This window comes from Streptomyces sp. RPT161, assembly GCF_027533845.1.
Taxonomy (GTDB): Bacteria; Actinomycetota; Actinomycetes; order Streptomycetales; family Streptomycetaceae; genus Streptantibioticus_A; species Streptantibioticus_A silvisoli_A.
The window spans coordinates 796,151-851,704 of record NZ_JAPZVN010000001.1 but is presented as its reverse complement, the minus strand read 5'-3'; the positions used below and the strand labels follow the sequence as shown (position 1 = coordinate 851,704).

Below are 55,554 nucleotides of genomic sequence, written 5' to 3'. Positions count from 1 at the left end.
CAGTTCATGCAGGGCGTACAGGGCTACACGCCGGTCGAGGCCGGGGTGCGGATGCTGCCGTGGACCGGCATGCCGATGATCGTCGCTCCGCTCGCCGGGTTCGTCTCCGACCGGATCGGCGGCCGTCCCGTCGTCGCCGTCGGCCTGGCCCTACAGGCGGCCGGGTTGGCCCTCTTCGCACTCGTCGCCGCCACAAACGTGTCGTACGCCACGCTGATACCGGCGCTCGTGGTGAGCGGCACGGGGATGGCACTGTACTTCGCGCCCAGCTCCAACCTCGTCATGAGCAGCGTCCGACCCGACGAGCAGGGGATCGCCTCCGGCGCGAACAACGCGATGCGGGAGGTGGGCGGCTCGCTCGGGGTCGCCGTGCTGTCCTCCGTCTTCTCCTCCCAGGGCGGCTACACGTCCGCGCAGTCCTTTGTGGACGGCCTGACCCCCGCGCTGTGGGTGGGTGCGGCAGCGGTGGCGGTGGCCGCGGCGGTGGTGGCGCTTCCGGCGAGCCCGCGCCGGCGCGCGGTTGATCTGCCCAGCCACCCGCCGGTAGCCGTCTCCTGACCGCCCGGGTGCCTTTCCCGCCCGCCCTTACGCCGGGCACCCCGACCCACCACCAGCCGCGCGCAGGGCAGGCGAGGGCCGAGGGCAAGCGGGTGGGCGGGTGGGAGAGAACCCCGCCCCCCTTAATGTGGTGGGGTGCAGGAAACCCACGACACCCCCCTGGCCCCCCTCACCACCTTCCGGCTGGGCGGCCCCGCCGCCCGCCTGGTGACGGCAACCACCGACGAAGAGGTGATCGAGACCGTCCGCGCCGCGGACGAGTCCCGTACGCCCCTGCTGGTCATCGCGGGCGGCAGCAACCTCGTCATCGGCGACGACGGCTTCGACGGTGTCGTCCTGCGCATCGCCACCAAGGGCCTGGTCCTCAACGGCGCGGATCTGGAGCTGGCCGCCGGTGAGAACTGGTCGGAGGCCGTCGCCCGCACCGTGGAGGCGGGCCTCGCCGGTGTGGAGTGCCTGGCCGGAATCCCCGGCTCCGCGGGCGCCACGCCCATCCAGAACGTCGGAGCGTACGGGCAGGAGGTCGCCTCGACGATCACTGAGGTGATCGCCTACGACCGGGCCTCGCGCGAGACGGTGACGCTGGCCAACGAGGAGTGCGGCTTCGGCTACCGGCACAGCCGTTTCAAGGCCGACCCGCAGCGCTACGTGGTGCTGCGGGTGCGCTACCGGCTGGAGGACGCGGGCGGGCTGTCCGCGCCGATCCGGTACGCCGAGGTGGCCAGCGCCCTGGGCGTCGCCCAGGGCGAGCGGGCCCCTGCGGCGCAGGCCCGCGACACGGTGCTGAAGCTGCGCGCGGGCAAGGGCATGGTGCTGGACCCCGAGGACCACGACACCTGGTCGGCCGGGTCGTTCTTCACCAATCCCGTCCTCGACCAGCGCACGTACGAGGAGTTCCTGGACCGGGTGCGGGCCCGGCTCGGCGACGACGTACGCCCGCCCGCCTATCCGGCGGGCGACGGCCACACCAAGACCTCGGCCGCCTGGCTCATCGACAAGGCCGGGTTCACCAAGGGCTACGGCACCGGCCCGGCCCGCATCTCCAGCAAGCACACGCTGGCGCTCACCAACCGCGGCGCCGCCACCACCGAGGACCTGCTCGCGCTGGCCCGTGAGGTCAGGGACGGGGTGCGGGACACCTTCGGGGTGACGCTCGTGAATGAACCGGTTATGGTCGGCGTCCGTCTGTGAAACGGGGCGGACCATGGTGAGCCCGCCGGTCTCGCCCCGGTAACCGTCGACGAGGCACTCATGAGATTCTCATCCCAACGCCGACAGGCGGGCAGATGGGGAGGACGAGACACGTGCGGAACGCGGGTACGGCCGCTGACGCGGCCCAGGACGCGGCACATATCGGACGTATCGGTCTCGGGCCGGTGCGGTGGCACCACGCGGTACTGACGCTGTGGACCGCGTGCTGGTTCTTCGTGGCCACCCGGCACGGCGGAGTTTCCTGGCACTACCTCAAGCAGGGCGAGCAACTGCTGTTCGGCCAGGTGGGCGGCGGCGGCCTGGCGCTGTACGCCAACCACCCCGAGTTGCAGATCGGCCCGGTCAGCTTCCTGGCCGCCGGGCTGTTCGCACCCTTCCCCGCCGGCGTGGGCGAGAAGCTCGCCGAGGCCGCCATGTCGGGCCTCGGCCTGTGGATGGTGGTGCTGATCGGACGCGCCGCCGCCGATCACTACCTGGGCACCGGGACCAACCACAAGCGGCTGCAGCAGCGGGTGCTGATCGCCGGGGCCGCGTTCATCCCGATGTGGGTCGAGGTCTCGGTGCGCTTCGCCCACCTCGACGACGTGCTGGCGCTGTTCTTCACCACCCTCGCGGTACGGTCCCTGGTCCGCGGCCAGGCCACCGCGACCGGTGTCTTCCTCGCCCTCGCCTGCGACTCCAAGCCGTGGGCGGTGGCGTTCCTGCCGCTGCTGCTGGCGCTGCCGAAGCAGACCTGGCTGCGGTCGGCCGCCTGGACGGTCGGACTGGTGGCGATCGCCTGGCTGCCGTTCTACCTCGGCAACATGCACACCATGGCGGCCGCCCACTTCACCATCCCCAACCAGGCCGCCTCCTCGCTGCGCTGGCTCGGCGGCAACGATCCCGTCACCCCGTGGTGGGACCGGCCCGCGCAGATGGCGCTGGGCCTCGGGCTGGGCGCGCTGGCGGTGCGCAGGGGGCGCTGGCCCGCGGTGGTGCTGCTGGCGGCCGACGCGCGGATCGTGCTCGACCCCAGCGTGTACACGTACTACAACGCCTCGGTGCTGCTGGGCACCCTGATCTGGGACGCCATCGGGCAGCGCCGCCTGGTGCCGTGGGTGAGCTGGATCGCGCTGATCTCGCTGTACGGCAGCGTGCTGATCGTGCCGTCGGACTCCGCCCGGGGCCTGATCAGGCTCGCCTTCGCGGTCGGCTCGGCGGCTTACGTGCTGCTGTGGCCGATGCGGGAGCCGCGCAATCGGCGCGGCGGCAATCGGCGTACCGCGGGCACCGTGCCCCAGCAGCGCAGCCCGGTCGACGAGCACCTCCACCCGCTGTACGCCAACCCGGCGGGCTGACCCGCCCGTTGGGGAAGGGCGCCTATGAGGCCAGCCACTCCTTGACGCCGGACAGCAGGCGCTCCTGGACCTCCCGCGGCGCCCTTGAGCCGCGTACCGACTGGCTCGCCAGGTCGGCCAGCTGCTCGTCGGTGAAACCGTGCGCGGAGCGGGCGAGTTCGTACTGGGCGGCCAGCCGGGAGCCGAACAGCAGCGGGTCGTCCGCGCCCAGCGCTACCGGGACGCCCGCCTCGTAGAGCGTCCGCAGCGGTACGTCCCGCTGGTTCGCGTAGACGCCCAGGGCCACGTTGGACGACGGGCACACCTCACAGGTGATCTGCCGTTCCGCGAGCCTGGCCAGCAGCCGTGGGTCCTCGGCGGCCCGTACGCCGTGGCCGATGCGCTCGGCGCGCAGGTCGTCCAGGCAGTCCCGCACGCTGTACGGCCCGGCCAGCTCGCCGCCGTGCGGCGCCGCCAGCAGCCCGCCGTCCCGCGCGATGGCGAAGGCGCGGTCGAAGTCCCTTGCCAGGCCGCGCCGTTCGTCGTTGCTCAGCCCGAAGCCGACCACCCCGCGGTCCGCGTACCGTACCGCGAGGCGGGCCAGGGTACGGGCGTCCAGCGGGTGCTTCGTACGGTTGGCGGCGACCAGCACCGCCATGCCGAGGCCGGTCTCCCGCGAGGCCGTCTCCACCGCGTCCAGGATGATCTCCAGGGCCGGGATCAGGCCGCCCAGCCGGGGGGCGTACGAGGTGGGGTCGACCTGGATCTCCAGCCAGCCGGAACCGTCCCGTACGTCCTCCTCGGCGGCCTCGCGGACCAGCCGCTGGATGTCCTCGGGACTGCGCAGCACGGAGCGCGCGATGTCGTACAGCCGCTGGAAGCGGAACCAGCCGCGCTCATCGGTGGCGCGCAGCTTGGGCGGCTCCGCCGCGGTGAGGGCGTCAGGCAGATGGACGCCGTACTTGTCGGCGAGCTCCAGCAGGGTGCCGGGTCGCATGGAGCCGGTGAAGTGGAGGTGCAGGTGTGCCTTCGGCAGTTGGGATACGTCGCGCGCCATCCCAGGATCTTGCCGCAGCGGCCACCGCCGGGGGAACCGTTTTGCCGATTTCGGGGGCTTCGCCCGCTCCGACCCCCCGGGCGGATGCGACCCGGGGGCCGGTGGTGCCCACCCTCCCCCCAGCTACCGCTGGGAGTGCCCCGACCCCGCGGAACGGCTGCCCACAAGCGGGGCGGGCGGGACGGGTGGGCGTAACCGTGTCAGTCGCGGGCCTCGCCCAGGAGCTTCTGCACGCGGGAGATGCCCTCCACCAGGTCCTCGTCGCCCAGGGCGTAGGACAGGCGCAGGTAGCCGGGGGTGCCGAAGGCCTCACCGGGGACCACCGCGACCTCGACCTCTTCCAGGATCAGGGCCGCCAGGTCGACCGAGGTCTGCGGGCGCTTGCCGCGGATCTCCTTGCCGAGCAGGCCCTTGACCGACGGGTACGCGTAGAACGCGCCCTCCGGCTCCGGGCAGACGACGCCGTTGATCTCGTTGAGCATCCGCACGATCGTCCGGCGCCGCCGGTCGAAGGCCTCGCGCATCGTCGCGACCGCGTCCAGGTCACCGGAGACCGCCGCCAGCGCGGCGACCTGTGCGACGTTGGACACGTTCGAGGTGGCGTGCGACTGCAGGTTGGTGGCCGCCTTGACGACGTCCTTCGGGCCGATCAGCCAGCCGACCCGCCAACCGGTCATCGCGTAGGTCTTGGCGACGCCGTTGACCACGATGCACTTGTCCCGCAGCTCGGGGACGACCACCGGCAGCGACGAGAACCGCGCCTCGCCGTACACCAGGTGCTCGTAGATCTCGTCGGTGAGGACCCACAGGCCCTTCTCGGCCGCCCAGCGGCCGATCTCCTCGACCTGCTCGCGCGAGTAGACCGCGCCGGTCGGGTTCGACGGCGAGACGAACAGCAGCACCTTGGTGTTCGGGGTGCGGGCCGCCTCCAGTTGCTCGACGCTGACCCGGTAGCCGGTGGTCTCGTCGGCCACCACCTCCACCGGAACGCCGCCGGACAGCCGGATCGACTCCGGGTAGGTGGTCCAGTACGGCGTCGGGACGATCACCTCGTCGCCCGGGTCCAGGATCGCGGCGAAGGCCTCGTAGATCGCCTGCTTGCCGCCGTTGGTGACCAGCACCTGGGAGGCGTCGACCTCGTAACCGGAGTCGCGCAGGGTCTTGGCGGCGATGGCCTGCCTGAGCTCGGGCAGGCCGCCCGCGGGGCTGTAGCGGTGGTACTTGGGGTCGTGGCAGGCCTTGGCCGCCGCGTCGACGATGTAGTCGGGCGTCGGGAAGTCCGGCTCGCCCGCGCCGAATCCGATGACCGGGCGTCCGGCGGCCTTGAGCGCCTTCGCCTTGGCGTCCACGGCGAGGGTCGCGGACTCGGAGATCGCGCCGATGCGGGCCGAGACCCGTCGGTCGGTGGGAGACGTTTCGGGGGAAGTAGCGGTCATGGCTGCCATCGTCGCAGACCGGTACCGGGGGTGGCACGGTGGTTTCGGATGGGCCCGTCAACTCGTGCGGCGGCGGTGCCGACGGTGGCCGGAACGACCCGCTCGGCCTTGCTCGTTCGACGGCCGGGCCCTGAACACGTACACTCATCCCTCGTGACCTCCGAGGGCAGACCCGGGCCGCGCACTCTGTGCGGTGGTTCGGGTGCGGTACGTTGGGGGAACCAAAGGGTCGTAGCTCAATTGGTAGAGCACTGGTCTCCAAAACCAGCGGTTGGGGGTTCAAGTCCCTCCGGCCCTGCTACACGCATTCATCACCAGGGTGCGTGCACGTACGTACGTAAGAACGCACCTGGCCGGGCCGGACGCGGCGCGGCCATGACCCGGATTCAGGTGAGGACCGAGTGACGGAAGCCATTGGCTCCACTGGCTCCACCGCGACGCCTGAAAGTGGTCGGCCCACGGACGCCACCGAAGGCGCTCTGGACTCGCAGGCGAAGAAGAAGCGCGGCGGCAAGCGCGGCAAGAAGGGCCCCTTCGCGCGTATGGGCCTGTTCTACCGGCAGGTCATCGCCGAACTGCGCAAGGTCGTCTGGCCCAGCCGCAGCGACCTCATGTCGTACACCACCGTGGTGATCGCCTTCGTTGCTGTGATGATCGGCATCGTGACTGTGATTGACTGGGGATTTACCGAACTCATTAAGTACGTCTTCGGTTAACAACCCCGCGGAGGGCGCCCGAGCGGGGCGCCTGTTCGCATGTTCAACCCTTTGAAGTCAGGAAGAAGCAGCCATCGTGTCTGACCCGAACCTGTACGACGCCGATGAGACCGCAGCGGCGGCGAAGGCCGACGTTGACGCTGCCGTTTCGGCCGAGGTCGAGGGCGACGACACCGAACGCGAGATCGTCGAGGCGGTCGACGAGACCGACGAGCTCGACGCCGAGGACGCGGAAGCCGGTGTGCCCGCCGAAGAGGCCGCGCTGCACGAGGTAGCTGACGAGGAGATCGCCGAGGAGCCGGTCGACCCGGTCGCCGCGTTCCGCGAGGAGCTCCGCAGCCAGCCCGGCGAGTGGTACGTCATCCACACCTACGCCGGCTACGAGAACCGCGTGAAGTCCAACCTGGAGCAGCGTGCCGTCTCGCTGAACGTCGAGGACTACATCTACCAGGCCGAGGTGCCGCAGGAAGAAGTCGTCCAGATCAAGAACGGCGACCGCCGTACCGTGAAGCAGAACAAGCTCCCCGGTTACGTGCTGGTCCGCATGGACCTGACCAACGAGTCCTGGGGCGTCGTCCGCAACACCCCCGGTGTCACCGGCTTCGTGGGCAACGCCTACGACCCGTACCCGCTGACCCTGGACGAGGTCGTCAAGATGCTCGCGCCGGAGGTCGAGGAGCAGGCCGCCGCGACCGCCGAGGGCGGCGAGGCCGCGCCGAAGAAGAAGGTCGAGGTCCAGGTGCTGGATTTCGAGGTCGGCGACTCCGTGACGGTGACCGACGGCCCGTTCGCGACCCTCCAGGCGACGATCAACGAGATCAACGCCGACTCCAAGAAGGTCAAGGGCCTGGTGGAGATCTTCGGCCGGGAGACCCCGGTCGAGCTGTCCTTCGACCAGATCCAGAAGAACTGAGGTAGGGCGCGGGGGGATCGTCCCCCATGCCCTGTGGGGCCCGAGGCATCGCCTCGGGCCCCAATTTCCTGTTTCGCCGGGCTACCCGTTATCGTGGCTCGGTATGCCTGTCAGCAGGCATAAACACTCTCGACTAGGACCCGGAGAGAGCAATGCCTCCCAAGAAGAAGAAGGTCACGGGGCTGATCAAGCTCCAGATCCAGGCTGGTGCGGCCAACCCGGCTCCGCCGGTCGGCCCCGCGCTGGGTCAGCACGGCGTCAACATCATGGAGTTCTGCAAGGCCTACAACGCCGCGACCGAGTCGCAGCGTGGCATGGTCGTGCCGGTGGAGATCACGGTCTACGAAGACCGCTCCTTCACCTTCATCACCAAGACTCCGCCGGCCGCCAAGCTGATCCTCAAGGCCGCGGGTGTGGACAAGGGCTCCGGCGAGCCGCACAAGACCAAGGTCGCGAAGATCACCCGCGCCCAGGTCCGCGACATCGCCACCACCAAGATGCCCGACCTGAACGCCAACGACCTGGACGCCGCCGAGAAGATCATCCTCGGCACCGCCCGTTCCATGGGCGTCACGGTCGAGGGCTGATCGACCACTCGTAGGTCTTCCGTGGCAGGGCCAGCGCTGGCCCGTACCACGACTCCCATTAACTCGTAGGAGCAGCAGTGAAGCGCAGCAAGAACCTCAAGGCTGCGGACGCCAAGATCGACCGGGAGCGGCTGTACGCCCCGCTTGAGGCCGTCCGTCTCGCCAAGGAGACCTCCACCACCAAGTTCGACTCGACCGTCGAGGTCGCCATGCGTCTGGGCGTTGACCCGCGCAAGGCCGACCAGATGGTCCGCGGCACCGTGAACCTTCCGCACGGCACCGGTAAGACCGCCCGGGTCCTGGTCTTCGCGACCGGTGACCGTGCTGCGGCCGCGGAAGCCGCGGGCGCCGACATCGTCGGCTCCGACGAACTGATCGACGAGGTCGCCAAGGGCCGCCTGGACTTCGACGCCGTCGTCGCCACCCCGGACCTGATGGGCAAGGTCGGCCGCCTGGGCCGGGTGCTCGGTCCGCGTGGTCTGATGCCGAACCCGAAGACCGGCACCGTGACGCCGGACGTGGCCAAGGCCGTGACCGACATCAAGGGCGGCAAGATCGAGTTCCGTGTCGACAAGCACTCGAACCTGCACTTCATCATCGGCAAGGCGTCGTTCGGTGAGCAGCAGCTGGTCGAGAACTACGCCGCGGCGCTGGACGAGATCCTCCGTCTGAAGCCGTCCGCCGCCAAGGGCCGCTACATCAAGAAGGCCGCCATCAGCACCACGATGGGCCCCGGCGTCCCGGTCGACCCGAACCGCACCCGCAACCTCCTCGCCGAGGAGGACGCCGCCGCCGTCTGATCCGCGGCGCACCGCTTCCGGACCCCCGGTCACCCGTGTCACCACGGGCGACCGGGGGTCCGGTCGTGTTGTCAGTGGCATGCGCTAGCGTTCTAGCCGCACATCGATCATGGGGGAGAAGCAGCATGCGCAGCACCCAACTACGCAACGTCGCCACGGCAGTTGCCGTCGTCGCCGCACTGGGCACCGTCTCGGCCTGCGGCGGCGGCAAGTCCAACACCGGCGCCCAGCAGGCCGGTGCGCCGTCCGGCGGCCAGCAGCAGCCGGTGATCGCCTCGGCCATCAGCGACCTGCTGAAGGTCAAGAGCAGCACGGACAAGGCCCATTCGGCCAAGGTGGACGCCGAGATCGACCAGGGGCAGTTGGGTAAGACGCACCAGTCGGGTGCGGTGGACTGGTCGGACGGCTACCAAGGCGACGTGACGATCACCCCGGAGGGGGGCTCGGTTGCGGGCGCCATGGGCATGAACGAGGCTCGATACACCAAGGACGCCCTGTACATGCGGATGGGCGGCAAGTCGGGCGGCGACCACTGGCTGCAGTACCCCTACGCCGAGTTGGACAAGCAGGGCGCCAACGGCAAGGCCATACGCCAGCAGATGCAGAGCGGCAGCCCCAACCAGACGGTGCTGATGCTGATCGCCAGCGGCGACGTCAAGGTGGTCGGCAAGGAGACCGTCCGCGGAGTCGAGACGACGCACTACTCGGGCCTGGTGGACGCCGGGAAGCTCGCCGCGGACACCACTCCCGGCCTGAGCCCGACCGAGCAGGACCAGTTGAAGCAGCAGCTGCACGACGACGGGGTGACCTCCGACCAGATCGACATATGGGTCAACGGGGACAACCTGCTGGTGAAGAAGCTTGAGCAGGTGCACACCCCGACGTCCAACATCCGGCAGGAGATCTACTACTCCGACTACGGGGTGAAGGTGAACGTCACCCCGCCCCCGGCATCGCAGACCACCGACGTCGCCGACATCACCAAGCAGGCGCAGAACCTCGGGAACTGACCGGGAGCCCCCCGCCGGGAGGCGATTTGCCTCCCGGAGCGGCACTCGCGTACTCTCATCCAGAAGCCAGAGACCGCTGGTCGTCGTCGTGCCCATATCCGGGCATGGTGACCGAAGGATCCGCTAGATGCGGACGGCCCGCGCAGGTGTGTTTGAGGACCAGCTCCCGGACCATGTCCGGTCGAGCCACGCCCCGTGCGCCCCTGCGCCGGGGCGTTTGTACGTTCGAAGCCCCTTCCGTGCGGTCCGCAATCACCCGGAAGGAGGCCGAGGCTCATGGCGAGGCCCGACAAGGCTGCCGCGGTTGCCGAGCTGACGGACAAGTTCCGCAACTCCAACGCCGCTGTGCTCACCGAGTACACCGGTCTCACCGTGGCGCAGCTCAGGCAGCTGCGTCGTTCGCTCGGTGAGGACGCCCAGTACAGCGTGGCCAAGAACACGCTGACCAAGATCGCGGCCAACGAGGCCGGGATCACCACGCTCGACGACCTGTTCATGGGTTCGACGGCGATCACCTTCGTCACCGGTGACCCGGTGACGTCGGCGAAGACGCTTCGTGACTTCGCCAAGGACAACCCCGCGCTCGTGATCAAGGGCGGTGTCCTTGAGGGCAAGGCGCTGTCCGCCGACGAGATCAAGAAGCTCGCGGACCTCGAGTCCCGCGAGGTGCTGCTCAGCAAGCTGGCCGGTGCCATGAAGGGCAAGCAGTCCCAGGCTGCCTCCCTCTTCCAGGCGCTGCCGTCGAAGCTCGTCCGCACCGTGGACGCGCTGCGCGCCAAGCAGGCCGAGCAGGGCGGTGCCGAGTAATTCGGCTCGCGCATTGACCAGCGCCGCCCGAGCGCGCTGGTCGTAGCGGGCCGCACGCCCGCCGACATGTACATCCGGCACCTGCCGACTTAGTGGAAGGACCCGCCATCATGGCGAAGCTGACCAAGGACGAGCTGCTGTCGCAGTTCGAGGAGATGACCCTCATCGAGCTGGCCGAGTTCGTCTCCGCCTTCGAGGAGAAGTTCGACGTCACCGCCGCCGCTGCCGCGCCCGTCGTCATGGCTGGCGGTGCCGCCGGTGGCGCCGAGGCCGCGCAGGAGGAGGAGAAGGACGAGTTCGACGTCATCCTCACCGGCGCCGGCGACAAGAAGATCCAGGTCATCAAGGTCGTGCGTGAGCTGACCTCGCTCGGCCTGAAGGAGGCCAAGGACCTGGTCGACGGCACCCCGAAGCCGGTCCTGGAGAAGGCCACCAAGGAGGCCGCGGACAAGGCTGCCGAGGCCCTCAAGGCCGCTGGCGCCTCCGTCGAGGTCAAGTAAGGCCCAACACGGCGCAGGCCGTGTGTGCCCCTTTCGAGGGGCTGATCAGCCGCAGGGCGGCCACCCTTTCGGGTGGCCGCCCTGCGGTCTTCCGCTCGACGGGCACCTGGTTCCGCGCCGTTGTCGGCGGACCCGGGTATGGTGATCTTCGCTGGTTCGCCGAGTCCCGCCGCGAGGGTCCGTCGTGGGATCCGATGTGAGGATCTCCGAGGGGCGGGGGCCTTGACGAACCGGACGCAGCGCGCAATTCTCAGGACGCGTCGTGATGTCGGTCCGGGTGTCGAGGCATGGATCGCGGACGATGCGGGAATGACTGAGGTCGAGCGCAGCACCCAGCAGGACCCAGACAGGATCCAAGTAGGCGGGATCCAAGGAGTAGTGCCCGGCCACGGCCGGGCCTATGGATGACGAGGGGGAGAAGATTCGGTCTCCGAATCTCTGCTCTGGACATCAGTGTGCCGAGTGGCTACACTGACCCTTTGCGCTGCCTGTTAGCTGCCGTCTGGCCCGTCACCAGCGGCGAGCCCGAGTCTGAGCACGAAAAAGCGGAGATGTCCACGACCAGGATGTCACCGGTGTGCCCAGGGGTGGACCGGTACGCGCGTAGTGAGTCCGAGCCCTCGGAAGGACCCCCTCTTGGCCGCCTCGCGCAACGCCTCGACTGCCAATACGAACAACGGCGCAAGCACCGCCCCGCTGCGCATCTCCTTCGCGAAGATCAAGGAGCCGCTTGAGGTTCCGAACCTTCTAGCGTTGCAAACCGAGAGCTTCGATTGGCTGCTCGGCAATGCCGCATGGAAGGCTCGTGTCGAGGCGGCTCTCGACAACGGGCAGGATGTGCCGACCAAGTCCGGTCTGGAGGAGATCTTCGAGGAGATCTCCCCGATCGAGGACTTCTCCGGGTCGATGTCGCTGACCTTCCGCGACCACCGCTTCGAGCCTCCGAAGAACTCGATCGACGAGTGCAAGGAGCGCGACTTCACGTACGCGGCTCCGCTGTTCGTCACCGCCGAGTTCACCAACAACGAGACCGGTGAGATCAAGTCCCAGACGGTCTTCATGGGCGACTTCCCGCTCATGACCAACAAGGGCACCTTCTGCATCAACGGCACCGAGCGTGTCGTGGTCTCCCAGCTCGTCCGCTCGCCCGGTGTGTACTTCGACAGCACCATCGACAAGACCTCCGACAAGGACATCTTCACCGCCAAGATCATCCCGTCCCGGGGTGCCTGGCTTGAGATGGAGATCGACAAGCGCGACATGGTCGGTGTACGCATCGACCGCAAGCGCAAGCAGTCCGTGACCGTACTCCTGAAGGCGCTCGGTTGGACCACCGAGCAGATCCTGGAGGAGTTCGGCGAGTACGAGTCGATGCGCGCCACCCTGGAGAAGGACCACACCCAGGGCCAGGACGACGCGCTGCTCGACATCTACCGCAAGCTGCGTCCGGGCGAGCCGCCGACGCGCGAGGCCGCCCAGACCCTGCTGGAGAACCTCTACTTCAACCCGAAGCGCTACGACCTGGCGAAGGTCGGCCGCTACAAGGTCAACAAGAAGCTCGGCGCCGAGCAGCCGCTGGACGCCGGTGTGCTGACCACCGACGACGTCATCGCCACCATCAAGTACCTGGTCAAGCTGCACGCCGGTGAGACCGAGACGGTGTCCACGGACGGCGAGACCATCCCGGTCGAGGTGGACGACATCGACCACTTCGGCAACCGCCGTCTGCGCAACGTCGGCGAGCTGATCCAGAACCAGGTCCGTACCGGTCTGGCTCGTATGGAGCGTGTCGTCCGCGAGCGGATGACCACCCAGGACGTCGAGGCGATCACGCCGCAGACCCTGATCAACATCCGGCCGGTCGTCGCCTCCATCAAGGAGTTCTTCGGCACCAGCCAGCTGTCCCAGTTCATGGACCAGACCAACCCGCTGTCGGGTCTGACCCACAAGCGCCGTCTGTCGGCGCTGGGTCCGGGCGGTCTGTCCCGTGAGCGGGCCGGTCTTGACGTCCGTGACGTGCACCCGTCGCACTACGGCCGTATGTGCCCGATCGAGACGCCGGAAGGCCCGAACATCGGTCTGATCGGTTCGCTGGCCTCGTACGGCCGGGTCAACGCGTTCGGCTTCATCGAGACCCCGTACCGCAAGGTGGAGGACGGCCGGGTCACCGAAGAGGTGCACTACCTGACCGCCGACGAGGAGGACCGCTACCTCATCGCGCAGGCGAACGCCGCGCTGACCGAGGAGGGCACCTTCGCCGAGGGCCGTGTGCTGGTCCGCCGCCGTGGCGGTGAGGTCGACCTGGTGCCGTCGCAGGACGTGGACTACATGGACGTCTCGCCGCGCCAGATGGTGTCGGTCGCGACCGCCATGATCCCGTTCCTGGAGCACGACGACGCCAACCGCGCGCTCATGGGTTCGAACATGATGCGCCAGGCGGTGCCGCTGCTGAAGGCGGAGTCGCCGCTGGTGGGTACCGGCATCGAGTACCGCGCCGCGGTCGACGCCGGTGACGTGATCACCGCCGAGAAGGACGGTGTGGTCCAGGAGGTCTCCGCGGACTACGTCACCGTCGCCAACGACGACGGCACGTACACCACGTACCGGGTCGCCAAGTTCAACCGCTCCAACCAGGGCACCTCCTTCAACCAGAAGGTCGTCGTGGACGACGGCGCCCGCGTGGTCGCCGGCCAGGTGCTCGCCGACGGCCCGTCCACCGACCAGGGTGAGATGGCGCTCGGCAAGAACCTGCTCGTGGCGTTCATGCCGTGGGAGGGCCACAACTACGAGGACGCGATCATCCTGTCGCAGCGCCTCGTGCAGGACGACGTCCTCTCCTCGATCCACATCGAGGAGCACGAGGTCGACGCCCGTGACACCAAGCTCGGCCCCGAGGAGATCACCCGGGACATCCCGAACGTCTCCGAGGAGGTCCTGGCCGACCTCGACGAGCGCGGCATCATCCGCATCGGTGCCGAGGTCGTCGCCGGCGACATCCTGGTCGGCAAGGTCACCCCGAAGGGCGAGACCGAGCTGACCCCGGAGGAGCGCCTGCTGCGCGCGATCTTCGGTGAGAAGGCCCGTGAGGTCCGTGACACCTCGCTGAAGGTGCCGCACGGTGAGACCGGCAAGGTCATCGGCGTGCGCGTCTTCGACCGCGAGGAGGGCGACGAGCTGCCGCCGGGCGTGAACCAGCTGGTCCGCGTCTACGTGGCGCAGAAGCGCAAGATCACCGACGGCGACAAGCTCGCCGGCCGGCACGGCAACAAGGGTGTCATCTCCAAGATCCTCCCGGTCGAGGACATGCCGTTCCTGGAGGACGGCACGCCCGTCGACATCATCCTCAACCCGCTGGGTGTGCCGTCCCGAATGAACCCGGGACAGGTCCTGGAGATCCACCTGGGCTGGCTGGCCAAGCAGGGCTGGGACGTCTCCGGCATCGCCGAGGAGTGGGCGCGCCGGCTGCAGGTCATCGAGGCCGACCGGGTCGAGCCCGGCACCAACGTGGCCACCCCGGTCTTCGACGGTGCCCGTGAGGACGAGATCGCCGGTCTGTTCGAGTCGACGATCCCGAACCGCGACGGCGACCGGATGGTGCTGCCCTCGGGTAAGGCCCGGCTGTTCGACGGCCGCTCCGGTGAGCCGTTCCCGGCGCCGATCTCCGTCGGCTACATGTACATCCTGAAGCTGCACCACCTGGTGGACGACAAGCTGCACGCCCGGTCCACCGGTCCGTACTCGATGATCACCCAGCAGCCGCTGGGTGGTAAGGCCCAGTTCGGTGGCCAGCGCTTCGGTGAGATGGAGGTGTGGGCGCTGGAGGCTTACGGCGCCGCTTACGCCCTCCAGGAGCTGCTGACCATCAAGTCCGACGACGTTCTCGGTCGTGTGAAGGTCTACGAGGCCATCGTCAAGGGCGAGAACATCCCCGAGCCCGGCATTCCCGAGTCCTTCAAGGTGCTCATCAAGGAAATGCAGTCGCTCTGCCTGAACGTGGAGGTGCTGTCCAGCGACGGTATGTCCATCGAAATGCGTGACACCGACGAGGATGTCTTCCGCGCTGCGGAGGAACTCGGTATCGACCTGTCCCGGCGCGAGCCGAGCAGCGTCGAAGAGGTCTGACGGGTTGGCCGGGGGCCTCACCACAGGGCCCCCGGCTCTCCCCGGACCCGTTCAGACCATGTTTGACACTCGACCCCGAAAGAGGGATTGACGACCAGTGCTCGACGTCAACTTCTTCGACGAGCTGCGGATCGGCCTGGCCACCGCGGACGACATCCGTCAGTGGTCGCACGGCGAGGTAAAGAAGCCGGAGACCATTAACTACCGCACCCTCAAGCCCGAAAAGGACGGACTCTTCTGCGAGAAGATCTTCGGTCCGACCCGGGACTGGGAGTGCTACTGCGGCAAGTACAAGCGTGTCCGCTTCAAGGGCATCATCTGTGAGCGCTGCGGTGTCGAGGTGACTCGCGCCAAGGTGCGTCGTGAGCGGATGGGCCACATCGAGCTGGCCGCGCCCGTCACGCACATCTGGTACTTCAAGGGCGTCCCGTCGCGCCTGGGCTACCTGCTGGACCTGGCGCCGAAGGACCTGGAGAAGGTCATCTACTTCGCCGCCTACATGATCACGTGGGTGGACGAGGAGCGCCGCACCCGCGACCTGCCGTCACTGGAGGCCCAGGTCTCCGTCGAGCGCCAGCAGGTCGAGCAGCGCCGTGACGCCGACGTCGAGGCCCGCCAGAAGAAGCTTGAGGCCGACCTGGCGGAGCTGGAGGCCGAGGGCGCCAAGGCCGACGTGCGCCGCAAGGTGCGCGAGGGCGCCGAGCGCGAGATGAAGCAGCTGCGGGACCGTGCGCAGCGCGAGATCGACCGCCTCGACGAGGTGTGGAGCCGCTTCAAGTCCCTCAAGGTCCAGGACCTGGAGGGCGACGAGCTGCTCTACCGCGAGCTGCGCGACCGCTTCGGTACCTACTTCATGGGCGGCATGGGCGCCGCGGCGCTGCAGAAGCGCCTGGAGTCCTTCGACCTGGAGGAGGAGGCCGAGAAGCTCCGCGAGATCATCCGGACCGGCAAGGGCCAGAAGAAGACCCGTGCGCTCAAGCGCCTCAAGGTCGTCTCCGCGTTCCTGCAGACCCGCAACAGCCCCAACGGCATGGTGCTGGACTGCGTCCCGGTGATCCCGCCGGACCTGCGCCCGATGGTGCAGCTGGACGGTGGCCGCTTCGCGACCTCCGACCTGAACGACCTGTACCGCCGTGTGATCAACCGGAACAACCGCCTCAAGCGTCTCCTTGACCTCGGTGCCCCCGAGATCATCGTGAACAACGAGAAGCGGATGCTCCAGGAGGCCGTCGACGCGCTGTTCGACAACGGCCGCCGCGGCCGTCCGGTCACCGGCCCGGGCAACCGTCCGCTGAAGTCCCTCAGCGACATGCTGAAGGGCAAGCAGGGCCGCTTCCGGCAGAACCTGCTCGGTAAGCGTGTCGACTACTCGGCCCGTTCCGTCATCGTCGTCGGCCCGCAGCTCAAGCTGCACCAGTGCGGTCTGCCCAAGGCCATGGCGCTGGAGCTGTTCAAGCCGTTCGTGATGAAGCGGCTGGTCGACCTCAACCACGCGCAGAACATCAAGTCGGCCAAGCGCATGGTCGAGCGTGGCCGCACCGTCGTGTACGACGTGCTGGAAGAGGTCATCGCCGAGCACCCGGTGCTGCTGAACCGTGCGCCGACCCTGCACCGTCTGGGTATCCAGGCGTTCGAGCCGCAGCTGGTCGAGGGCAAGGCCATCCAGATCCACCCGCTCGTGTGCACCGCGTTCAACGCGGACTTCGACGGTGACCAGATGGCCGTGCACCTGCCGCTGTCCGCGGAGGCGCAGGCCGAGGCCCGCATCCTGATGCTGTCCTCGAACAACATCCTCAAGCCCGCCGACGGCCGTCCGGTGACGATGCCGACGCAGGACATGGTCCTGGGTCTGTTCTTCCTCACCACGGACTCCGAGGAGCGCGAGGTCAAGGGCGAGGGCCGGGCGTTCGGCTCGGTCGCCGAGGCCATCATGGCGCTCGACGCCCGCGAGCTGTCGCTCCAGGCCAAGGTGGACATCCGCTTCCCGGTCGGCACCGTCCCGCCGCGTGGCTGGACCCCGCCGCCCGCCGAGGAGGGTGAGCCGGAGTGGCAGCAGGGTGACCCGTTCCGTCTGACCACCACGCTGGGCCGGGCGCTGTTCAACGAGCTGCTGCCCGAGGACTACCCGTTCGTGGACTACTCGGTGGGCAAGAAGCAGCTCTCCGAGATCGTCAACGACCTCGCCGAGCGCTACCCGAAGGTCGTCGTCGCGGCGACGCTGGACAACCTGAAGTCGGCCGGTTTCCACTGGGCGACCCGGTCCGGTGTCACCGTCGCGATCTCCGACGTGGTCGTCCCGGAGGCCAAGAAGACCATCCTCGCGGGCTACGAGGCGCAGGACGAGAAGGTCCAGAAGCAGTACGAGCGCGGCCTGATCACCAAGGAAGAGCGGTCCCAGGAGCTCATCGCGATCTGGACCAAGGCGACCAACGAGGTCGCCGAGGCCATGAACGAGAACTTCCCGAGGACCAACCCGATCTTCATGATGGTCGACTCGGGTGCTCGTGGAAACATGATGCAGATGCGCCAGATCGCGGGTATGCGTGGTCTGGTGTCCAACGCGAAGAACGAGACCATCCCGCGGCCCATCAAGGCGTCGTTCCGTGAGGGTCTCACCGTGCTGGAGTACTTCATCTCCACCCACGGTGCCCGTAAGGGTCTCGCGGACACCGCGCTGCGTACCGCCGACTCGGGTTACCTGACCCGTCGTCTGGTGGACGTCTCGCAGGACGTGATCATCCGTGAGGAGGACTGCGGCACCGAGCGCGGCCTGAAGCTGGCCATCGCCGAGCGCGGCGAGGACGGCGTGCTGCGCAAGGCGGCCGGCGTCGAGACCAGCGTGTACGCGCGCAGCCTGGCCGAGGACATCGTGGTCGACGGAAAGGTGCTGGCCCCGGCCGGTACCGACCTCGGCGACGTGCTCATCGACCAGCTGATCCTGCACGGTGTCGAGACGGTCAAGACCCGCTCGATCCTCACCTGCGAGTCCGCCGTCGGCACCTGCGCGATGTGCTACGGCCGTTCGCTGGCCACCGGCAAGCTGGTGGACATCGGCGAGGCGGTCGGCATCATCGCCGCCCAGTCGATCGGTGAGCCCGGTACCCAGCTGACGATGCGTACCTTCCACACCGGTGGTGTGGCCGGTGACGACATCACCAAGGGTCTGCCGCGTGTGGTCGAGCTCTTCGAGGCCCGTACCCCGAAGGGTCTGGCCCCGATCAGCGAGGCCGAGGGCCGGGTCCGGATCGAGGAGACCGAGAAGACCCGCAAGATCGTCATCACCCCGGACGACGGCAGCGACGAGATCGCCTACGCGGTCTCGAAGCGTGGCCGCCTGCTGGTGGACGAGGGCGACCACGTCACGGTCGGCCAGAAGCTGATGGCCGGTACCGAGAACCCGCACGACGTGCTGCGGATCCTCGGCCAGCGCGCCGTCCAGATCCACCTGCTGGGCGAGGTCCAGAAGGTCTTCACCTCGCAGGGTGTGTCGATCCACGACAAGCACATCGAGATCATCATCCGGCAGATGCTGCGCCGGGTGACGATCATCGAGTCGGGCGACGCGGAGCTGCTGCCCGGCGAGCTGGTCGAGCGCGGTCGCTTCGAGCAGGAGAACCGCCGTGTGGTCGCCGAGGGTGGTCACCCCGCGTCCGGCCGCCCGCAGCTGATGGGTATCACCAAGGCCTCGCTGGCCACGGAGTCCTGGCTGTCGGCCGCCTCCTTCCAGGAGACGACCCGGGTGCTCACCGACGCGGCGATCCACGCCAAGTCGGACTCCCTGCTGGGCCTCAAGGAGAACGTCATCCTCGGTAAGCTCATCCCGGCCGGTACGGGTCTGTCCCGCTACCGCAACATCCGGGTGGAGCCGACCGAGGAGGCCAAGGCCGCGATGTACTCGGCCGTCGGCTACGACGACATCGACTACTCGCCGTTCGGCACCGGCTCCGGCCAGGCCGTTCCGCTGGAGGACTACGACTACGGGCCGTACAACGCGTAGTCGCCTCCTGGCGAGGGACCGTCAAAGGGCGGCTCGCCCCCTCTTCGGAGGGGGCGAGCCGCCCTTTTGCCGTGGGGGCTTGGCCCCGGAGATCCACCCTCCGCCGCGGGCAGGTACGGCTCCAGCCGGTGAAGCCGGGTGTAGTGGTCCGGGTGCGAGGAGAGCAGCCGGGCAGCCGTGCCCGGGGCCGCTCTGGGCCTTCCGGCCCATGGCGACAGCCTGTTCGATGGCGGTCTGCTCCTGCGCGTACAGCTCGTTGAGGACGTCGGCCAGGGCGGGCGCGAAGCCCAGTTCGGCCGCGTGGCGGTCGGCGCGCGGTTCCGCGCGGCGGCTGACAGCGGCCAGCAGGTAGGGCGCGGCCAGTATGGGCAGCACGATCCACCAGGCGGTGAGCACCGCGGCGGCAGCGCCGTGCCCAGGACGCGGATCACCAGCACCGCGCCGAGGCAGGAGAAGCGCGCGACCGCCTTCACCGCCACGGCGGCGATCTTTCGGAAGACCATCCAGGCCAACGGGGACCGGTGGTCCAGGGGCCCGGGGATTCCCTAGGGCTCCCGTGGGACGGACGGTACCTGGGGACGATCCATCAGGCGACTTCCGGGGTGGAGGCTGATCAACGAAGGTTCTGGTGAGGTACGGGGGGGACATGATGGGGCATCAGCTCGAACTCGTGGAGTCGTCGGGCACGGCCAGGGCGTACGGCGGACTCGCCCTCCGTCCGGCACTGGGCACCCGGGGGCGGGCCGCGGTCGAACTTCTCGACGGGGAAGGGGTGTTGGGCGTCTACGTGGACACCGCGTTCAGCGGGCTGCTGCTCGGCGCGCTGCGCGGGCGGCGGCGGGGGGCGGCCTGGGCGCTGGCCTGGGGGAGGACGGGGGCGGATGGGAGAGCGCCCGCGGTGGCGTTCGAGGGCGGCGGGCCGTTGCGGCGGCGCAGCCTGCCGGTCGCGGTGACCGGGGTGGGGGAGCGGTTCTGGATGGCCACTGCCCAGGGGGAGTTCAAAACCGTGACGGCGGCGGCACCGGGCCGGGTGGAGAGCTGGCGGCTCGGAGCTCTGGGGGCGTAGCTCCAGGTGGCGGGGCGCGCGGCACAGGGAGGACCGAACCTCGACGGAGGCCATTCGCGCCGAAATCCCCTGCGGATGCCGGGACTTGGGGGGCGTAGCCCCGGAGAGATCCACAAACCCCGCGGGAGGCGATTCACGCGGAACTCCACGCGCCGTCGCCGCGTCAAGCACTATGGGGGCACGATCCCCAGCCGGGGAGCATGGTCCCTATCAGTGGGGGAGGTACGCGGGCGGATGGCGCACTACGGAGGGCTGCAGCCCTGGGACAACGGCCCGGCCTCGGGCATGCGCGCCTCGCACGCCGACCGGGAGCGCACGGTGGACGTGCTCAAGGCCGCGTTCGCCGAAGGGCGCCTGGGCCAGCAGGAGTACGAGCAGCGGGTGGCGGCGGCCTACCGCGCGCTGACCTACGGCGAGTTGGGCGGCCTGGTCGCCGACCTGCCGCAGGGGCCGGTGCCGATGCCGATGCCCACGGCCGTGCCGCAGCGGGCGCCATCGCTGCCCCCGACCTTCCTGCCGGCGCCGCCACGGCCGACGAACGGGCTGGCGGCGGCCTCGCTGATCTGCGGCCTCGCCGGGGTCGTCCTGGCGGTGCCCGCGGTCCCGGCGATCGTGCTGGGGCACCGGGCACGGGCACAGCTCCGCGCCACCGGTGAGGGCGGCGAAGCCATGGCGACGACCGGGCTGGTGCTGGGCTGGCTGGTGGCCTCGTTCTGGACGCTGATCATCCTGCTGGGCATCGCCGCGGGCTGAGCCGGCAGCGCGCGCTGTGCCGCCCGGCCGGATCCGCTCCCTTCCCTGACCGCGACGGGGCCACTACCGTGGCGTCAGCGTCCGCGCGGCCCGGCCTGTCCTACGCGTGTGCATTTGTTTTGACCGGAGCCGATGCGCTAGGTACGCTCTGACCTTGTGCCTGGGGTGTCCCCGGGTTCTTGTGCGTGCTCTCAGTCCGCACGGAATTCCGAGACTGCGACATCCAAGAGATGTGAAGCCTGTGCCCGCCCAGCGGGTATGCGCGGAGCCTCCGACACACCCGACCGCGTGGGTCGGGAAAAGTGCCGGTGATCAGCGCTTGTGGCCCAGCAGAACGCCTCGGGTTAGCTTTAACGAGACTGGCACACAGAAACCGGAGAAACGGTGCCTACGATCCAGCAGCTGGTCCGCAAGGGCCGGCAGGACAAGGTCGAGAAGAACAAGACGCCCGCACTGCAGGGTTCCCCGCAGCGCCGTGGCGTCTGCACGCGTGTCTACACGACCACCCCGAAGAAGCCGAACTCGGCCCTGCGTAAGGTCGCGCGTGTGCGTCTGACCAGCGGGATCGAGGTCACCGCTTACATTCCGGGTGAGGGCCACAACCTGCAGGAGCACTCCATCGTGCTCGTGCGTGGCGGTCGTGTGAAGGACCTGCCGGGTGTTCGCTACAAGATCATCCGCGGCTCCCTCGACACTCAGGGCGTCAAGAACCGCAAGCAGGCTCGCAGCCGCTACGGCGCCAAGAAGGAGAAGTAAGAATGCCTCGTAAGGGCCCCGCCCCGAAGCGCCCGGTCATCATCGACCCGGTCTACAACTCTCCTCTGGTGACCTCCCTCATCAACAAGGTGCTGCTGAACGGCAAGCGCTCCACCGCCGAGCGCATCGTCTACGGCGCCATGGAGGGCCTGCGCGAGAAGACCGGCAACGACCCGGTCATCACCCTCAAGCGCGCGCTTGAGAACGTCAAGCCCACCCTTGAGGTCCGCAGCCGCCGCGTCGGTGGCGCCACCTACCAGGTGCCGGTCGAGGTCCGCCCCGCGCGTTCCTCCACGCTGGCCCTGCGTTGGCTGGTCGGTTACTCCCGCGCCCGTCGCGAGAAGACCATGACCGAGCGCCTCATGAACGAGCTGCTCGACGCCTCGAACGGTCTTGGCGCCTCCGTCAAGCGCCGTGAGGACACCCACAAGATGGCCGAGTCCAACAAGGCCTTCGCGCACTACCGCTGGTAGTCGCAACCCCATCGAGAACCGAGAGAAGACTGAGCCATATGGCCACCACTTCACTTGACCTGGCCAAGGTCCGCAACATCGGGATCATGGCCCACATCGACGCGGGCAAGACGACGACCACCGAGCGGATCCTGTTCTACACCGGTGTCTCGTACAAGATCGGTGAAGTCCACGACGGCGCTGCCACCATGGACTGGATGGAGCAGGAGCAGGAGCGCGGCATCACCATCACGTCGGCCGCGACGACCTGTCACTGGAAGGTCGACGAGGTCGACCACACCATCAACATCATCGACACCCCGGGCCACGTCGACTTCACCGTCGAGGTGGAGCGTTCGCTGCGCGTCCTCGACGGTGCCGTCACGGTGTTCGACGGTGTCGCCGGTGTCGAGCCGCAGTCCGAGACCGTTTGGCGTCAGGCGGACCGCTACGGCGTGCCGCGTATCTGCTTCGTCAACAAGCTGGACCGCGTCGGTGCCGAGTTCCACCGCTGCGTCGACATGATCGTCGACCGGCTGGGCGCGGTGCCGCTGGTCATGCAGCTGCCGATCGGCGCCGAGGCCGACTTCAAGGGCGTCATCGACCTGGTCCGCATGAAGGCCCTGGTCTGGTCCGCCGAGGCCGCCAAGGGCGAGATGTACGACACCGTCGACATCCCGGACACGCACGTCGATGCCGCCAACGAGTGGCGCGGCAAGCTGCTGGAGGCCGTGGCCGAGAACGACGAGGAGATGATGGAGCTGTACCTGGAGGGTCAGGAGCCCTCCGAGGAGCAGCTGATCGCGGCGATCCGCCGCATCACCATCAACTCCGGCAAGAGCGACGGCGTCACCGTCACTCCGGTGTTCTGCGGAACCGCTTTCAAGAACAAGGGTGTTCAGCCGCTGCTCGACGCGGTGGTGCGTTACCTCCCCGCGCCGCTGGACGTCGAGGCGATCGAGGGCCACTCGGTGAAGGACGCCGACGAGGTCATCGCCCGCAAGCCGTCCGTGGACGAGCCGCTGTCCGCCCTGGCGTTCAAGATCATGAGCGACCCGCACCTCGGCAAGCTCACCTTCGTCCGGGTGTACTCGGGCCGCCTGGAGACTGGTACTCAGGTCCAGAACTCCGTCAAGGGCAAGAAGGAGCGCATCGGCAAGATCTACCGCATGCACGCCAACAAGCGTGAGGAGATCGCGTCGGTGGGCGCCGGTGACATCGTCGCCGTCATGGGCCTGAAGGACACCACCACGGGCGAGACGCTCTGCGACCCGGCCAACCCGGTGATCCTGGAATCGATGGAGTTCCCCGCTCCGGTCATCCAGGTCGCCATCGAGCCGAAGTCGAAGGGCGACCAGGAGAAGCTGGGTATCGCCATCCAGCGCCTCGCCGAGGAGGACCCGTCCTTCCAGGTCCACACCGACGAGGAGACCGGCCAGACCATCATCGCGGGCATGGGCGAGCTGCACCTGGACGTGCTGGTCGACCGCATGAAGCGCGAGTTCAAGGTCGAGGCCAACGTCGGTAAGCCGCAGGTGGCGTACCGCGAGACCATCCGCAAGATGGTCGAGAAGGTCGACTACACCCACAAGAAGCAGACGGGTGGTTCTGGCCAGTTCGGTAAGGTCCAGATCACCATCGAGCCGCTTGAGGGTGAGGGCTACGAGTTCGTCAACGCCGTCACCGGTGGCCGCATCCCGCGGGAGTACATCCCGTCCGTGGACGCTGGTTGCCAGGAGGCAATGGAGTTCGGTGTGCTGGCGGGCTACCCGCTGACCGGTGTCAAGGTGACGCTGCTCGACGGCGCCTACCACGACGTCGACTCCTCCGAGCTCGCGTTCAAGATCGCCGGTTCGATGGCCTTCAAGGAGGCCGCCCGCAAGGCCAGCCCGGCCCTGCTCGAGCCGATGATGAAGGTCGAGGTGACCACGCCCGAGGACTACATGGGCGATGTCGTCGGTGACCTCAACTCGCGGCGTGGCCAGATCCAGGCCATGGAGGAGCGTTCGGGCGCCAAGCTCGTGACGGGTCTCGTCCCGCTCTCGGAGATGTTCGGTTACGTCGGCGACCTGCGCAGCAAGACCTCCGGCCGGGCCAGCTACTCCATGCAGTTCGACTCCTACGCCGAGGTTCCGCGGAACGTCGCCGAGGAGATCATCGCGAAGGCCAAGGGCGAGTAGCCGACGTTCTCGCAACGTCCTACAAGCCTTAGGCTTGACGGCAGGCAGTACGGGGCATTCCGCCGCGAACCGTGAGGAACGCGGCGGGTGCCCCGGCGGCCAGCACTTAATCCGCGGGTTGGCACACGTAAGCAGGCCCTTCGGGGTCCTCACCAACCCGGCAAAGATCACCTGGCGCCGATGAAGTAAGGCGTACAGAACCACTCCACAGGAGGACCCCAGTGGCGAAGGCGAAGTTCGAGCGGACTAAGCCGCACGTCAACATCGGCACCATCGGTCACATCGACCACGGTAAGACGACCCTTACCGCGGCGATCACCAAGGTGCTGCACGACAAGTACCCGGACCTGAACGAGGCCTCGGCGTTCGATCAGATCGACAAGGCTCCTGAGGAGCGTCAGCGCGGTATCACCATCTCCATCGCGCACGTCGAGTACCAGACCGAGTCGCGTCACTACGCGCACGTCGACTGCCCGGGTCACGCGGACTACATCAAGAACATGATCACCGGTGCGGCGCAGATGGACGGCGCCATCCTGGTGGTCGCCGCCACCGACGGCCCGATGCCGCAGACCAAGGAGCACGTGCTCCTGGCCCGCCAGGTCGGCGTTCCGTACATCGTCGTTGCCCTGAACAAGGCCGACATGGTGGACGACGAGGAGATCCTGGAGCTCGTCGAGCTCGAGGTCCGTGAGCTCCTCTCCGAGTACGAGTTCCCGGGCGACGACGTCCCGGTCGTCAAGGTCTCGGCGCTCAAGGCGCTCGAGGGCGACGCCGAGTGGGGCGAGTCGGTCCTCAACCTCATGAACGCCGTCGACGAGGCGATCCCGCAGCCGGAGCGCGACGTCGACAAGCCGTTCCTGATGCCGATCGAGGACGTCTTCACCATCACCGGTCGCGGTACGGTCGTCACCGGCCGTATCGAGCGTGGTGTCCTCAAGGTCAACGAGACCGTCGACATCATCGGCATCAAGCCGGAGAAGACCACCACCACGGTCACCGGCATCGAGATGTTCCGCAAGCTGCTCGACGAGGGCCAGGCCGGTGAGAACGTCGGTCTGCTGCTCCGCGGCATCAAGCGCGAGGACGTCGAGCGCGGCCAGGTCATCATCAAGCCGGGCTCGGTCACCCCGCACACCGAGTTCGAGGCCCAGGCCTACATCCTGTCGAAGGACGAGGGTGGTCGTCACACCCCGTTCTTCAACAACTACCGCCCGCAGTTCTACTTCCGTACCACGGACGTGACCGGCGTTGTGACCCTCCCCGAGGGCACCGAGATGGTCATGCCGGGCGACAACACCACCATGTCGGTCCAGCTGATCCAGCCGGTCGCCATGGAGGAGGGCCTGAAGTTCGCCATCCGTGAGGGTGGTCGGACCGTCGGCGCCGGCCAGGTCACCAAGATCAACAAGTGACCCAGCGCTAACGCGAGCCCCGCACATCCTTCGGGTGTGCGGGGTTTTGCGTTTTCCCGCGGGGGCGTCGCCGTCAATTGCCCTGGGGATCCGGGCGCTTGACGGCGGAAACGGCTTCTGGGGTCCGCCACGGAAAGGCGCTTCCCACATCCCCGACGCGGACCGTCAAGGCGCACCCCCGCCCGATTGGCCAGAGTGGCCAGCGATATGGCACACTTGCCAGGTTGCTCGGTTGAGTGCCGATGCTGCGCGCCTCCCGTCGGGAGGACTGGAAGCGAGTCCCGCAGTACTCGTCGCCCCTTGTCAGGGGCGGAAGTACGGGAATCTTCCGGGAAGCGTCAGCGCGGAACTCGCCAGGCACCCGGTGGATGTCTTTCCCCCAAACCCCCCGAACGGGGATCCCGCATGTGGATTTCTGTGAGAGGGCTCGCGACACGCCCGACCGCGTGGGTCGGGGAAGTCGCAGGGAAAGCGCCAGCCGCCGGGTCCCAGAGCGTTACGAGAGACAGGACTACGGAGTAGCCATGGCGGGACAGAAGATCCGCATCCGGCTCAAGGCCTACGACCACGAGGTCATCGACTCCTCGGCGAAGAAGATCGTCGAGACGGTGACCCGTACTGGTGCGCAGGTCGCGGGCCCGGTGCCGCTGCCCACTGAGAAGAACGTGTACTGCGTCATCAAGTCGCCGCACAAGTACAAGGACTCGCGCGAGCACTTCGAGATGCGTACGCACAAGCGCCTCATCGACATCCTCGACCCCACGCCGAAGACGGTTGACTCGCTGATGCGTCTCGACCTGCCGGCGGGCGTCGACATCGAGATCAAGCTCTGAGGTGACGCGCGAGATGGCTAAGCAGATTAAGGGCGTCCTGGGCGAGAAGCTCGGCATGACCCAGGTCTGGGACGAGAACAACCGTGTCGTCCCGGTGACCGTGGTCAAGGCCGGGCCCTGCGTCGTTACCCAGGTCCGCACCGCCGACACCGACGGCTACGAGGCCGTGCAGATCGCCTTCGGCGAGATCGACCCGCGCAAGGTCAACAAGCCCCTCAAGGGCCACTTCGCCAAGGCTGAGGTGACGCCGCGCCGCCACCTGGTGGAGCTGCGCACCGCCGACGCCAGCGAGTACACCCTCGGCCAGGAGATCACCGCCGACGTGTTCGAGGCCGGCGTCAAGGTCGACGTCACCGGCAAGAGCAAGGGCAAGGGCTTCGCCGGTGTCATGAAGCGCCACAACTTCCGTGGCCTCGGCGCCGGGCACGGCACCCAGCGCAAGCACCGCTCGCCCGGTTCCATCGGTGGCTGCGCCACCCCGGGCCGTGTGTTCAAGGGTCTGCGCATGGCAGGCCGTATGGGCAACGAGCGGGTCACCACCCAGAACCTGACCGTCCACGCCGTTGACGCGGAGAAGGGCCTGCTGCTCATCAAGGGCGCGGTTCCTGGTCCGAACGGCGGCCTCGTCCTGGTCCGTACCGCGGCCAAGGGGGCCTGAGGTAACCGATGAGCACCATTGACATCCTTTCGCCGGCAGGCGACAAGGCCGGGACCGTCGAGCTCCCCGAGGAGATCTTCGACGCCAAGGTCAGCGTTCCGCTGATCCACCAGGTCGTTGTCGCGCAGCTGGCCGCTGCCCGTCAGGGCACGCACAAGACCAAGACCCGCGGCGAGGTCCGCGGCGGTGGCAAGAAGCCGTACCGCCAGAAGGGCACCGGCCGCGCCCGTCAGGGTTCGACCCGCGCTCCGCAGTTCGCCGGCGGTGGCGTCGTGCACGGCCCGGTGCCGCGCGACTACTCGCAGCGGACGCCGAAGAAGATGATCAAGGCCGCCCTGCGTGGCGCCCTGACCGACCGCGCGCGTCACAACCGCATCCACGTCGTGTCCGGCGTGGTCGAGGGCTCCGCCCCGTCGACCAAGGCCGCCAAGGCGCTGCTGGGCAAGATCAGCGACCGCAAGAACGTGCTGCTGGTCGTCGAGCGGGCCGACGAGGCCTCCTGGCTGTCGGCGCGCAACCTGCCCCAGGTCCACATCCTGGAGGCCGGTCAGCTCAACGCGTACGACGTGCTCGTCTCCGACGACGTGGTCTTCACCAAGGACGCCTTCGACCGCTTCACCGGTAACGGCGCCGCTGAGACCGAAGGGAGCGCCGCCTGATGAGCGAGGCGACTGTCGCCACCAGCAAGACGTTCACCGATCTGCGTGACGTGCTGCTCAAGCCGGTGGTTTCGGAGAAGAGCTACGCGCTGCTGGACGAGAACAAGTACACGTTCATCGTCGACCCGCGCGCCAACAAGACCCAGATCAAGCAGGCCGTTGAGTCGGTCTTCTCGGTCAAGGTCACCGGGGTCAACACGATCAACCGGCAGGGCAAGCGCAAGCGCACCCGCACCGGTTTCGGCAAGCGCAAGGACACCAAGCGCGCCATCGTGACCCTCGCCGAGGGCGACCGTATCGACATCTTCGGCGGCCCGGTCTCCTGAATCAGGAGTCCGAGTCGTCCGGAATCGGACGAGGACTGAGAAATGGGTATCCGCAAGTACAAGCCGACGACCCCGGGCCGTCGTGGCTCCAGCGTCGCCGACTTCGTCGAGATCACGCGGTCCACGCCGGAGAAGTCGCTGGTCCGCCCGCTGCACAGCAAGGGCGGCCGTAACAACGCCGGTCGTGTGACCGTCCGTCACCAGGGCGGCGGCCACAAGCGCGCCTACCGCGTGATCGACTTCCGTCGGCACGACAAGGACGGCGTGCCGGCCAAGGTCGCGCACATCGAGTACGACCCCAACCGCACCGCGCGCATCGCGCTGCTGCACTACGCGGACGGCGAGAAGCGCTACATCATCGCCCCGCGTGGCCTGAAGCAGGGCGACCGGGTCGAGAACGGCCCCGCGGCCGACATCAAGCCGGGCAACAACCTGTCGCTGCGCAACATCCCGGTCGGTACGACCATCCACGCCATCGAGCTGCGGCCCGGCGGCGGCGCGAAGTTCGCCCGTTCCGCGGGTGCCTCCGTGCAGCTGCTGGCGAAGGAGGGCTCCATGGCCCACCTGCGCATGCCGTCCGGTGAGATCCGCCTGGTCGACGTCCGCTGCCGCGCCACCGTCGGTGAGGTCGGCAACGCCGAGCAGTCGAACATCAACTGGGGCAAGGCCGGCCGCATGCGCTGGAAGGGCGTCCGCCCGACCGTTCGTGGTGTCGCGATGAACCCGGTTGACCACCCGCACGGTGGTGGTGAGGGCAAGACCTCCGGTGGTCGCCACCCGGTCAGCCCCTGGGGCCAGAAGGAAGGACGTACTCGTCGGCCGAAGAAGGCCAGCGACAAGTACATCGTCCGCCGCCGCAAGACGAACAAGAAGCGCTAGGAGCGGGTTTAGATGCCGCGCAGTCTGAAGAAGGGGCCCTTCGTCGACGACCACCTGATCAAGAAGGTGGACGTACAGAACGAGGCAGGCACCAAGAACGTCATCAAGACCTGGTCCCGCCGCTCGATGATCGTCCCGGCCATGCTCGGCCACACGATCGCGGTGCACGACGGCCGCAAGCACGTCCCGGTGTTCGTCACCGAGTCGATGGTTGGCCACAAGCTCGGCGAGTTCGCGCCGACCCGCACCTTCCGCGGCCACGAGAAGGACGACCGCAAGTCGCGGCGTCGCTGATCAGCGGAGTACGCGAAGACTCATGACTGACACCGAAGGGACAACCATGGAAGCCAGGGCCCAGGCGCGGTACATCCGCGTCACGCCCATGAAGGCCCGCCGCGTGGTGGACCTCATCCGTGGCATGGATGCCACGGAGGCTCAGGCGGTCCTGCGATTCGCTCCGCAGGCCGCGAGCGTGCCGGTGGGCAAGGTGCTGGACAGCGCCATCGCCAACGCCGCGCACAACTACGACCACACGGACGCCAACTCGCTGTACATCAGCGAGGCGTACGTGGACGAGGGCCCGACCCTGAAGCGGTTCCGGCCGCGCGCCCAGGGCCGTGCCTACCGGATCCGTAAGCGGACCAGCCACATCACCGTGGTCGTCGCCAGCAAGGAAGGGACCCGGTAATGGGCCAGAAGGTTAACCCGCACGGGTTCCGGCTCGGCATCACCACGGACTTCAAGTCCCGCTGGTACGCCGACAAGCTGTACAAGGACTACGTCAAGGAAGACGTCGCCATCCGCCGGATGATGACGCAGGGCATGGAGCGTGCCGGTATCTCCAAGGTGGAGATCGAGCGCACCCGCGACCGCGTCCGCGTCGACATCCACACCGCCCGGCCGGGCATCGTCATCGGCCGTCGCGGCGCGGAGGCCGACCGCATCCGCGGTGACCTGGAGAAGCTGACCGGCAAGCAGGTCCAGCTGAACATCCTCGAGGTCAAGAACCCGGAGACCGACGCTCAGCTGGTGGCCCAGGCCGTCGCCGAGCAGCTGGCCTCCCGTGTCTCCTTCCGTCGTGCCATGCGCAAGAGCATGCAGGGCACGATGAAGGCGGGCGCCAAGGGCATCAAGATCCAGTGCGGTGGCCGTCTCGGCGGCGCCGAGATGTCCCGCTCCGAGTTCTACCGCGAGGGTCGGGTTCCGCTGCACACCCTGCGCGCCAACGTGGACTACGGCTTCTTCGAGGCCAAGACCACCTTCGGCCGCATCGGTGTGAAGGTGTGGATCTACAAGGGCGACGTGAAGAACATCGCCGAGGTCCGCGCCGAAGGCGCCGCCGCCCGCGCCGGCAACCGCCCGTCGCGCGGTCCCGGTGGCGGCAGTGACCGTCCGCAGCGCCGCGGTGGCGAGCGCGGCGGCCGTGGCCGTCGGCCCCAGCAGGGCGGAGAGCAGGCCCCCAAGGCCGAGGCTCCCGCCGCTGAGGCTCCGGCAGCGGAGACCACCGGAACGGAGGCCTGACCCCAATGCTGATCCCCCGTAGGGTCAAGCACCGCAAGCAGCACCACCCGAAGCGCGACGGCATGGCCAAGGGCGGCACCGAGCTGGCGTTCGGTGAGTACGGCATCCAGGCCGTGACCCCGGCCTACGTGACGAACCGGCAGATCGAGTCCGCTCGTATCGCCATCACCCGTCACATCCGCCGTGGCGGCAAGGTGTGGATCAACATCTACCCGGACCGTCCGCTGACGAAGAAGCCGGCCGAAACCCGCATGGGTTCCGGTAAGGGCTCGCCCGAGTGGTGGGTCGCGAACGTCAAGCCCGGTCGGGTGATGTTCGAGCTGTCTTTCCCGAACGAGAAGGTTGCCCGGGAGGCGCTGACCCGCGCCGCCCACAAGCTTCCGATGAAGTGCCGGATCGTCCGGCGCGAGGCAGGTGAGTCGTGATGGCGGCCGGTACCAAGGCGACCGAGCTGCGCGAGCTGAACAACGAGGAACTCGTTGCGAAGCTTCGTGAGGCCAAGGAGGAGCTGTTCAACCTCCGCTTCCAGGCGGCCACCGGACAGCTTGAGAACAACTCCCGGCTCAAGGTCGTCCGCAAGGACATCGCCCGGATCTACACCCTGATGCGGGAGCGCGAGCTCGGCATCGAGACGGTGGAGAGCGCCTGATGAGCGAGAAGAATGTGACTGAGACGAACGAGCGCGGTTTCCGCAAGACCCGTGAGGGCCTGGTCGTCAGCGACAAGATGGACAAGACCGTCGTCGTCGCTGTCGAGGACCGCGTCAAGCACGCGCTGTACGGCAAGGTCATCCGCCGTACCAACAAGCTCAAGGCGCACGACGAGCAGAACGCCGCGGGTGTCGGCGACCGCGTCCTCCTGATGGAGACCCGGCCGCTGTCCGCGACCAAGCGCTGGCGCGTCGTCGAGATCCTCGAGAAGGCCAAGTAATTCCTGAAGGCATAAGCCTTCTGGACAGTTCCGCCAGGCTCGGCAGGGGCTCGCACAGAGCCCCTGCCGGGAACCGGCAGACGATCAGGAGATAGACGTGATCCAGCAGGAGTCGCGACTGCGTGTCGCCGACAACACTGGTGCCAAGGAGATCCTTTGCATCCGTGTTCTCGGTGGCTCGGGTCGCCGCTACGCGGGAATCGGTGACGTCATCGTCGCCACCGTCAAGGACGCGATCCCCGGTGGCAACGTGAAGAAGGGCGAGGTCGTCAAGGCCGTCGTCGTCCGTACCGTCAAGGAGCGGCGCCGTCCCGACGGCTCGTACATCCGCTTCGACGAGAACGCCGCCGTCATCCTCAAGAACGACGGTGACCCCCGCGGTACCCGCATCTTCGGCCCGGTCGGCCGGGAGCTGCGCGAGAAGAAGTTCATGAAGATCGTCTCGCTCGCGCCGGAGGTGCTGTAACCGATGAAGATCAAGAAGGGCGACCTGGTCCAGGTCATCACCGGTAAGGACAAGGGCAAGCAGGGCAAGGTCATCCAGGCCTTCCCGCGCGAGGACCGTGTCCTGGTCGAGGGTGTCAACCGGGTCAAGAAGCACACCAAGGTCGGCCAGACCGCGCGTGGGTCGAAGACCGGCGGCATCGTGACCGTCGAGGCCCCCATCCACGTCAGCAACGTTCAGCTGGTCGTGGAGAAGGACGGCAAGAAGGTCGTCACCCGCGTCGGCTACCGCTTCGACGAGGACGGCAACAAGATCCGCGTTGCCAAGCGGACCGGTGAGGACATCTGATGACTGCCACCACCACTTCCCCGCGCCTCAAGCAGCGCTACCGCGACGAGATCGCGGGCAAGATGCGTGACGAGTTCAAGTACGAGAACGTCATGCAGATCCCGGGTCTGACCAAGATCGTGGTCAACATGGGTGTGGGCGACGCCGCCCGCGACTCCAAGCTGATCGAGGGCGCCATCCGCGACCTCGCCACGATCACCGGCCAGAAGCCCGCCGTTACCAAGGCCCGGAAGTCCATCGCGCAGTTCAAGCTGCGTGAGGGCCAGCCGATCGGCGCCCACGTCACCCTCCGCGGTGACCGCATGTGGGAGTTCCTGGACCGCCTGCTGTCGCTCGCGCTGCCGCGCATCCGCGACTTCCGGGGTCTGTCGCCGAAGCAGTTCGACGGCCGGGGCAACTACACCTTCGGTCTCACGGAGCAGGTCATGTTCCACGAGATCGACCAGGACAAGATCGACCGCGTCCGGGGTATGGACATCACCGTGGTGACCACGGCGACCAACGACGACGAGGGCCGCGCGCTCCTTCGTCACCTCGGCTTCCCGTTCAAGGAGGCGTGAGCCGTGGCGAAGAAGGCTCTCATTGCCAAGGCTGCCCGCAAGCCGAAGTTCGCCGTGCGTGCCTACACGCGCTGCCAGCGCTGCGGCCGTCCGCACTCCGTGTACCGCAAGTTCGGCCTGTGCCGCGTGTGCCTTCGTGAGATGGCTCACCGTGGCGAGCTGCCGGGCGTGACCAAGAGCTCCTGGTAATCCCCCAGTTGGGAAGCCAGGACTCTCGGTAAGCAAGAGTGGCAAGAGTGGGTGGCGGGTCCCGTCCTTCAACTCCCGTAGAGTAGAAGGGTTGGGCGCCCGCCGCCCATGACCGCCCGCGGGCCCAGCCCGCTAGAAGTCGCTTACTACGCCGTAGGTCCCCGCGCCGCACCCGTCCCCAGACTGATGGGGGAGAGGGATGGCGCATATAGGAAACCCCGGCGAGAGAGGCCACAGGCCATCATGACCATGACCGACCCCATCGCAGACATGCTCACGCGTCTGCGTAACGCGAACTCGGCCTACCACGACGACGTCGTGATGCCGCACAGCAAGATCAAGTCGCACATCGCGGAGATCCTCCAGCAGGAGGGTTACATCGCCGACTGGAAGGTGGAGGACGCCGAGGTCGGCAAGAACCTCCACATCAACCTGAAGTTCGGCCCGAACCGCGAGCGCTCGATCGCCGGCATCAAGCGGATCAGCAAGCCGGGTCTGCGGGTCTACGCAAAGTCCACCAACCTGCCGAAGGTGCTCGGCGGCCTGGGCGTGGCGATCATCTCCACGTCGCACGGTCTGCTCACCGACAAGCAGGCCGCCAAGAAGGGCGTGGGCGGGGAAGTCCTCGCCTACGTCTGGTAACTCGGGAAACGGAGGTAAAGCCATGTCGCGTATTGGACGGCTGCCCATCCAGGTTCCCGCCGGCGTGGACGTCACCATCGATGGCCGTACGGTCCAGGTGAAGGGTCCCAAGGGATCCCTCTCCCACACCGTTGCCGCGCCCATCGAGATCGCCAAGGGCGAGGACAACAACCTCGTTGTCACCCGCCCGAATGATGAGCGTGAGTCGAAGGCCCTGCACGGCCTGTCCCGCACGCTGGTGGCGAACATGATCACCGGCGTGACCCAGGGCTACAGCAAGGCGCTGGAGATCAGCGGTGTTGGTTACCGCGTCCAGGCGAAGGGCTCCAACCTGGAGTTCTCGCTGGGCTACAGCCACCCGATCCTCGTCGAGGCCCCGGAGGGCATCGCCTTCAAGGTGGAGTCCCCGACCAAGTTCAGCGTCGAGGGCATCGACAAGCAGAAGGTCGGCGAGGTCGCCGCGAACATCCGCAAGCTGCGCAAGCCCGACCCGTACAAGGCCAAGGGCGTGAAGTACGCGGGCGAGGTCATCCGCCGCAAGGTCGGAAAGGCTGGTAAGTAAGCCATGGCATACGGTGTGAAGATCGCCAAGGGCGACGCCTACAAGCGCACCGCTCGCAAGCGTCGCCAGATCCGTGGCCGCAAGCGGATCAACGGTACGGCGGAGACCCCGCGTCTGGTCGTGACCCGGTCCAACCGGGGCATCGCCGCGCAGGTCATCGACGATGTCGCGGGCCACACGCTGGCGTCCGCTTCGACCCTGGACGCCTCGATCCGGGGCACCGAGGGCGACAAGTCGGTCCAGGCCAAGAAGGTCGGCGAGCTGGTCGCCGAGCGGGCCAAGGCCGCCGGCATCGAGAGCGTCGTGTTCGACCGCGCGGGTAACCGGTACGCGGGGCGCATCGCCGCCCTGGCGGACGCCGCCCGTGAGGCCGGGCTCAAGTTCTGAGCCGGTTCCGTAGCAGCGGAAGTCAACGAGAGAGGTAATTCCAATGGCTGGACCCCAGCGCCGCGGTGGCGGCGCCGGTGGCGGCGAGCGGCGGGACCGGAAGGACCGGCGCGACGGCGGCGCCGCGGCTGAGAAGACCGCGTACGTCGAGCGCGTCGTCGCGATCAACCGCGTCGCCAAGGTAGTCAAGGGTGGTCGTCGCTTCAGCTTCACCGCGCTGGTCGTGGTGGGCGACGGCGACGGTCAGGTGGGTGTCGGTTACGGCAAGGCCAAGGAGGTGCCGGCCGCCATCGCCAAGGGTGTGGAGGAGGCCAAGAAGCACTTCTTCCGGGTCCCCCGTATCCAGGGCACCATCCCGCACCCGATCCAGGGCGAGAAGGCCGCGGGTGTCGTGCTGCTCAAGCCGGCGTCCCCCGGTACCGGTGTTATCGCCGGTGGCCCGGTGCGCGCCGTGCTGGAGTGCGCGGGCATCCACGACGTGCTGAGCAAGTCGCTCGGCTCGTCCAACCCGATCAACATCGTGCACGCCACGGTGGCCGCGCTCCAGGGGCTGCAGCGTCCCGAGGAGATCGCCGCCCGTCGTGGCCTGCCGCTGGAGGACGTCGCTCCCGCCGCTCTGCTGCGGGCGCGTGCTGGGGCGGGTGTCTGATGGCTCGCCTGAAGATCACGCAGACCAAGTCCTACATCGGTAGCAAGCAGAACCACCGTGACACCCTGCGTTCGCTCGGGCTGAAGCGCCTGAACGACGTGGTCGTCAAGGAGGACCGCCCGGAGATCCGCGGCATGGCGCACACCGTGCGTCACCTCGTCACGGTCGAGGAGGTTGACTGACATGGCGGAGGCTAAGCCGCTGAAGGTCCACAACCTCCGTCCGGCTCCGGGCGCCAAGACCGCCAAGACCCGTGTGGGTCGTGGTGAGGCGTCCAAGGGCAAGACGGCCGGTCGTGGCACCAAGGGCACCAAGGCCCGTTACCAGGTTCCGGAGCGCTTCGAGGGTGGGCAGATGCCCCTCCACATGCGGCTCCCGAAGCTCAAGGGCTTCAAGAACCCCGCCCACAAGCAGTTCCAGGTGGTGAACCTGGACAAGCTGGCCGAGCTCTACCCGCAGGGTGGCGAGGTCACGGTGGCCGACCTGGTCGCCAAGGGCGCTGTTCGCAAGAACGAGCTCGTCAAGGTGCTCGGCCAGGGCGACCTCTCCGTGGCGCTGCAGGTGACGGTCGACGCCGTCTCCGGCTCCGCCAAGGAGAAGATCACCGCCGCTGGCGGCACCGTCACCGAGCTCGTCTGAGCCTGAGCTTGTCCCAAGCTCGGTGACCAAACCAACCGGGGATGCCCAAAGAAGTCAGGGCATCCCCGGTTGGTCATTCCTCGGGTGGCTTCGTCGCCGGTAAGGTGGCGAGGTAACCCGTTGGTACCTCTTCGGTACCCACTCCAGTACCCAGTCGACCTCACGACCGTCACCTTCCGCGACGCGCGGGAGGCGCAGGAGGCACCGTGCTCACCGCGTTCGCCCGGGCGTTCAAGACGCCCGACCTGCGAAAGAAGCTGCTGTTCACGTTGGGCATCCTGGTGCTGTTCCGGCTCGGTGCGCACATTCCGGTGCCCGGGGTGGACTACCAGAACGTCAACCAGTGCATCAAGGAGGCCGGCGGCAACGGCGGTCTCTTCGGCATGATCAACATGTTCAGCGGCGGAGCGCTCCTGCAGCTGACGATCTTCGCGCTGGGGATCATGCCGTACATCACGGCAAGCATCATCCTCCAGCTGCTGACCGTGGTCATCCCCCGCCTCGAGGCCCTCAAGAAGGAGGGTCAGGCCGGTACCGCGAAGATCACGCAGTACACCCGCTACCTGACCCTGGCGCTCGCCATCCTGCAGGGCACCGGCCTGGTGGCCACCGCGCAGAGCGGCACGCTGTTCCGCACCTGCCAGGTCGGCAACCAGATCGTGCCGGACCAGTCGATCTTCCGCACCGCCGTCATGGTCATCACCATGACCGCGGGCACTGTCATGATCATGTGGCTCGGTGAGCTGATCACCGACCGCGGCATCGGCAACGGCATGTCGATCCTGATGTTCACCTCGATCGCCGCGGGCTTCCCGGGCTCGCTGTGGGCGATCAAGAAGTCCGGCAAGATCATTGGTGGTTGGGGCGAGTTCGCCATCGTCATCGCGGTCGGCCTGGCGATGGTCTGCCTCGTGGTCTTCGTCGAGCAGGCGCAACGCCGAATTCCGGTCCAGTACGCGAAGCGGATGATCGGGCGGCGGTCCTACGGCGGCACCTCGACCTATATTCCGGTGAAGGTCAACCAGGCCGGTGTCATCCCGGTCATCTTCGCGTCGTCGCTGCTCTACATTCCGGCCCTGGTCGTCCAGTTCAGCGGAAACTCCACGGCCGGGTGGGCCCAGTGGATCAGCACCAACCTGACCAAGGGCGACCACCCGATCTACCTGGCCCTGTACTTCCTGCTGATCGTCTTCTTCGCCTTCTTCTACGTGGCCATTTCCTTCAACCCCGAGGAAGTTGCCGACAACATGAAGAAGTATGGTGGCTTCATCCCGGGCATCCGGGCGGGACGACCCACCGCGGAGTACTTGAGCTATGTGCTCAACCGGATCACCTGGCCGGGCTCGCTCTACCTGGGTCTGATCGCCCTCGTGCCCACGGTGGCGATCGCGTTCTTCCAGGGGAGCCAGAACAACTTCCCCTTCGGAGGCACCAGCATTCTGATCATCGTGGGTGTCGGCCTGGAGACCGTGAAGCAGATCGAGAGCCAGCTCCAGCAGCGCAACTACGAAGGGTTCCTCCGCTGATGCGAATCGTCCTCGTCGGGCCGCCTGGCGCTGGTAAGGGCACTCAGGCCCAGTACCTCGCCAAGAACCTGTCGATCCCGCACATCTCCACCGGCGACCTCTTCCGCGCCAACATCAGCCAGGGCACGCTGCTCGGCAAGAAGGCGCAGGAGTACATGAACGCCGGGCAGCTGGTGCCGGACGAGGTCACCATCGCGATGGCGGAGGACCGTCTGTCGCAGGCGGACACCGAGCAGGGCTTCCTGCTCGACGGCTTCCCGCGCAACCTCGCCCAGGCCAAGGCGCTGGACCGGTTCCTGGCTGACCGGAACCTGGTGCTGGACGCGGTGCTGGACCTGGAGGTGCCGGAGGACGAGGTGGTCAAGCGGATCGCGGGCCGCCGGATCTGCCGCAACGACTCCAGCCACGTCTTCCACGTCACGTACAGCCCGCCCAAGCAGGAGGGCGTGTGCGACATCTGCGGCGGTGAGCTGTACCAGCGCGACGACGACCACGAGGACACCGTTCGCAAGCGCCTTGAGGTCTACCACAACGAGACCGAGCCGATCATCGACTACTACAAGGCGCAGAACCTCGTGGTGACGATCTCGGCGCTCGGCAAGGTGGACGAGGTCACCCAGCGCGCCATGGACGCGCTGCAGCGCACCAAGGCCGCCTAGCACCCCCACGGGCCGCAGGCCCGGTTTCCCGACGTGGCACGGTCGGCCGCGGCGCCCGAGTGGCGCCGCGGCCGTACTGTTGCTGTATTCCCAGGACTGGCTGACGACGGAAGGCGCGAGCCGATGGTGGAGATCAAGACCCCGGAGCAGATCGCGAAGATGCGCGCCGCGGGACTGGTCGTGGCGGCGATGCACAAGGCCTGCGCCGAGGCGGCGGTACCGGGGGCCAGCACCAAGGAGCTGGACGAGATCGCCGCCAAGGTGCTCTCCGACCACGGCGCCAAGCCGAACTTCCTGGGCTACGGAGGGTTCCCCGGCAACATCTGCACCTCGGTGAACGACGTCGTGGTGCATGGCATCCCGGACCGCGAAACGATCCTTCGCTCCGGCGACATCATCTCCATCGACGCCGGCGCCATCGTGGACGGCTGGCACGGTGACGCCGCGATCACCGTCTTCGTCGGCGACGGCCACGCCCCCGAGCTGCACGAGCTGAGCCGGGTGACCGAGGAGTCGATGTGGGCCGGGATCGCCGCGTTCCGGGGCGGTGACCGGCTGGTCGACATCTCCAAGGCGATCGAGTCCTACATCCGCCGCCAGCCGCGTCCGGCCACCGGCAAGTACGGGATCATCGAGGAGTACGGCGGCCACGGCATCGGCTCGCAGATGCACATGGACCCGCACCTGCTGAACTACGTCACCTGCAAGCGCGGCCGCGGCCCGAAGCTGGTGCCCGGCATGTGCCTGGCGATCGAGCCGATGGTGAGCCTGGGGGCCGCGACCACCCACGTCCTCGAGGACGACTGGACGGTCAAGACCGACGACGGTACGTGGGCCTGCCACTGGGAGCACTCGGTGGCGCTGACCGAGCAGGGACCGTTGGTGCTGACCGCCGTAGACGGCGGCAAGGCGAAGCTCGCCGAGTACGGCGTCACGGCCGCTCCCGACCCGCTGGCGTAAGCCGTCGACCGGCGGACGGAGTCCGGCGCAGCGGCCCGAAGCCTGTGAGGCGCCCGGGCGCCGAGCCCGCGAGAGCCGCGGCGGGAGGATTCCGCGGCGGCAAGGCGAAGCTCGCCGAGTACGGCGTCACGGCCGCCCCCGACCCGCTGGCGTAACGATCTCCTGTGCTGGGCATGCCGCTGGCACGGGCACGGAACCCCGATTCGTCATTCCGCGCGGGCTGACGTAGACTGATGCGTCGGCTCACGTATACCCGCATGCCTGCGTGCGTATATGCGAGTCGATCAAGGTAGCCGATCTCGAAAGGCGAAGCGTGCCCAAGAAGCAAGGGGCCATCGAAATCGAGGGCACCGTGATCGAGTCTCTGCCGAACGCTATGTTCAAGGTGGAGCTCCAGAACGGGCACAAGGTCCTCGCGCACATCAGCGGCAAGATGCGCATGCACTACATCCGCATCCTGCCGGACGACCGGGTCGTGGTGGAGCTGTCTCCGTACGACCTGACGCGCGGTCGGATCGTCTACCGCTACAAGTAGATCTCAGCCCGTTACCCCGCTCCCGTGGGGTGCTGGCACGACCCGGAGAACCTCACATCCCATGAAGGTCAAGCCGAGCGTCAAGAAGATCTGCGACAAGTGCAAGGTGATCCGCCGTCACGGCCGGGTCATGGTCATCTGCGACAACCTGCGCCACAAGCAGCGCCAGGGCTGACGCACGACGGCTGACTCGCACTCGCAGTTCTTCGCGCGACGCAAGCAAAACACGTACATACGCAGTCACCCGACCCCTCGCGCGAGCGCGGGGACGACACCCCCGGTGGAGGCCGGGGACCCGGCTCGTAAGCCTTAGGAACGAGTCTTACGGGAACGGTGCTGCGGAAGACCTCCGACATCAACAGGAGCCAGATTCATGGCACGCCTCGCAGGCGTTGACCTCCCGCGCGAAAAGCGCGTCGAGGTCGCTCTGACCTACGTCTTCGGCATCGGTCGCACCCGTGCCCAGGAGACCCTGAAGAACACCGGCGTGAACCCGGACACCCGCGTCCGCGATCTGTCCGAGGACGACCTCGTCAAGATCAACCAGTGGGTCGACGCCAACTACCGGACCGAGGGTGACCTCCGCCGCGAGATCCAGGCGGACATCCGGCGCAAGGTGGAGATCGGCTGCTACCAGGGCCTGCGGCACCGCCGTGGCCTGCCGGTGCACGGTCAGCGCACCCACACCAACGCCCGCACCCGCAAGGGCCCGCGTCGCGCCATCGCCGGCAAGAAGAAGCCGGGCAAGAAGTAGTCCGAGAGCAGGACGCTGCAAGCGGTCCGTGCTGTAGGACCGACCACCTCCACGGGAGTAATTACCTATGCCTCCGAAGGGCCGTCAGGCCGGCGCCAAGAAGGTGCGCCGCAAGGAGAAGAAGAACGTTGCCCACGGGCACGCTCACATCAAGAGCACGTTCAACAACACCATCGTTTCGATCACCGACCCGACCGGCAACGTGATCTCGTGGGCCTCGGCCGGCCACGTCGGCTTCAAGGGCTCGCGCAAGTCGACCCCGTTCGCCGCGCAGATGGCCGCCGAGTCGGCCGCCCGTCGTGCCCAGGAGCACGGCATGCGCAAGGTCGACGTGTTCGTGAAGGGTCCGGGCTCCGGCCGGGAGACCGCGATCCGCTCGCTGCAGGCCACCGGCCTTGAGGTGGGCTCGATCCAGGACGTCACCCCGACCCCGCACAACGGCTGCCGCCCGCCGAAGCGCCGCCGCGTCTGACCAGCTGAAGTAGGAGAACGAAGACAATGGCGCGTTACACCGGGGCCGACTGCAAGCGTTGCCGTCGGGAAAAGCAGAAGCTCTTCCTCAAGGGAGCTAAGTGCGAGAGCGCGAAGTGCCCGATCGAGATCCGTCCTTACCCCCCGGGTGAGCACGGTCGCGGGCGCACCAAGGACAGCGAGTACCTGCTGCAGAAGCGCGAGAAGCAGAAGTGCGCGCGCATCTACGGTGTCCTTGAGAAGCAGTTCCGCGGGTACTACGAGGAGGCGAACAGGAAGTCCGGCAAGACCGGCGAGAACCTGCTCCGCATCCTGGAGTCCCGGCTGGACAACGTGGTGTACCGGGCTGGCTTCGCCAAGTCCCGCGACCACGCCCGTCAGCTGGTCCGCCACGGCCACATCACGCTGAACGGCCGCAAGACGGACATCCCGTCGGCTCGGGTCTCCCCGAACGACATCATCGAGGTCCGCCCGTCCTCCAAGCAGCTGACCCCGTTCCAGGTCGCCGCTGCCGAGGCCGGCGAGAAGACGGTTCCGGCCTGGCTGGAGGCCAGCCCGGCGAAGCTTCGGATCCTCGTGCACTCGCTGCCCGAGCGCCAGGTGATCGACACCCAGGTGCAGGAGCAGCTGATCGTCGAGCTCTACTCCAAGTAAGGGCTCGGGTGGTGTGGGCGGTACGGCGCGGTGTGCGTCGTACCGCCCGTACCCTTGTCAGTACAGCGGGCGTCATATAGCGGGCGCCCACGACTGAAGGAAAGAACACATGCTGATCGCTCAGCGCCCCTCTCTGACCGAAGAGGTGGTGGACGAGTACCGCTCCCGGTTCGTCATCGAGCCGCTGGAGCCGGGCTTCGGCTACACCCTCGGCAACTCCCTGCGTCGCACGCTCCTCTCCTCGATTCCCGGTGCGGCGGTCACGTCGATCCGGATCGACGGCGTTCTGCACGAGTTCACCACCGTGCCGGGCGTCAAGGAGGACGTCACCGACCTGATCCTGAACATCAAGCAGCTGGTCGTCTCCTCCGAGCACGACGAGCCGGTCGTGATGTACCTGCGCAAGCAGGGCCCGGGTCTGGTCACCGCCGCCGACATCGCGCCGCCGGCCGGTGTCGAGGTGCACAACCCCGACCTGGTCCTCGCCACGCTCAACAGCAAGGGCAAGCTGGAGATGGAGCTGACCGTCGAGCGCGGTCGCGGCTACGTCTCCGCCGTCCAGAACAAGCAGCAGGGCCAGGAGATCGGCCGGATCCCGGTCGACTCGATCTACAGCCCGGTGCTCAAGGTCACCTACAAGGTCGAGGCGACCCGTGTCGAGCAGCGCACCGACTTCGACAAGCTGATCGTCGACGTCGAGACCAAGCAGGCCATGCGGCCGCGTGACGCCATGGCGTCGGCCGGTAAGACCCTGGTCGAGCTGTTCGGTCTGGCCCGCGAGCTGAACGTCGACGCCGAGGGCATCGACATGGGTCCGTCCCCGACGGACGCCGCGCTCGCCGCCGACCTGGCGCTGCCGATCGAGGAGCTGGAGCTCACCGTCCGCTCCTACAACTGCCTCAAGCGCGAGGGCATCCACTCCGTGGGTGAGCTCGTCGCCCGCTCCGAGGCGGACCTGCTCGACATCCGCAACTTCGGTGCGAAGTCGATCGACGAGGTCAAGGCGAAGCTGGCCGGCATGGGCCTGGCGCTCAAGGACAGCCCGCCCGGATTCGACCCGACCGCCGCGGCCGACGCCTTCGGCGCGGACGACGACGACGCGGGCTTCGTCGAGACCGAGCAGTACTGATTCGCCTCCGGCGGGGGGCCGGGTTCTGGGCGCGCCCGGAACATACCGGCTCCGTCCGCCGGAGTGAGGCTCCGTCCTCAATCGCCGGACGGGCTCTGATGAGCCCGCCCGGCACGAAATCTGCCGTGGGGCGGCCGCCCTACGGGTCCTGACACCGGTACCTGGTACGGCCGGTGCAGCCAGAAGGAGAAACAATGCCGAAGCCCACCAAGGGTGCCCGTCTGGGCGGCAGCGCCGCGCACGAGAAGCTTCTGCTGGCGAACCTCGCCAAGTCGCTGTTCGAGCACGGCCGCATCACCACCACCGAGGCCAAGGCGCGCCGGCTGCGTCCGGTCGCGGAGCGCCTGATCACCAAGGCGAAGAAGGGCGACATCCACAACCGTCGCCTGGTGCTGCAGACGATCACCGACAAGAGCGTCGTGCACACCCTCTTCACCGAGATCGCTCCGCGCTACGCCGAGCGTCCGGGTGGCTACACCCGCATCACCAAGATCGGTAACCGTCGTGGCGACAACGCGCCCATGGCGGTCATCGAGCTGGTCGAGGGCGAGATCGCCAAGAAGGCCACCGTTGCCGAGGCTGAGGCGGCCGCCAAGCGTGCCGTGAAGGAGTCCGAGGCCAAGGCTGAGGCCGCTGAGGCGACCGAGGCCGTCGAGGACGCCAAGCCCGAGGCCGAGCAGGCCTGACGCCAGGCATCGTCACCATCGCCGGGTGGGCTCAGTGGAGCCCACCCGGCGATTGGCGTGTTTGAGAGGATTCACCGCGTGAGCGATGACGTAGCGCCCGGTTTCGTACGGGTACGGCTTGACCTGGCGTACCACGGCGCGGAGTTCTCCGGCTGGGCGCGCCAGCGCTCCCGCCGGACCGTGCAGGGCGAGCTGGAGTCGGCCATCACCACGGTGCTGCGGTTGCCGGAGCCGGTGGAGCTGACGGTCGCCGGGCGAACCGACGCCGGGGTGCACGCCCGGGGGCAGGTCGCGCACGTGGACCTGCCCGAGGAGGTCTGGGCGCGGGAGAGCGGCAAGCTGCTGCGCCGGCTGGCCGGGCGGTTGCCGCACGACGTACGGGTGTGGCGGGTCGGCGAGGCGCCCGCCGGGTTCAACGCGCGCTTCTCGGCGATCTGGCGGCGGTACGCCTACCGGGTGGGCGACCACCCCGGCGGGGTGGACCCGCTGCTGCGCGGGCACGTGCTGTGGCACGACCGTCCGGTGGACGTCAACCTGATGAACGAGGCGGCCACCCTGCTGCTGGGTGAGCACGACTTCGCCGCGTACTGCAAGAAGCGCGAGGGCGCCACCACCATCCGCAGGCTGCTCGAACTGCACTGGGAGCGCACCGCGGACGGCCTGGCGGTGGCGACGGTACGGGCGGACGCCTTCTGCCACAACATGGTGCGGGCGCTGGTCGGCGCGATGCTGCTGGTCGGCGACGGGCACCGGCCGGTGGGCTTCCCCGGTGAGGTGCTGGCCGGCCGGGTGCGGCACTCGGCGGTCAACGTGGTGCGGCCGCACGGCCTGACGCTGGAGGAAGTCGGTTATCCGGCCGACGAGTTGCTGGCCGAGCGGGCCGCCGAGGCGCGCAACAAGCGGACGCTGCCCGGTTGCTGAGCTGGCAGCGGAAGGCCCCGTTGTCCGGGGGATCCCGAGCTAGCGTTGGGCGTTGCCCCGTTGGACGATTTCGTTGAAAACGAACGTCGCGATGTCGTTGCCCGACTGGAGGCCCTGGGTGTCGGCGGCGGTCAGCGAACCGCCGTTGGCCAGGCCCGCGATGGTGAAGTAGGCGTAGCGGCCGATGGAGTTGGTGCTCATCCGGCAGGCCGCGGCGTGGCAGAACGTGCCCACGCCGCCGCCGGACAGCGGTAGCACATAGCCCTGCGCCTGGTTCTTGGCGGCGTCCGCGGCTGACTTGGTGTCGAAGACGGCGACGCCGACGGTGACCGCCACCCCGCCCCTGGTGTAGGTGGCGCGCAGCAGCTCGCGGCAGCCGTTGTCGGCCAGGGCGGTGCCCAGGCCGCCCGCCGCGGCGCCGGCGCAGCTGTTGGTGGAGTCGGTGGCGGCCTTGGCGTAGGTGCGGCCCTGCACGGTCACCCTGGCGCCGGGGAAGAGGCTGTCCGGGGTGATCGGCGCGGTGTCCTTGCGGGCGTCTGAGATGACGGCCAGCGGGTTCGGCGGAGGCGGCGGGGTGATCGCCGGGAAGCTGGTGGTGGGCGTCGGCTGGGCGCTGCCGGTGGCCTGTCCGCTGGGGCCCGGCCGCGGCTGGCCGTGGTGGCCGGTGGCGATGACGGCGGTGGCGACGATGCCCGCTATCGCCGCGGCACCGAGCACACCGCCGCCTATGAGCAGCAGCCTGCGGCGCCGGTTGCCGGCCTCGGTACGCTCCGCGAGCGCCGACCAGTCCGGTTCCTGCGATCGCTGTGGTTGCGGTTGCGGTTGCGGTTGTTGGGGTGGGTAGCCGTAGGCGGGGCCGAAGGACTGCTGGGAGCCGGGTCCGGGGTATCCGTACCCCTGGCCGAAGGCATGGGGGGTACCCCCCTCGTCGGGACGGGGGTGCTGCGGCTGCGAAGGCCCTTCCGTCATGGCGCGCATCCTATTAGCTGCGATTAGTCCTTGGGACCCGGGTGAAAACCGCTTTGGCGGGCGGCGTCGACGGGTGAGAATCGCGCCATGGGCCATGTGGACGCCGCACACCTCGAGTACTACCTGCCGGACGGCCGGGTGTTGCTCGGCGATGTCTCCTTCCGGGTCGGCGAGGGCGCCGCGGTCGCGCTGGTGGGGGCCAACGGTGCGGGGAAGACCACGCTGTTGCGGCTGATCGCGGGTGAACTGGCGCCGCACGGCGGCACGGTGACGGTCAGCGGCGGCCTCGGTGTGATGCCGCAGTTCGTCGGCTCGGTACGGGACGACCGTACGGTGCGCGATCTACTGGTCTCCGTCGCTGCGCCGCGCATCCGGCTGGCCGCGGCGGCGGTGGACTCCGCCGAGCTGGCGATCATGGCGCAGGACGACGAGCCCGCGCAGCTCGCGTACGCGCAGGCACTCAGCGACTGGGCGGAGGCCGGGGGCTACGAGGCCGAGACGCTGTGGGACATGTGCACCACGGCGGCGCTCGGTGTGCCGTACGAGCGGGCGCAGTGGCGTGAGGTGCGCATGCTGTCCGGCGGTGAGCAGAAGCGCCTGGTGCTGGAGGCGCTGCTGCGCGGCGGGGACGAGGTGCTGCTGCTCGACGAGCCGGACAACTACCTGGACGTGCCGGGCAAGCGCTGGCTTGAGGAGCAGTTGGCGCAGACCCGCAAGACGGTCCTGTTCGTCAGCCACGACCGGGAGTTGCTGGCCCGCTCGGCACAGAAGATCATCAGCGTTGAGCCGGGTCCGGCGGGCAGCGACGTGTGGGTGCACGGTGGCGGCTTCGCCACCTACCACGAGGCGCGCAGGGAACGGTTCGCCCGCTTCGAGGAGTTGCGCAGGCGCTGGGAGGAGGAGCACGGCAGGCTGAGGGCGTTGGTGCTCAGGCTGCGCCAACAGGCGGCCAACAGCGCGGACATGGCGTCGCGGTACCACGCCGCGCAGACCCGGCTGAAGAAGTTCGAGGACGCCGGGCCGCCGCAGGAGCCGCCGCGCGAGCAGCGGATCTCCATGCGGCTGGCGGGCGGCCGTACCGGGGTACGGGCGCTGACCGCCAAGGGGCTCGGGCTCACCGGCCTGATGAAGCCGTTCGACCTGGAGGTCTTCTACGGGGAACGGGTGGCGGTGCTCGGCTCCAACGGTTCCGGCAAGTCGCACTTCCTGCGGCTGCTCGCGGGTGAGGAGGTCGAGCACACCGGTGAGTGGCGGTTGGGGGCGCGGGTGGTGCCAGGGCACTTCGCGCAGACGCACGCCCATCCCGAGCTGTTCGGCCGCACGCTGGTGGACATCCTGTGGACCGAGCACGCCCGGGACCGGGGCAAGGCGATGAGCGCGCTGCGCCGGTACGAGTTGGAGCGGCAGGGGGACCAGCGCTTCGAGGACCTCTCGGGCGGGCAGCAGGCCCGGTTCCAGATCCTGTTGCTGGAGTTGGCGGGGACGACCGCGCTGCTGTTGGACGAGCCGACGGACAACCTGGACCTGGAGAGCGCGGACGCTCTCCAGGCGGGCCTGGAGAGCTATGCCGGCACGGTGCTCGCGGTCACCCATGACCGCTGGTTCGCCCGCTCCTTCGACCGCTTCCTGATCTTCGCGGCCGACGGCACGGTCCGGGAGGCCCCGCACCCCGTATGGGACGAGCGCCGGGTGGCCCGGGACCGGTAGAGGAACCGCCGCGGCGGGGACCGGCGGTGCCGAGCCGACCGCGGCCCCGGGGCCGGGCCGCGGGGCCCGCGGTGGTTGCTGCGTGTTGGACGGCACCGGCAAGCCCGGTGGCGTCTTAGCATGCGACGTGTGAATTCGGGCAAATCGGAAGAACCAGGTGTTACGGCCTGGCTGGTGCAACGCGCCTCACGGCCGATGCAGGCCGCCACCGCCGTCCTGCTCCTGGTCGTGATCTTCGAGGCCTACCGACGCAGCGGCACCGACGGCATGGACAACGCCTTCGTCGTCAGAGCCGCCCACAGCTTCCTCGACGGCGGCTCGCCCTACTCCGACCGCCGCTTCCTCTATCTGCCCAGCAGCGTGCTCGCCGCCGTCCCCGAGGCGCTGCTCCCCGCCGTCCTGCTGCGCGTCCTGGTCCCGGCCGTCACCACCGCACTCGTGCTCGCCGGCTGGTGGTGCGCCCTGCGCGTGTTCGACGTGCCGGGCCGCAGCCGCCTCGGCGTGCTGGTCGGCGCGGGCCTCGCGTTCTTCGCGCCCTTCCGCAGCCTGGTGCTGCTCGGCAACTGGACGGCCGCCTGCGCCGCCGCCCTGCCCTGCGCACTGCTGCTGATCACCCGCTCGCGGTGGACCGTGGCCGGTGCGGTGGTCGGGGTGGCGATCGCGCTCAAGCCGATGCTCATCCCGTTCGCCCTGCTGTTCCTGTTCGCCCGCCGCCCGAGGGCGTTCGCCCTCGCCGCGGCCATCCCTGCGGTGGCCTCGGCCGCGGCGGCGGCCGCCATGCCGAACCCCACCTTCTTCTTCTCCCGCACCCTGCCCTTCCTGCTGCACGGCCAGGACCAGTTCGCCCGCCCCTTCGACGCGTCGCTGGTCGCCGTGCTGCCCCGGCTGGGCGTGCCGCAGGACGTGGCGCTGCTGGTCGCCGTGGCGGCGTCCGGAGCCGGGGTGTGGTGCGCCTGGCGGCGCTGGTCCGGTGCCGGGATCGGAGGTACCAGCCGGGCCGAGCGGCTACGGCTGGTGGAGACCGGTGCGATGCTGATGCTCAGCGCCTTCCTCGTCTCCCGCCCGTCGTTCGAGCACTACGCGCTGGTCGTACTGCCCACCCTGCTGGCCTCCGCGGTGGTGCCGGACTCGGTGGTGCGCACGCCGTGGTTCTGGCTGGCGCTGGTGCCGCAGGTGCCGGTGATCCAGTGGCCGCTGCTGGTGCCGGTGACCCGGCGGGCCTTCAAGGACGCGGCGATGCTGTGCGGCCTGGCGGCCGTGCTGGCCTGGCGCTGCCTGCGCGGTCGGCGGGTGCTGGTGCCCGAGCAGGGCGGGGCCGCGGAGGCCCGGACGGCGGGGTCACGGGCAGCGTTTTGACCTGTGCGGCGATGCCCGGGTACGCTTCAGATTCGAAATTTATGCGTATTGGCTTGCTCGTTCTCACGTGAGAGGCCGTTACGCCGGTCCACCGGGCCGATGACCAGCGGAGGCACACGGTATGCGTCAACCGTGTGCCGCCAGGGCTGTCGTGATCGTCCGGGTGGTCTTGTCAGGACCCACTCACTGAAGAAGCGAAGGCTACGACCGTGCGTACGTACAGCCCCAAGCCCGGCGATGTCCAGCGCCAGTGGCACGTCATTGACGCGCAGGACGTTGTCCTGGGCCGTCTGGCCTCCACGGCCGCGTCCCTCCTGAGGGGCAAGCACAAGCCGGTGTACGCGCCTCACGTCGACACTGGTGACTTCGTCATCATCGTCAACGCCGACAAGGTGCACCTGTCCGGCAACAAGCGGACCCAGAAGATGGCCTACCGCCACTCCGGCTACCCGGGTGGTCTGCGCTCCGTCCGCTACGACGAGCTGCTGGACAAGAACCCGGAGAAGGCCATCGAGAAGGCCGTCAAGGGCATGCTGCCGAAGAACACCCTGGGCCGCCAGATGCTGTCCAAGCTCAAGGTGTACTCGGGCGACCAGCACCCGCACGGCGCTCAGCAGCCGGTGCCGTTCGAGATCACCCAGATTTCGCAGGGCTGAGTCCCAGCCACCATCGACTAGAGAAAGCATCTGAGGAGAATCGTGGCTGAGACCACCCCTGAGGCCCCGCTGGCCGAGGACGAGTTCGCAGGCGAGTACACCACCGAGACCGTCGCGGGCCTGGAGGAGTACACCTCCGAGTCGCTGGCGTCCCGCTTCGGCGAGCCGCAGCCGGCCGCCGGCACCGGCCGCCGTAAGCGCTCCGTCGCCCGCGTCCGCATCGTGCCGGGCTCCGGCAAGTGGAAGATCAACGGCCGCACCCTGGAGGAGTACTTCCCCAACAAGGTGCACCAGCAGGAAGTCAACGAGCCGTTCAAGGTTCTTGAGCTGGACAACCGTTACGACGTCATCGCCCGCATCAGCGGCGGCGGCATCTCCGGCCAGGCCGGTGCGCTGCGCCTGGGCGTCGCCCGCGCCCTGAACGAGGCGGACGTCGACAACAACCGTCCGACCCTCAAGAAGGCCGGCTTCCTGACCCGTGACGCTCGCGAGATCGAGCGCAAGAAGGCCGGTCTGAAGAAGGCCCGCAAGGCGCCGCAGTACAGCAAGCGCTGATCACGCCTTGTCGATACGCCCCGGAGGCACTTTGTGCGCCTCCGGGGCGTTCGCTTAACCGGTGCTTTTTGGGACCGCATTTCCTGGGGGACAAGTCACCCAGACCCCCAATTTCTCGGAGGAAGCACAGTGGGACGACTCTTCGGTACGGACGGAGTCCGCGGTGTCGCCAACGCCGACCTGACCGCCGAGCTGGCGCTCGGTCTGTCGGTCGCCGCGGCGCATGTGCTCGGTGAGGCCGGCACGTTCGACGATCATCGGCCGGTGGCCGTCGTCGGGCGCGATCCGCGCGCCTCGGGTGAGTTCCTGGAGGCCGCCGTCGTGGCGGGCCTGGCCAGCGCGGGCGTGGACGTGCTGCGGGTCGGTGTGCTGCCCACCCCGGCGGTGGCGTATCTCACCGGTGCGCTGGGCGCCGACCTCGGGGTCATGCTGTCCGCCAGTCACAACCCGATGCCGGACAACGGCATCAAGTTCTTCGCCCGCGGCGGCCACAAGCTCGCCGACGAGTTGGAGGACCGGATCGAGGAGACCTACCGCGGGCACTCCGCCGGTCAGCCGTGGAACCGTCCGACCGGCGCCGGAGTGGGCCGGGTGCGGGACTACGACGAGGGCTTCGACAACTACGTCGCCCACCTGATCGGCGTGCTGCCCAACCGCCTCGACGGGCTGAAGATCGTCATCGACGGGGCGCACGGCGCCGCCGCCCGGGTCTCCCCGGAGGCGTTCGCCCGGGCCGGCGCCGAGGTGGTCACCATCGGGACCGACCCCGACGGCCTCAACATCAACGCGCAGTGCGGCTCCACCCACATCGAGAAGCTGCGCGCCGCCGTCGTGGAGCACGGCGCGGACCTGGGCGTGGCGCACGACGGGGACGCCGACCGCTGCCTGGCGGTGGACGCCAAGGGCGAGGAGGTCGACGGCGACCAGATCCTCGCGGTACTGGCGCTGGCGATGCGGGAGTCCGGCGCGCTGCGCAAGAACACCGTCGTCGGCACCGTGATGTCCAACCTCGGCTTCAAGCTGGCGATGGAGCGCGAGGGCATCGACCTGGTGCAGACCGCGGTCGGCGACCGCTACGTGCTGGAGTCGATGAAGGAGAACGGCTTCGCGCTCGGCGGCGAGCAGTCCGGCCATGTCATCATCCTCGACCACGCCACCACCGGAGACGGCACGCTGACCGGTCTGATGCTGGCCGCCCGGGTCGCCGCCACCGGCCGCCCGCTGGCCGAGCTGGCGGGCGTGATGAAGCGGCTGCCGCAGGTGCTGGTGAACGTGCCCGACGTGGACAAGACCCGGGTGGCCACTACGCCCGCGCTGACGACCGCGGTCACCGAGGCGGAACGTGAGCTGGGCGGCACCGGCCGGGTGTTGCTGCGCCCGTCCGGTACCGAGCCGCTGGTCCGCGTGATGGTGGAGGCGGCCGACATCGACCAGGCGCACGCGGTCGCCGGGCGCCTGGCCGACGTGGTCAAGTCCACGCTGGGCTAGGTGAGTTCGAAGGAGTTGGGGGAGCTCGCCTCCCCAACTCCCTCTCAGAGCTTCCGGAGTGACAACCGCCGCACCTTGTGGTCCGGGCCCTTGCGGAGTATCAGCGTCGCCCGGCCCCGTGTGGGGGCCACGTTCTGTTCCAGGTTGGGGCGGTTGATGGTGCGCCACAGCATCCGCGCGTAGTCCACCGCCTCCTCCTCCGGCACCTCGGTGTACTTGCGGAAGTACGAGAACCGGTTCTGGAACGCGGTCTGCCGCAGCATCCGGAACCGGTCCAGGTACCACCGCTCGATGTCCTCGGTGCGCGCGTCGACGTACACGCTGAAGTCGAAGTAGTCGGCGAGACCGACCCGGGTCAGTCCGTCCTTGCCCGGTAGCGCGGGCTGCAGCACGTTCAGCCCCTCCACGATCAGGATGTCGGGCCGCCGCACGGTGAGCCGTTCGCCCGGCACGATGTCGTAGATCAGGTGCGAGTAGACCGGCGCGCTGACCTCGTCCTTGCCCGCCTTCACGTCCGCCACGAACCGGGTGAGCGCCCGCCGGTCGTACGACTCGGGGAACCCCTTGCGGGACATCAGGCCGCGACGGTGCAGTTCGGCGTTGGGCAGCAGGAAGCCGTCGGTGGTGACCAGTTCCACCCGCGGATGCTCCGGCCAGCGGGCCAGCAGCGCCTTCAGGACGCGGGCGGTGGTCGACTTGCCGACCGCGACGCTGCCCGCCACGCCTATGACGAACGGCGTGCCGGACTGCGCGCCGTGCCCGGTGCGCGCGTCGCCGAGGAACGTGTTCAGCGCCCCGCGCAGCTCCGTCGTGGCGCCGACGTACAGGTTGAGCAGCCGCGACAGCGGCAGGTAGACGTCCCGTACCTCGTCCAGGTCCATCAGGTCGCCGAGCCCGCGCAGCCGCTCGACCTCCTCGGCGGTCAGCGGCAGCGGCGTCCGCTCGCGCAGCGCGCTCCACTCGGCGCGGGACAGGTCCACGTAGGGGGTCGCCTCGCGGCGGGCGGCCGTTGTCGGTGATGACACGGGAACCATTGTGCGACCGCGTAATGCGGCGTTCATGTTCGGGGGTGCACGGACCGCCACACCTGCGGGATGCGGTCGGCGAGTTCGTGGGCGCCGAACGGCACGGGGGCCTCTCGGCCGGCCAGGCCGTGGAGATAGGCGCCGACGGACGCCGCGTCGCCCGCGGCCAGGCCCGCGGCCAGCAGCGAGCCGGTCAGCCCGGACAGCACGTCGCCGCTGCCCGCGGTGGACAGCCAGGCGGTTCCGGTGGGGTTCACCCGCACCGGGCGGCCCTGGCCGGCGACGAGGGTGGTCGAGCCCTTGAGCAGCACTGTCGCGTCGTACGACTCGGCGAGCCGCTTCACGTGTGCCAGGCGGGCCGCCTCCACGTCGGCGCGGTCGACGGAGAGCAGGGCCGCCGCCTCACCGGCGTGCGGGGTGAGCACGGTGGCGGCGGTACGGCGGCGGATCTGGTCGCGGTCGGCCAGCCGCAGCCCGTCCGCGTCCACCAGCACGGGCACGTCGGAGCCGAGCACCTCGGTCACCGCCTGCCGGGCCGCCCGGTCGTCGCCGAGGCCCGGTCCGACCACCCAGGCCTGCACCCGGCCCGCCTTCGACGGCGGACCGGAGGACACCAGCGTCTCCGGGTAGCGTGCGATGACCGCCGCCGCGCCGGGCCCCACGTACCGCACCGCGCCCGCGCCGCCGCGCAGCGCGCCGCTCACCGCGAGTACCGCCGCGCCCGGGTAGCGCTCGGAACCGGCGACCACGCCGACCACGCCGCGCCGGTACTTGTCGCTCTCGCCGCTGGGGGAGGGGAGCAGCGCGGCAACATCGGCGTGCTGGAGCGCTTCCAGCGCGGGTTCCGGGAGGTACGGGCCGAGGCCGATGTCGATCAGCCGCAGTGCGCCGGCGTGTTCCGCGGCCGGGTCGATGAGCAGGCCGGGCTTGTACGTGCCGAAGGTGACGGTGGCGTCGGCGTGTACGGCTTCGCCCGGGGTCTCGCCGGTGTCCGGGTCGATGCCGCTGGGCAGGTCGACGGCGACGACGGTGGCGTGGGACTCCCGTGCGGCGCGTGCGAGCTGGGCGGCCTGCGGGCGCAGCCCGCCCCTGCCGCCGATGCCGACGATTCCGTCCATGACGAGGTGGGCGTCGGCGATGGCCGGGGCGGCGTCTTCAGGGGCCAGGGTTCGGCCGCCGGCGCGGCGCAGTGCGGCCAGGCCGCCGGGGTGGGCCTTGTCCGGGTTGAGCAGTACGGCGGTGACGCCGGCGCCGCGACGGGCGAGGCGGGCGGCGGCGTAGAGGGCGTCGCCGCCGTTGTCGCCGGATCCGGCCAGTACGACGACGCGCCTGCTGTAGGCGCCGTGCATCAGGGCGCCGCAGGCGGCGGCGAGGCCGGCGGCGGCGCGCTGCATCAGGGTGCCCGGGGGGAGCCGGGACATGAGGGTGCGTTCGGCTGCTCGGACGGTCTCTACGGTGTGCGCGTGCCGCATGCGGTTCCTTCCGTGGGGGATGCCCACCCTCCCCACCCGTTACCGGGATCGTATGGGCAACCTCGCGCGCTGTCTGTTCGTGGGGCGGGGCCGGGGGCGGAGGGGTGGGGGTCCTGGACCGTATATTTACGGGCCGGTTGCCCCCAGCGTTGTGTGCGCCGGAAGTTCGGCCCGCAAATACACGTCAGCGTCCAGGACCCCCACCCCTCCGCCCCCGGCCCCTCGCGGTGTTTTCTGCGCTCGCGGGTCGGGGGGCATTCGGCGGCCGGGGGGTGCGATTCCTTTTGGCCTTTTCCCGTTTGGGTGCGTTGGGGGTTTGCATTCCGCTTGGCGGCGGCAGTGCGGCGGCTCGCGGGAGGGGGGTGGTGGGATGTCCGGGCGGCGGCCCCTGTGGCACGTCCCGGTGTGCTCAGCCTTCTGCGATTACCACCGCGGACGCGACGCCCGCGTCGTGGCTCAGCGAGACGTGCCAGCTCCGTACGCCCAGTTCCGTGGCGCGGGCCGCCACCGTGCCGGTGACGGTGAGTCGGGGGCGGCCCGAGTCCTCGGTCACCACGGTGGCGTCACGCCAGTGCAGGCCGCCCGGCGCGCCGAGTGCCTTCGCCACCGCCTCCTTCGCGGCGAACCGGGCGGCGAGCGACGCGATGCCGCGTCGCTCGCCGTCCGGCAGGTACAGCTCCTCGTCGTTGAACAGCCGCTCCACCATGCTCGGCGTCCGCTCCAACGCGGCCTGGAACCGGGCGATTTCGGCGACGTCGATGCCGACCCCGATGATCATCGGCCGCTCACTCCACCGTGACGGACTTCGCCAGGTTCCGCGGCTGGTCGACCTCGTTGCCGCGGGCCGTCGCCAACTCGCAGGCGAAGACCTGCAACGGCACGGTGGCCACGAGCGGTTGAAGGAGTGTCGGGGTGGCCGGGATGCGGATCAGGTGGTCGGCGTACGGGACGACCGTCTCGTCGCCCTCCTCGGCGATGACGATGGTCCGCGCGCCGCGCGCCCTGATCTCCTGGATGTTGGAGACGATCTTGTCGTGCAGCACCGACCGCCCGCGCGGCGAGGGAACCACCACCACGACCGGCAGGTCGTCCTCGACCAGCGCGATCGGCCCGTGCTTCAACTCGCCCGCGGCGAAGCCCTCCGCGTGCATGTAGGCGAGTTCCTTGAGCTTCAACGCGCCTTCCAGTGCGACCGGGTAGCCGACGTGGCGGCCCAGGAACAGCACCGTGTTCTTGTCCTTCAGGGAGCGCGCCAGCTCCCGTACCGGCTCCATGGTCTCCAGGACCTGGTCGACCTGCTTTGCGATGTCGGACAGTTCGCGCACCACGGAGGAGACCTCGTCGCCCCACTTGGTGCCGCGCACCTGCCCCAGGTACAGCGCCACCAGGTAGCAGGCCACCAACTGGGTCAGGAACGCCTTGGTGGAGGCGACCGCGACCTCCGGTCCCGCGTGGGTGTAGAGCACCGCGTCCGACTCGCGGGGAATCGTGGACCCGTTGGTGTTGCAGATGGCCAGCACCTTCGAGCCCTGCTCGCGGGCGTGCCGCAGTGCCATCAGCGTGTCCATGGTCTCGCCGGACTGGCTGATCGCGACGACCAGGGTGCGCGGGTCGAGGATCGGGTCCCGGTACCGGAACTCGCTGGCGAGTTCGGTCTCGCAGGGGATCCGGGTCCAGTGCTCGATCGCGTACTTGGCGATCATCCCGGCGTGGAACGCCGTTCCGCAGGCCACGATCACGATCTTGTCGATCTCGCGCAGCGCGTGCGCGTCGATCCTGACCTCGTCCAGGGTGAGCCGGCCGCTGGCGTCGATCCGGCCGAGCAGGGTGTCGGCGACCGCCTTGGGCTGCTCGGCGATCTCCTTGAGCATGAAGTAGTCGTAGCCCGCCTTCTCGGCGGCGGAGGCGTCCCAGTCCACGTGGTACTCGCGGTAGGTGCCCGGGTTGCCGTCGAAGCCGGTGACGGTGACGCCGTCCCGGCGCAGCTCGACCACCTGGTCCTGGCCGAGTTCCATGGCGTCGCGGGTGTACGCGATGAACGCGGCCACGTCGGAGGCGAGGAAGTTCTCGCCGTCGCCGAGGCCCACCACCAGCGGCGAGTTGCGGCGCGCCGCGACCACCACGTCGGGCGCGTCGGCGCTCACCGACACC

The 55,554-nt window shown here is 68.6% G+C and carries 63 protein-coding genes and 1 tRNA gene (2 of these 64 only partly in view); 57 read left to right on the top strand and 7 right to left on the bottom strand.

Going from position 1 to position 55,554, the window contains the following annotated elements:
• The 3 genes from O5O46_RS03900 to O5O46_RS03890 form a co-directional block, all read left to right on the top strand.
• Nucleotides 1–558: the end of an MFS transporter gene (locus tag O5O46_RS03900; RefSeq protein ID WP_269853757.1), read on the top strand. It extends 864 nt beyond the left edge of the window; 558 of the gene's 1,422 nt are visible here — the last part of the coding sequence; its start codon lies beyond the left edge, outside the window; its stop codon occupies nt 556–558.
• Between the two features lie 135 nt (nt 559–693).
• Nucleotides 694–1,749, top strand: coding sequence for a UDP-N-acetylmuramate dehydrogenase (locus tag O5O46_RS03895; protein WP_269853756.1), 1,056 nt, complete (start codon nt 694–696; stop codon nt 1,747–1,749).
• A gap of 113 nt (nt 1,750–1,862) precedes the next feature.
• The gene (locus O5O46_RS03890; protein ID WP_269853755.1) at nt 1,863–3,107 is read left to right on the top strand and encodes a hypothetical protein; all 1,245 of its coding nucleotides are present in this window, start codon (nt 1,863–1,865) and stop codon (nt 3,105–3,107) included.
• A 22-nt stretch (nt 3,108–3,129) separates the two neighbouring features.
• On the opposite strand, the gene O5O46_RS03885 is transcribed toward O5O46_RS03890, so the two are convergent.
• Together O5O46_RS03885 and O5O46_RS03880 are read right to left on the bottom strand one after the other, a co-directional pair.
• Nucleotides 3,130–4,143, bottom strand: coding sequence for an adenosine deaminase (locus tag O5O46_RS03885; protein ID WP_269853754.1), 1,014 nt, complete (start codon nt 4,141–4,143; stop codon nt 3,130–3,132).
• A gap of 200 nt (nt 4,144–4,343) precedes the next feature.
• Nucleotides 4,344–5,579 (bottom strand): pyridoxal phosphate-dependent aminotransferase, encoded by a 1,236-nt coding sequence (locus O5O46_RS03880; RefSeq protein ID WP_269853753.1) that lies wholly within the window; start codon nt 5,577–5,579, stop codon nt 4,344–4,346.
• 225 nt (nt 5,580–5,804) lie between these two features.
• Here O5O46_RS03880 and O5O46_RS03875 point away from each other — a divergent pair.
• The 49 genes from O5O46_RS03875 to truA all read left to right on the top strand — a co-directional run bounded on the left by O5O46_RS03875 (nt 5,805) and on the right by truA (nt 44,175).
• Nucleotides 5,805–5,877: transfer RNA gene (locus O5O46_RS03875), tRNA-Trp, on the top strand.
• A gap of 103 nt (nt 5,878–5,980) precedes the next feature.
• A complete protein-coding gene (secE, locus tag O5O46_RS03870; protein ID WP_391858281.1) occupies nt 5,981–6,295 on the top strand; it encodes a preprotein translocase subunit SecE in 315 nt (104 codons plus the stop codon).
• A gap of 76 nt (nt 6,296–6,371) precedes the next feature.
• Nucleotides 6,372–7,208, top strand: a complete 837-nt coding sequence (gene nusG, locus O5O46_RS03865) for a transcription termination/antitermination protein NusG (RefSeq protein ID WP_269853752.1) — start codon at nt 6,372–6,374, stop codon at nt 7,206–7,208.
• 152 nt (nt 7,209–7,360) lie between these two features.
• Complete coding sequence (rplK, locus tag O5O46_RS03860) at nt 7,361–7,795, top strand: 50S ribosomal protein L11 (protein WP_269853751.1); 435 nt, start codon at nt 7,361–7,363, stop codon at nt 7,793–7,795.
• A 77-nt stretch (nt 7,796–7,872) separates the two neighbouring features.
• Nucleotides 7,873–8,595, top strand: a complete 723-nt coding sequence (gene rplA, locus O5O46_RS03855) for a 50S ribosomal protein L1 (RefSeq protein ID WP_269853750.1) — start codon at nt 7,873–7,875, stop codon at nt 8,593–8,595.
• Nucleotides 8,596–8,720: 125 nt separating this feature from the next.
• Nucleotides 8,721–9,605: a hypothetical protein gene (locus O5O46_RS03850; protein WP_269853749.1), complete on the top strand. Its 885-nt coding sequence runs from the start codon at nt 8,721–8,723 to the stop codon at nt 9,603–9,605.
• A 276-nt stretch (nt 9,606–9,881) separates the two neighbouring features.
• The gene (rplJ, locus tag O5O46_RS03845; protein WP_269853748.1) at nt 9,882–10,412 is read left to right on the top strand and encodes a 50S ribosomal protein L10; all 531 of its coding nucleotides are present in this window, start codon (nt 9,882–9,884) and stop codon (nt 10,410–10,412) included.
• 110 nt (nt 10,413–10,522) lie between these two features.
• Nucleotides 10,523–10,912, top strand: a complete 390-nt coding sequence (gene rplL / locus O5O46_RS03840; RefSeq protein ID WP_269853747.1) for a 50S ribosomal protein L7/L12 — start codon at nt 10,523–10,525, stop codon at nt 10,910–10,912.
• 636 nt (nt 10,913–11,548) lie between these two features.
• Nucleotides 11,549–15,034, top strand: a complete 3,486-nt coding sequence (gene rpoB, locus O5O46_RS03835; protein ID WP_269853746.1) for a DNA-directed RNA polymerase subunit beta — start codon at nt 11,549–11,551, stop codon at nt 15,032–15,034.
• Nucleotides 15,035–15,131: 97 nt separating this feature from the next.
• The gene (locus O5O46_RS03830) at nt 15,132–19,031 is read left to right on the top strand and encodes a DNA-directed RNA polymerase subunit beta' (protein WP_269853745.1); all 3,900 of its coding nucleotides are present in this window, start codon (nt 15,132–15,134) and stop codon (nt 19,029–19,031) included.
• Between the two features lie 177 nt (nt 19,032–19,208).
• A complete protein-coding gene (locus tag O5O46_RS03825) occupies nt 19,209–19,580 on the top strand; it encodes a hypothetical protein (protein ID WP_269853744.1) in 372 nt (123 codons plus the stop codon).
• Between the two features lie 97 nt (nt 19,581–19,677).
• Entirely contained in the window at nt 19,678–20,097 is a 420-nt protein-coding gene (locus O5O46_RS03820) for a hypothetical protein (RefSeq protein ID WP_269853743.1), read from the top strand.
• Between the two features lie 234 nt (nt 20,098–20,331).
• Nucleotides 20,332–20,850 carry a DUF1707 and DUF4190 domain-containing protein gene (locus O5O46_RS03815; protein WP_269853742.1) on the top strand — a complete coding sequence of 173 codons (519 nt, stop codon included), beginning with the start codon at nt 20,332–20,334 and terminating at the stop codon, nt 20,848–20,850.
• A gap of 384 nt (nt 20,851–21,234) precedes the next feature.
• Nucleotides 21,235–21,606: a 30S ribosomal protein S12 gene (rpsL, locus tag O5O46_RS03810; RefSeq protein WP_269853741.1), complete on the top strand. Its 372-nt coding sequence runs from the start codon at nt 21,235–21,237 to the stop codon at nt 21,604–21,606.
• A 2-nt stretch (nt 21,607–21,608) separates the two neighbouring features.
• Complete coding sequence (gene rpsG, locus O5O46_RS03805; RefSeq protein ID WP_255930051.1) at nt 21,609–22,079, top strand: 30S ribosomal protein S7; 471 nt, start codon at nt 21,609–21,611, stop codon at nt 22,077–22,079.
• Between the two features lie 38 nt (nt 22,080–22,117).
• The gene (fusA, locus tag O5O46_RS03800) at nt 22,118–24,238 is read left to right on the top strand and encodes an elongation factor G (RefSeq protein ID WP_269853740.1); all 2,121 of its coding nucleotides are present in this window, start codon (nt 22,118–22,120) and stop codon (nt 24,236–24,238) included.
• Between the two features lie 221 nt (nt 24,239–24,459).
• A complete protein-coding gene (gene tuf / locus O5O46_RS03795; RefSeq protein ID WP_269853739.1) occupies nt 24,460–25,653 on the top strand; it encodes an elongation factor Tu in 1,194 nt (397 codons plus the stop codon).
• 524 nt (nt 25,654–26,177) lie between these two features.
• Nucleotides 26,178–26,486: a 30S ribosomal protein S10 gene (gene rpsJ / locus O5O46_RS03790; protein ID WP_014144312.1), complete on the top strand. Its 309-nt coding sequence runs from the start codon at nt 26,178–26,180 to the stop codon at nt 26,484–26,486.
• Between the two features lie 13 nt (nt 26,487–26,499).
• A complete protein-coding gene (gene rplC, locus O5O46_RS03785; RefSeq protein ID WP_269853738.1) occupies nt 26,500–27,144 on the top strand; it encodes a 50S ribosomal protein L3 in 645 nt (214 codons plus the stop codon).
• An 8-nt stretch (nt 27,145–27,152) separates the two neighbouring features.
• Nucleotides 27,153–27,803, top strand: coding sequence for a 50S ribosomal protein L4 (rplD, locus tag O5O46_RS03780; RefSeq protein ID WP_269853737.1), 651 nt, complete (start codon nt 27,153–27,155; stop codon nt 27,801–27,803).
• Entirely contained in the window at nt 27,803–28,129 is a 327-nt protein-coding gene (rplW, locus tag O5O46_RS03775; protein WP_269853736.1) for a 50S ribosomal protein L23, read from the top strand. The genes rplD and rplW overlap by 1 nt, the downstream gene beginning before the upstream one ends.
• A gap of 42 nt (nt 28,130–28,171) precedes the next feature.
• Nucleotides 28,172–29,008 carry a 50S ribosomal protein L2 gene (gene rplB / locus O5O46_RS03770; protein WP_269853735.1) on the top strand — a complete coding sequence of 279 codons (837 nt, stop codon included), beginning with the start codon at nt 28,172–28,174 and terminating at the stop codon, nt 29,006–29,008.
• A gap of 12 nt (nt 29,009–29,020) precedes the next feature.
• On the top strand, nt 29,021–29,302 hold the full coding sequence (rpsS, locus tag O5O46_RS03765; RefSeq protein WP_014178772.1) for a 30S ribosomal protein S19: 282 nt from the start codon (nt 29,021–29,023) through the stop codon (nt 29,300–29,302).
• Between the two features lie 46 nt (nt 29,303–29,348).
• Nucleotides 29,349–29,696 carry a 50S ribosomal protein L22 gene (gene rplV / locus O5O46_RS03760; protein WP_269853916.1) on the top strand — a complete coding sequence of 116 codons (348 nt, stop codon included), beginning with the start codon at nt 29,349–29,351 and terminating at the stop codon, nt 29,694–29,696.
• A complete protein-coding gene (gene rpsC, locus O5O46_RS03755) occupies nt 29,696–30,529 on the top strand; it encodes a 30S ribosomal protein S3 (protein WP_269853734.1) in 834 nt (277 codons plus the stop codon). The genes rplV and rpsC overlap by 1 nt, the downstream gene beginning before the upstream one ends.
• Before the next feature lie 5 nt (nt 30,530–30,534).
• Nucleotides 30,535–30,954 carry a 50S ribosomal protein L16 gene (rplP, locus tag O5O46_RS03750; protein ID WP_269853733.1) on the top strand — a complete coding sequence of 140 codons (420 nt, stop codon included), beginning with the start codon at nt 30,535–30,537 and terminating at the stop codon, nt 30,952–30,954.
• Nucleotides 30,954–31,178 carry a 50S ribosomal protein L29 gene (gene rpmC / locus O5O46_RS03745; protein ID WP_255930069.1) on the top strand — a complete coding sequence of 75 codons (225 nt, stop codon included), beginning with the start codon at nt 30,954–30,956 and terminating at the stop codon, nt 31,176–31,178. The genes rplP and rpmC overlap by 1 nt, the downstream gene beginning before the upstream one ends.
• Nucleotides 31,178–31,459: a 30S ribosomal protein S17 gene (rpsQ, locus tag O5O46_RS03740; RefSeq protein WP_019888756.1), complete on the top strand. Its 282-nt coding sequence runs from the start codon at nt 31,178–31,180 to the stop codon at nt 31,457–31,459. Before rpmC ends, rpsQ begins: the two co-directional genes overlap by 1 nt.
• Before the next feature lie 97 nt (nt 31,460–31,556).
• Nucleotides 31,557–31,925: a 50S ribosomal protein L14 gene (rplN, locus tag O5O46_RS03735; RefSeq protein ID WP_269853732.1), complete on the top strand. Its 369-nt coding sequence runs from the start codon at nt 31,557–31,559 to the stop codon at nt 31,923–31,925.
• A gap of 3 nt (nt 31,926–31,928) precedes the next feature.
• Nucleotides 31,929–32,252 (top strand): 50S ribosomal protein L24, encoded by a 324-nt coding sequence (gene rplX / locus O5O46_RS03730; protein ID WP_255930075.1) that lies wholly within the window; start codon nt 31,929–31,931, stop codon nt 32,250–32,252.
• Nucleotides 32,252–32,812 (top strand): 50S ribosomal protein L5, encoded by a 561-nt coding sequence (gene rplE / locus O5O46_RS03725; protein ID WP_269853731.1) that lies wholly within the window; start codon nt 32,252–32,254, stop codon nt 32,810–32,812. The genes rplX and rplE overlap by 1 nt, the downstream gene beginning before the upstream one ends.
• 3 nt (nt 32,813–32,815) lie before the next feature.
• Nucleotides 32,816–33,001, top strand: a complete 186-nt coding sequence (locus tag O5O46_RS03720) for a type Z 30S ribosomal protein S14 (RefSeq protein WP_004571834.1) — start codon at nt 32,816–32,818, stop codon at nt 32,999–33,001.
• A 243-nt stretch (nt 33,002–33,244) separates the two neighbouring features.
• Entirely contained in the window at nt 33,245–33,643 is a 399-nt protein-coding gene (rpsH, locus tag O5O46_RS03715; protein WP_269853730.1) for a 30S ribosomal protein S8, read from the top strand.
• Nucleotides 33,644–33,665: 22 nt separating this feature from the next.
• Complete coding sequence (rplF, locus tag O5O46_RS03710; RefSeq protein ID WP_269853729.1) at nt 33,666–34,205, top strand: 50S ribosomal protein L6; 540 nt, start codon at nt 33,666–33,668, stop codon at nt 34,203–34,205.
• Nucleotides 34,206–34,208: 3 nt separating this feature from the next.
• On the top strand, nt 34,209–34,592 hold the full coding sequence (gene rplR / locus O5O46_RS03705; RefSeq protein WP_269853728.1) for a 50S ribosomal protein L18: 384 nt from the start codon (nt 34,209–34,211) through the stop codon (nt 34,590–34,592).
• Between the two features lie 43 nt (nt 34,593–34,635).
• Nucleotides 34,636–35,241: a 30S ribosomal protein S5 gene (rpsE, locus tag O5O46_RS03700; protein ID WP_269853727.1), complete on the top strand. Its 606-nt coding sequence runs from the start codon at nt 34,636–34,638 to the stop codon at nt 35,239–35,241.
• Nucleotides 35,241–35,423 (top strand): 50S ribosomal protein L30, encoded by a 183-nt coding sequence (gene rpmD, locus O5O46_RS03695; RefSeq protein WP_014144331.1) that lies wholly within the window; start codon nt 35,241–35,243, stop codon nt 35,421–35,423. The genes rpsE and rpmD overlap by 1 nt, the downstream gene beginning before the upstream one ends.
• A gap of 1 nt (nt 35,424) precedes the next feature.
• Nucleotides 35,425–35,880 carry a 50S ribosomal protein L15 gene (rplO, locus tag O5O46_RS03690; RefSeq protein ID WP_269853726.1) on the top strand — a complete coding sequence of 152 codons (456 nt, stop codon included), beginning with the start codon at nt 35,425–35,427 and terminating at the stop codon, nt 35,878–35,880.
• Between the two features lie 206 nt (nt 35,881–36,086).
• Nucleotides 36,087–37,406 (top strand): preprotein translocase subunit SecY, encoded by a 1,320-nt coding sequence (gene secY, locus O5O46_RS03685; protein WP_269853725.1) that lies wholly within the window; start codon nt 36,087–36,089, stop codon nt 37,404–37,406.
• Nucleotides 37,406–38,065, top strand: a complete 660-nt coding sequence (locus O5O46_RS03680; protein ID WP_269853724.1) for an adenylate kinase — start codon at nt 37,406–37,408, stop codon at nt 38,063–38,065. The genes secY and O5O46_RS03680 overlap by 1 nt, the downstream gene beginning before the upstream one ends.
• A gap of 123 nt (nt 38,066–38,188) precedes the next feature.
• Nucleotides 38,189–39,025 carry a type I methionyl aminopeptidase gene (map, locus tag O5O46_RS03675; RefSeq protein ID WP_269853723.1) on the top strand — a complete coding sequence of 279 codons (837 nt, stop codon included), beginning with the start codon at nt 38,189–38,191 and terminating at the stop codon, nt 39,023–39,025.
• 313 nt (nt 39,026–39,338) lie between these two features.
• Nucleotides 39,339–39,560: a translation initiation factor IF-1 gene (gene infA / locus O5O46_RS03670; RefSeq protein ID WP_014144336.1), complete on the top strand. Its 222-nt coding sequence runs from the start codon at nt 39,339–39,341 to the stop codon at nt 39,558–39,560.
• A gap of 61 nt (nt 39,561–39,621) precedes the next feature.
• Nucleotides 39,622–39,735 carry a 50S ribosomal protein L36 gene (gene rpmJ, locus O5O46_RS03665; RefSeq protein WP_003956441.1) on the top strand — a complete coding sequence of 38 codons (114 nt, stop codon included), beginning with the start codon at nt 39,622–39,624 and terminating at the stop codon, nt 39,733–39,735.
• 198 nt (nt 39,736–39,933) lie between these two features.
• Nucleotides 39,934–40,314 (top strand): 30S ribosomal protein S13, encoded by a 381-nt coding sequence (gene rpsM / locus O5O46_RS03660; RefSeq protein WP_269853722.1) that lies wholly within the window; start codon nt 39,934–39,936, stop codon nt 40,312–40,314.
• Nucleotides 40,315–40,381: 67 nt separating this feature from the next.
• Nucleotides 40,382–40,786 (top strand): 30S ribosomal protein S11, encoded by a 405-nt coding sequence (gene rpsK / locus O5O46_RS03655; RefSeq protein WP_014144338.1) that lies wholly within the window; start codon nt 40,382–40,384, stop codon nt 40,784–40,786.
• Nucleotides 40,787–40,812: 26 nt separating this feature from the next.
• Nucleotides 40,813–41,439, top strand: coding sequence for a 30S ribosomal protein S4 (gene rpsD, locus O5O46_RS03650; protein WP_269853721.1), 627 nt, complete (start codon nt 40,813–40,815; stop codon nt 41,437–41,439).
• A gap of 109 nt (nt 41,440–41,548) precedes the next feature.
• Nucleotides 41,549–42,568 (top strand): DNA-directed RNA polymerase subunit alpha, encoded by a 1,020-nt coding sequence (locus O5O46_RS03645; protein WP_269853720.1) that lies wholly within the window; start codon nt 41,549–41,551, stop codon nt 42,566–42,568.
• A 194-nt stretch (nt 42,569–42,762) separates the two neighbouring features.
• The gene (gene rplQ / locus O5O46_RS03640) at nt 42,763–43,254 is read left to right on the top strand and encodes a 50S ribosomal protein L17 (protein ID WP_269853719.1); all 492 of its coding nucleotides are present in this window, start codon (nt 42,763–42,765) and stop codon (nt 43,252–43,254) included.
• A gap of 78 nt (nt 43,255–43,332) precedes the next feature.
• A complete protein-coding gene (gene truA, locus O5O46_RS03635; protein ID WP_269853718.1) occupies nt 43,333–44,175 on the top strand; it encodes a tRNA pseudouridine(38-40) synthase TruA in 843 nt (280 codons plus the stop codon).
• A 39-nt stretch (nt 44,176–44,214) separates the two neighbouring features.
• Here the strand turns inward: truA and O5O46_RS03630 are convergent, their stop codons facing one another.
• Nucleotides 44,215–45,144 carry a hypothetical protein gene (locus tag O5O46_RS03630; RefSeq protein ID WP_269853717.1) on the bottom strand — a complete coding sequence of 310 codons (930 nt, stop codon included), beginning with the start codon at nt 45,142–45,144 and terminating at the stop codon, nt 44,215–44,217.
• Nucleotides 45,145–45,231: 87 nt separating this feature from the next.
• On the opposite strand from O5O46_RS03630, the gene O5O46_RS03625 reads away from it, so the two are divergent.
• From O5O46_RS03625 to glmM, 5 genes are all read left to right on the top strand, one after another.
• On the top strand, nt 45,232–46,851 hold the full coding sequence (locus O5O46_RS03625; RefSeq protein ID WP_269853716.1) for an ABC-F family ATP-binding cassette domain-containing protein: 1,620 nt from the start codon (nt 45,232–45,234) through the stop codon (nt 46,849–46,851).
• Nucleotides 46,852–47,025: 174 nt separating this feature from the next.
• Nucleotides 47,026–48,207, top strand: coding sequence for a glycosyltransferase family 87 protein (locus tag O5O46_RS03620; RefSeq protein WP_269853715.1), 1,182 nt, complete (start codon nt 47,026–47,028; stop codon nt 48,205–48,207).
• Between the two features lie 209 nt (nt 48,208–48,416).
• Nucleotides 48,417–48,863: a 50S ribosomal protein L13 gene (gene rplM, locus O5O46_RS03615; protein WP_269853714.1), complete on the top strand. Its 447-nt coding sequence runs from the start codon at nt 48,417–48,419 to the stop codon at nt 48,861–48,863.
• Nucleotides 48,864–48,905: 42 nt separating this feature from the next.
• The gene (gene rpsI, locus O5O46_RS03610) at nt 48,906–49,418 is read left to right on the top strand and encodes a 30S ribosomal protein S9 (protein WP_269853713.1); all 513 of its coding nucleotides are present in this window, start codon (nt 48,906–48,908) and stop codon (nt 49,416–49,418) included.
• 129 nt (nt 49,419–49,547) lie between these two features.
• Nucleotides 49,548–50,906 (top strand): phosphoglucosamine mutase, encoded by a 1,359-nt coding sequence (gene glmM, locus O5O46_RS03605; RefSeq protein ID WP_269853712.1) that lies wholly within the window; start codon nt 49,548–49,550, stop codon nt 50,904–50,906.
• Between the two features lie 44 nt (nt 50,907–50,950).
• On the opposite strand, the gene coaA is transcribed toward glmM, so the two are convergent.
• The 4 genes from coaA to glmS form a co-directional block, all read right to left on the bottom strand.
• Nucleotides 50,951–51,940, bottom strand: a complete 990-nt coding sequence (gene coaA, locus O5O46_RS03600; protein ID WP_269853711.1) for a type I pantothenate kinase — start codon at nt 51,938–51,940, stop codon at nt 50,951–50,953.
• Nucleotides 51,941–51,963: 23 nt separating this feature from the next.
• Nucleotides 51,964–53,403, bottom strand: coding sequence for an NAD(P)H-hydrate dehydratase (locus tag O5O46_RS03595; protein WP_269853710.1), 1,440 nt, complete (start codon nt 53,401–53,403; stop codon nt 51,964–51,966).
• A gap of 409 nt (nt 53,404–53,812) precedes the next feature.
• Entirely contained in the window at nt 53,813–54,181 is a 369-nt protein-coding gene (locus O5O46_RS03590; RefSeq protein WP_269853709.1) for a holo-ACP synthase, read from the bottom strand.
• Between the two features lie 7 nt (nt 54,182–54,188).
• On the bottom strand, nt 54,189–55,554 hold the 3' portion of the coding sequence (gene glmS, locus O5O46_RS03585) for a glutamine--fructose-6-phosphate transaminase (isomerizing) (RefSeq protein WP_269853708.1). The gene runs 482 nt beyond the window's last position; 1,366 of the gene's 1,848 nt are visible here — the last part of the coding sequence; the start codon falls outside the window, past its right edge — the gene reads right to left on this strand; the stop codon is at nt 54,189–54,191.

Bases quoted from the DNA above. Each gene is read 5' to 3' on its own strand.
- O5O46_RS03885 (WP_269853754.1), bottom strand. From the start codon at position 4,143: ATGGCGCGCGACGTATCCCAACTGCCGAAGGCACACCTGCACCTCCAC.
- O5O46_RS03880 (WP_269853753.1), bottom strand. From the start codon at position 5,579: ATGACCGCTACTTCCCCCGAAACGTCTCCCACCGACCGACGGGTCTCG.
- rplK (WP_269853751.1), top strand. From the start codon at position 7,361: ATGCCTCCCAAGAAGAAGAAGGTCACGGGGCTGATCAAGCTCCAGATC.
- O5O46_RS03850 (WP_269853749.1), top strand. From the start codon at position 8,721: ATGCGCAGCACCCAACTACGCAACGTCGCCACGGCAGTTGCCGTCGTC.
- rplJ (WP_269853748.1), top strand. From the start codon at position 9,882: ATGGCGAGGCCCGACAAGGCTGCCGCGGTTGCCGAGCTGACGGACAAG.
- rplL (WP_269853747.1), top strand. From the start codon at position 10,523: ATGGCGAAGCTGACCAAGGACGAGCTGCTGTCGCAGTTCGAGGAGATG.
- O5O46_RS03820 (WP_269853743.1), top strand. From the start codon at position 19,678: ATGATGGGGCATCAGCTCGAACTCGTGGAGTCGTCGGGCACGGCCAGG.
- O5O46_RS03815 (WP_269853742.1), top strand. From the start codon at position 20,332: ATGGCGCACTACGGAGGGCTGCAGCCCTGGGACAACGGCCCGGCCTCG.
- rpsG (WP_255930051.1), top strand. From the start codon at position 21,609: ATGCCTCGTAAGGGCCCCGCCCCGAAGCGCCCGGTCATCATCGACCCG.
- fusA (WP_269853740.1), top strand. From the start codon at position 22,118: ATGGCCACCACTTCACTTGACCTGGCCAAGGTCCGCAACATCGGGATC.
- rpsJ (WP_014144312.1), top strand. From the start codon at position 26,178: ATGGCGGGACAGAAGATCCGCATCCGGCTCAAGGCCTACGACCACGAG.
- rplC (WP_269853738.1), top strand. From the start codon at position 26,500: ATGGCTAAGCAGATTAAGGGCGTCCTGGGCGAGAAGCTCGGCATGACC.
- rplD (WP_269853737.1), top strand. From the start codon at position 27,153: ATGAGCACCATTGACATCCTTTCGCCGGCAGGCGACAAGGCCGGGACC.
- rplW (WP_269853736.1), top strand. From the start codon at position 27,803: ATGAGCGAGGCGACTGTCGCCACCAGCAAGACGTTCACCGATCTGCGT.
- rplB (WP_269853735.1), top strand. From the start codon at position 28,172: ATGGGTATCCGCAAGTACAAGCCGACGACCCCGGGCCGTCGTGGCTCC.
- rpsS (WP_014178772.1), top strand. From the start codon at position 29,021: ATGCCGCGCAGTCTGAAGAAGGGGCCCTTCGTCGACGACCACCTGATC.
- rplV (WP_269853916.1), top strand. From the start codon at position 29,349: ATGGAAGCCAGGGCCCAGGCGCGGTACATCCGCGTCACGCCCATGAAG.
- rpsC (WP_269853734.1), top strand. From the start codon at position 29,696: ATGGGCCAGAAGGTTAACCCGCACGGGTTCCGGCTCGGCATCACCACG.
- rplP (WP_269853733.1), top strand. From the start codon at position 30,535: ATGCTGATCCCCCGTAGGGTCAAGCACCGCAAGCAGCACCACCCGAAG.
- rpmC (WP_255930069.1), top strand. From the start codon at position 30,954: ATGGCGGCCGGTACCAAGGCGACCGAGCTGCGCGAGCTGAACAACGAG.
- rpsQ (WP_019888756.1), top strand. From the start codon at position 31,178: ATGAGCGAGAAGAATGTGACTGAGACGAACGAGCGCGGTTTCCGCAAG.
- rplX (WP_255930075.1), top strand. From the start codon at position 31,929: ATGAAGATCAAGAAGGGCGACCTGGTCCAGGTCATCACCGGTAAGGAC.
- rplE (WP_269853731.1), top strand. From the start codon at position 32,252: ATGACTGCCACCACCACTTCCCCGCGCCTCAAGCAGCGCTACCGCGAC.
- rpsH (WP_269853730.1), top strand. From the start codon at position 33,245: ATGACCATGACCGACCCCATCGCAGACATGCTCACGCGTCTGCGTAAC.
- rplF (WP_269853729.1), top strand. From the start codon at position 33,666: ATGTCGCGTATTGGACGGCTGCCCATCCAGGTTCCCGCCGGCGTGGAC.
- rplR (WP_269853728.1), top strand. From the start codon at position 34,209: ATGGCATACGGTGTGAAGATCGCCAAGGGCGACGCCTACAAGCGCACC.
- rpsE (WP_269853727.1), top strand. From the start codon at position 34,636: ATGGCTGGACCCCAGCGCCGCGGTGGCGGCGCCGGTGGCGGCGAGCGG.
- rpmD (WP_014144331.1), top strand. From the start codon at position 35,241: ATGGCTCGCCTGAAGATCACGCAGACCAAGTCCTACATCGGTAGCAAG.
- rplO (WP_269853726.1), top strand. From the start codon at position 35,425: ATGGCGGAGGCTAAGCCGCTGAAGGTCCACAACCTCCGTCCGGCTCCG.
- O5O46_RS03680 (WP_269853724.1), top strand. From the start codon at position 37,406: ATGCGAATCGTCCTCGTCGGGCCGCCTGGCGCTGGTAAGGGCACTCAG.
- map (WP_269853723.1), top strand. From the start codon at position 38,189: ATGGTGGAGATCAAGACCCCGGAGCAGATCGCGAAGATGCGCGCCGCG.
- rpmJ (WP_003956441.1), top strand. From the start codon at position 39,622: ATGAAGGTCAAGCCGAGCGTCAAGAAGATCTGCGACAAGTGCAAGGTG.
- rpsM (WP_269853722.1), top strand. From the start codon at position 39,934: ATGGCACGCCTCGCAGGCGTTGACCTCCCGCGCGAAAAGCGCGTCGAG.
- rpsK (WP_014144338.1), top strand. From the start codon at position 40,382: ATGCCTCCGAAGGGCCGTCAGGCCGGCGCCAAGAAGGTGCGCCGCAAG.
- rpsD (WP_269853721.1), top strand. From the start codon at position 40,813: ATGGCGCGTTACACCGGGGCCGACTGCAAGCGTTGCCGTCGGGAAAAG.
- O5O46_RS03645 (WP_269853720.1), top strand. From the start codon at position 41,549: ATGCTGATCGCTCAGCGCCCCTCTCTGACCGAAGAGGTGGTGGACGAG.
- rplQ (WP_269853719.1), top strand. From the start codon at position 42,763: ATGCCGAAGCCCACCAAGGGTGCCCGTCTGGGCGGCAGCGCCGCGCAC.
- O5O46_RS03630 (WP_269853717.1), bottom strand. From the start codon at position 45,144: ATGACGGAAGGGCCTTCGCAGCCGCAGCACCCCCGTCCCGACGAGGGG.
- O5O46_RS03625 (WP_269853716.1), top strand. From the start codon at position 45,232: ATGGGCCATGTGGACGCCGCACACCTCGAGTACTACCTGCCGGACGGC.
- coaA (WP_269853711.1), bottom strand. From the start codon at position 51,940: ATGGTTCCCGTGTCATCACCGACAACGGCCGCCCGCCGCGAGGCGACC.
- O5O46_RS03595 (WP_269853710.1), bottom strand. From the start codon at position 53,403: ATGCGGCACGCGCACACCGTAGAGACCGTCCGAGCAGCCGAACGCACC.
- O5O46_RS03590 (WP_269853709.1), bottom strand. From the start codon at position 54,181: ATGATCATCGGGGTCGGCATCGACGTCGCCGAAATCGCCCGGTTCCAG.